This is a genomic window from Paracoccus sp. (in: a-proteobacteria) (assembly GCF_047605025.1).
Taxonomy (GTDB): domain Bacteria; phylum Pseudomonadota; class Alphaproteobacteria; order Rhodobacterales; family Rhodobacteraceae; genus Paracoccus.
In genome coordinates this window covers 1-56,614 of sequence record NZ_JASGGO010000003.1, presented here as the reverse complement: position 1 = coordinate 56,614, position 56,614 = coordinate 1, and the positions used below count along the sequence as shown (strand labels likewise).

Genomic DNA, 56,614 nt, shown 5'->3' with positions numbered 1-56,614 from the left:
GTCGCCGATGCCCTATATGGGTCACAAACCAACATCGCAATGATAACCCAGAATGCACATTTTTTGTTATTTCGCCAAGGCATGTTAACATGTGAGCATGTCGACGATCAGGACGAAACTCAGGGAAGCCCTGAACATGATACCGAGTTTTTCGAACCGGGAGGAAATGCGGCAAAAGCCCTTCAGCCCGCGGAACAGCCGCCCCACCTCGTTGCGCCGCTTGTAAAGATCGCGATCATATTCCCATGGCTTCCTGCGGTTCGTTTTGGCGGCATGGCGGGCCAAAGCCCCAGGTCAAGAACAAGCTGGTGGGCCTCATCGCCCTCATAGGCACGGCCCATCGGCACCGGCACACCGATAAGCGGCCCGTGCCAGATCGGCATGGACCTCGAAACACTGGCCTCGAAATATTGGCCTCGAAGCGGACACCGCCACGGAAACAGGCGCCTCGACAGGTCCTCATCCGGCACCCCCATGATGCACGGCCTCGATATTGTTGCCGTCGGGGTCCAGGACAAAGGCGCCGTAATAGCCGGCATGGTATTCGGGCCGAAGCCCCGGCGCGCCATTGTCGCGCCCGCCCGCCGCCATCGCCGCGCGATAGAAGGCATCCACGGCCGTGGGGTCCGTCGCCGCAAAGGCGACATGGGTGCCACCCTGCGCGGACCGACCCGAGCCGATCCAGAATTCCGGCTTGCCGGGGCGGCCATAGCCCAGATGGGCGCCATGACCGCCCGTCATCTCCTCGGTCACCTCCAGCACGACGCCAACGCCCAGCACACCCAGGGCCGCGTCGTAAAAGGCGCGGGACCGCTCCAGGTCCGACACCGCAATCCCGATATGGTCGATCATGCGCATTCCCCCCTCCCGATCAGGATGAGGCAGCGCCGCTGACAGATCCCATCCGAAGCCGCCAGCCCCGGCACGATCCGGCATCAAAGATAGCGCCCGCCGCGTTGCAGCACCTCGATCTGATAGCCGTCTGGATCCTCGATGAAGAAAAAGCGCGCGATCACCTCGCCGCCCGGCGCGAAATCGACCAGCTTGCGAGGCGCGAAACCCTCGGCCAGCAGGCGGGCATGCAGCGCCTCCAGATCCTCGACCGAAAAGGCGATGTGACCATAGCCATCGCCCAGATCATAGGGCACGGTCCGGCCCTTGTTGATGGTCAGCTCCAGCTCGGTCTCGCTCTCGGCATTGGCCAGATAGACCAGCGTGAAATCAGGAAAATCCAGCCTCTGGGCGACATCAAGCCCAAAGACCCGGCCATAGAAATCGACCGAACGGGCCTCGTCCAGAACCCGGATCATGGAGTGGATGTATTTCGCCATGGCGCTCTCCCGCGTCGCGTTCCGTCTCATCCGCACCAAAGATCAGCCACGCGCGGGATATGCAAGCGCAAGAGATAAGGCGCCGCGCCCGATCACCAGGCCCACTTCTCCGGGCATCGCACGCGCGGATGAAACGATGGCGACACCTCCAGCCCACCCTCGTCTCGACCCATTGCATCGCCCCCGGCGGCACCCCGAAAGATCCGCGCCCTGCGCGCGGGAAACAGCGCCCCCCCCGACGCCCTCGAACCCTCGGGCCGGGTTCGAAAGGGGCATACCCCCGCCCCTCCGTTTTTGACGGTCGCCGGCTCACAGGAAAGCGCCACCGCAAGTCACCGCAAGCCGCGGGTCGACAAACGCCAAGTCCCTCCGCTCGCCTTCAGATCCACGCCCCCCCTTCTTTCTTGCCGAAATATCCCGGGGTCCGGGGCAGCGCCCCGGCTAGCGGCGGCGCAAAGCAAAAGGCCCGCCCCTTTATGGGACGGGCCTTTCCGCCGTGATATCCCTCTCGGGATCACCCGGCGCTTGTCTCGCGCGGGCGGGGACCAAGCCCCGCCCCGCATCATCACTTGATGATCTTGGACACCACGCCGGCGCCGACGGTGCGGCCGCCTTCGCGGATGGCGAAGCGCAGCTTCTCTTCCATCGCGATCGGCGCGATCAGCTCGACCTCGAACTTCAGGTTGTCGCCCGGCATCACCATCTCGGTGCCCTCGGGAAGCTTCACCGTCCCGGTCACGTCCGTCGTGCGGAAATAGAACTGCGGGCGGTAGTTCGCGAAGAACGGCGTGTGACGGCCGCCCTCTTCCTTGGTCAGGATATAGGCCTCGGCCTCGAAGGTCGTGTGCGGGTTCACCGATTTCGGCTTGCACAGAACCTGGCCGCGCTCCACCCCGTCGCGGTCCACGCCACGCAGCAGAACCCCCACGTTGTCGCCGGCTTCCCCGCGGTCCAAAAGCTTGCGGAACATCTCGACCCCGGTGCAGGTCGTCTTGCGCGTGTCGCGGATACCCACGATCTCAAGCTCGTCGCCCACGTTCACCGCCCCACGCTCGACGCGGCCCGTCACCACCGTGCCACGGCCCGAGATCGAGAAAACATCCTCGATCGGCAGCAGGAACGGCTGGTCCACCGCGCGCTCGGGCGTCGGGATGTATTCGTCCACCGCCGCGATCAGCGCACGGATCGAATCCTCGCCGATCTCCTTGTCGCGCCCTTCCATCGCCGCCAGCGCCGAGCCCTTGATGATCGGAATGTCATCGCCGGGATAGTCGTAGGACGAAAGCAGCTCGCGCACTTCCATCTCGACCAGTTCCAGAAGCTCTTCGTCATCCACCTGGTCGACCTTGTTCAGGTAGACGACCATGTAGGGGATCCCCACCTGGCGGCCAAGAAGAATGTGCTCGCGCGTCTGCGGCATCGGGCCGTCCGCCGCGTTCACCACAAGGATCGCGCCGTCCATCTGCGCCGCGCCCGTGATCATGTTCTTCACATAATCCGCGTGGCCGGGGCAGTCCACATGCGCGTAGTGACGGGCTTCCGATTCGTATTCAACATGCGCCGTCGAGATCGTGATCCCACGCGCACGCTCCTCAGGAGCGCCGTCGATCTGGTCATAGGCCTTGAATTCGCCAAAATACTTGGTGATCGCAGCCGTCAGCGTCGTCTTGCCGTGGTCAACGTGCCCGATCGTCCCAATGTTGACGTGCGGTTTCGTCCGTTCAAACTTTGCCTTTGCCATCATGGCCTCCTATCGGGGGGCCACCCGCGCGACAGCCCCGTCGTGAAACATGCGCCGCGACTTATAGACGGGCCGGGGAAAAATCAAGGGCGGCTCGCATCTGTTCGACGCCATCGCGCAGCGCCCCGGAATCGCGCCGCGCCCCGGAACCCTGCGCTCCACGAGCCGTTATCTCACGATGAGGCTTGCCCCGAGCATGGCCAGGCGTAACACTGAGCCAGTTAGCCTTATTAGCTTTATCAGTCAGGAGGGTCCTAGATGAGTTTGATGAAATCGCTCGCCCGCGTGGCGGCCGGCGTGATGCTGGCCAAGGGCATCGGCACGATGATGAAGAATGCCCAGGGCGGCGCGAAGACCGGCCAATCCGGCGCGACGCCGGCACGCCAACCCTCGGGAGGCATCCTGGGCGATCTTCTGGGAGCAAATACCGGAGGCGGGACCAGCCGGACGACCGGCTCGGGCGGGCTGGGCGACATACTGGGCCAGGTGCTTGGCGGTCGCGTCCCCGGCGCCGGTTCGGGCAAGCCCTATGGCGGCAGCCGTTCGTCGGGCGGCGCCACGGGCGGCCTCGGCGGCATCCTCGACCAGCTCTCCGGCAAGGGCTCGACCTCGGCCAGCGCCGGCGGCGGTCTTGGCGGCCTTCTGGGCGGCGCGGCGGCGGGGGGGCTTGGCGGCATCCTGTCCGATCTTCTGGGAGGCGGCCCGGCCAAGGCCGGCGGCCTCGCGCAGAAAGGCGCGCAACCCAGCAACGATTCCAGCTTCGGCGAGCTTTTCAACGAGACCCTCGCCACCGGCGATGAGCCCAGCACCGCGCCCACGCCCGAACAGAACGCCCTGGCCGGGCTGATGCTGAAGGCGATGATCCAGGCCGCCAAATCCGACGGCGAGATCGACGAGCAGGAGAAGGCCAAGCTCATGTCCGAATTCGGCGAGCTGGACGAGGATGAGCGCGCCTTCATCCGCGAGCAGATGGCCGCGCCCGTCGACGCCGCCGCCCTCGCCCGCGAGGTGCCCCAGGGCTATGGTGAGCAGATCTACCTGATGTCGCTGATGGCGATCGAATTCGACAACCGCAAAGAGGCCGAATATCTGCACGGCCTCGCCACCGCTCTGGGCCTCGACCGCGACACGGTCAACGGCATTCATAGTCAGGTCGGTGCGGTGAACCTTTACGCCTGATCGAAAAGGCCAAGCTGGCGGGGTGCATCATCTTCGCCCCCCGCCGCCGCTTCCAGCCCCGAAAGCGTGATCCCCAGAAGCCGCACCCCATGCGGGTCGGCAAAGACCGGGACCAGCAATTCCCACGCGATGGCCAGCAGATCGTCCCGGCTGGCCACCGCGCGCGGGATCGAACGTGCCCGCGTGATCTGGCGGAAATCGCCGTATTTCACCTTCAGCGTCACCGTCCGCCCCATCCGCTCCGCGGCCATCGCGTGACGCCATACCTTGTCCGCCAGGGGTGCCAGCGCCTCATGCGCTTCGGCAAGCCGGCGCAGATCCTGGAAATAGGTGTTTTCCGCGCCGATGGACTTGCGGATGCGGTCCGGGCGCACCTCGCGATGATCGATGCCGCGCGCGATGTTCCAGTAATGCCCGCCGGACTTGCCGAAGCGCGCGGTCAGGAATTCCAGGCTCTGGCGCGCCAGGTCGGCGCCCGTCTGAATGCCGTGCGCCTCCATCCGCGCCGCCGTGGCCGGGCCGATGCCGTGAAAGCGGCCGATGGGCAGGGCATGGACGAAGGCGGCCCCCGCCTCGGGCGGGATCACGAAAAGCCCGTCGGGCTTGCGCTGATCCGAGGCCAGCTTCGCCAGGAACTTGTTGTAGCTTACCCCGGCCGAAGCGGTCAGCCGCGTCGCCTCGCGGATACGGGCGCGGATCTCCTGCGCGATGCGCGTGGCCGTGCGGCCCTCCAGATGGTCGGTCAGGTCCAGGTAGGCCTCGTCCAGGGACAGAGGCTCGACCAGCGGCGTGTAATCGGCAAAGATCTCGCGGATCTGCTGGCTGACGGCGCGGTAAACATCGAAGCGCGGCTTGACGAAGATCAGGTCCGGGCACAGCCGCTGCGCCCGCGCCGAGGGCATGGCCGAGCGCACCCCGAAGCGCCGCGCCTCATAGCTGGCCGCCGCGACCACCCCGCGCGTAAGGCCGCCGACCGCGACCGGCAATCCGCGCAAGGCCGGATCGTCGCGCTGTTCGACCGAGGCATAGAAGGCGTCCATATCCACATGCACGATGCGGCGGATGCGCCCGGTCTCGCCCGCCGGATCGTCGCTCACGGCAGGATGCGGGCATCCCCCGCCGTCAGCCCGCCGCCTTCCGCGAACGGGCCCATGCGATCAAAGCGCATATGCGCGATGGCCCGCCCGCCCGACTGGGTGAACAGCACCCCCGCCTCGCGGCCGTCGGGCATCAGGATCGGCGTGCCGATGGGGGCCGCGCCCTGGATCCCGACCGTCACGAGGCCCTTGCGAAGCTCGGTCTTGTGTTTCATGCGCGCGGTGACTTCCTGGCCGACATAACAGCCCTTGCGGAAATCGACGCCATGCAGGCGCTCGAACCCCGCCTCCAGGATGAAAGTCTCGTTCGGGATCAGTTCGATCAGGCTTTCGGGGATGCAATGCGCGACCCGGATCGCGTCCCAATCGGTGCCGTCATCGCCTTCGGACCCGTAAAGCCGCCAGCCCAAAGCCTGGTGCCGGGGGTCCATGATCGCGCCGTCCGGCCTTTCGCCGGTCCCCCGCGCCACGGCCAGGTCGGTCGCCTCGATCCCCACCCTGGAGCGCAGCCGATACATCGAAAGGCGCCGCCCCAGATCCTCGGCCAGCCGCGCATCCACGTCGATCAGCAGCCGCGCCTGCTGCGGGACGACCAGGAAATCGGCCAGGTATTTCCCCTGCGGCGTCAGCAGTGCCGCCCAGGCGGGCCGCTCGCCCACCTTGTTCGTGACCAGCCCTTGCAGGAAAGCCACCCGATCCTCGCCCGAAACCGCCAGAATGCGCCGCATCACGTCTCTCCGAATTGCAGGCGGACAAGGGCCGCATAGGCGCCCGCCTGGGCCATAAGCTGGTCATGGCTGCCCTCCTCGACAACCCGGCCGGCCTCGATCACCACGATCTTGTCGGCGTTGCGGATGGTCGAGAGGCGATGGGCGATGACCAGCGTGGTGCGGCCCTGGGACAGTTCGTCCAGCGCCTCTTGCACAAGCCGTTCGCTTTGCGCGTCAAGCGCGCTGGTCGCCTCGTCCAGCAGCAGCACCGGCGCGTCGCGCAGGACCGCGCGCGCGATGGCGACCCGCTGGCGCTGCCCCCCCGACAGGGCCGAGCCGCGCGGCCCGGCGGCGGTGTCCAGCCCCGCCGGCAGCTTGTCCGCGAAATCCGCGACATGGGCCGCGACGACGGCCTGGCGCAACCGTTCCTCATGCTCGGGATTGCCCAGCAGGATGTTCTCGCGCAGCGTCTCGTCGAACAGCGCCGCATCCTGGCTGACGGTCGAGAACTGGTCGCGCAGCACCGACAGATCGAATTCGGCCAGGGGAACGCCGCCCAGCGTGATCCGCCCCGAAGCCGGATCGACCATGCGCGTCAGCAGGTTGAAGACCGTGGACTTGCCCGCCCCCGAAGGCCCGACCAGCGCCGTGGTCCGCCCCGCCTCGGCGGTAAAGCTCAGCCCCTTCAGCACCGGATGCCCGTCATAGTCCAGATGCACGTCCGCAAGCCGGATCGCGGTATTCTCGGGCGGCGCGCGGCGCGTGCCCGAGACGATGCTGGGCCGCATGTCCAGCACGTCATAGATCCGCTCCAGGCTGGCGGCGGCGATCTGCCAGGTGCCGGTCAGGCTGCCCAGGCGCCGCAGCGGCTGGAAGGCCAGCGCCATGGCGGTGAAGAAGGCCATGAAATCGCCCACCGTCCGCTCGCCCGAGGTGACCTCGGCACCGCCCAGCCACAACACGCCCATGAAGCCTAGGCCCGTCACGACATCGACCAGCGCCGGGATCGTCGCGCCGATCGCGGACATCTTGATCTGGCCCATGCGGATGCGGTCCACGATCTGGGCGAAGCGCGCGGCCTGGTAATCCTCCATCCGGTTCAGCTTGACCGCGTTGATGCCGTGCAGCACCTCGTCCAGCCGCGTGGCGCGCTGGCTGGCATTGCCCCGGTTCTGCCGCATCTTGCGCCGGATATAGCGTTGCACCAGCACCATGGGCAGGACCAGAAGCGGCGCGCCGATCAGCGCGGCCAGCGTCCATTCCGGGTCCGTCGCGACCGCCACCCCGAACAGCGACACCAGCGAGACGATGTCGCGCCCCATCCCCGAGATGAAGGTGGACCAGACCCCCTGCACCGCGATGGTGTCGCCCTGCACCCGCTCGATCATCGCGCCGGGCGGGTTCCTTTGGAAGAAGCTGCCGTCCAGCGTCATGACATGGCGCAGCATGTCGGTCTGCATCGTGGTCGAGACCGCCAGCGACACCGAGGTCATCAGGCTGCGGTTGATCACGAAGGTCGCGGCCCGAACCAGGAACAGCCCGAAGATCGCGCCGCCGACCCACCAGATCGCATTGCTGTCCCCGCCGACGAAGACCCGGTCGAAAAGCGGCTTCAGCATCCAGCTCAGCAGCCCCAGGGTCGAGCCTTCCAGGATCAGGAAGAACAGCGCCAGCAGGATGCGCCCGGAATAGGCACGCAGATAGTCCCGCCACATGCGCGAGAACAGATTGGCGGTCTTTTGCAGCTTGTCGGCCATCTGGGCTCCGCGTAACGAATATCGTCAAGGGATAAGGCGCGGGCGGCGGCAGGGCAAGCCGGGCCGGCGGCATCGTGTTGACCTTGGCCGGCGCTGGCCCTACCCAATGCGCGTTCCATCGAAAGGCATCCGAACATGAGCCTTGCCCAGGGCCGCCCGATCATCGCCATCCCCGGCCCCTCTCCGGTGCCCGACCGCGTGCTGCGGGCCATGCACCGTCCCTCGCCCGACATCTACGGCGCCGAGATGACGGATCTAAATCGCGCGCTGATCGCGCAGTTGAAGCGGCTGGCGGGGACCAAGGCGCATGTCGCGCCCTATATCGGCAATGGCCATGCCGGGTGGGAGGCCGCGAACGTGAACCTCTTCAGCCGGGGCGACCAGGCGCTGGTGCTGACCTCGGGGCATTTCGGACGCGGCTGGGCGGCGACAGCACGCGCCCTGGGCGTCGAGGTCGAGGAGATGGATTTCGGCCTGGCTCCGGCCCAGCCGCAGCGCCTGGCCGAACGTCTGGCCGGGGACAAGGCGCATCGCATCAAGGCGGTTCTGGTCTGCCAGGTCGATACCGCCAGTTCGGCCCGCGCCGACATCCCGGCGCTGCGCGCGGCCATGGGCGATCATCCGGCCTTCTTCGCCGTCGATGCCATCGCCTCGCTGGGCTGCGAGCCGATGCTGATGGACGAATGGCGGGTGGATCTGCTGGTCTCGGCCAGCCAGAAGGGGCTGATGGTGCCGCCCGGCGTGGCGCTGGTCTGGGCCTCGGATCGGCTGAAGGCACAGCCCCGCACCGATCTGGCGACACCCTATTGGGACTGGACCCCACGCTTCGAGGCGCAGGAGCTTTGGCAATATTGGGGCGGCACCCCGCCCGTGCAGCATATCTTCGGCATGACCGAGGCGCTGGCGATGCTGCTGGACGAAGAGACCCTGCCCGCCGCCTGGGCGCGGCACGAGGCGCTGGCCCGCGCCACCTGGGCGGCGCTAGACTGGTGGGGCGGCAATGGCGCCGGTATCCGGGCGGTGGTGGCGGAACCCGCCGCGCGCGCACGCTCGGTCACGGCGGCCACGATCCCGGATGCCACGGCGCTGCGGCGCTGGACGCAAGAGGTCACGGGCGTCACGCTGGGCATCGGCCTGGGCGCCTCCGATCCTGATCGCGGCTTGCGCATCGCCCATATGGGACACGCGAACGCGCCGCAACTGCTGGGCACCCTGGCCGCCATCGAGGCCGGGCTGGACGCGCTTTCGATCCCGCACACGCCCGGCGGCATCGGTGCCGCCGCCCGCGTCATCGCCTCGGGGGCCTGACCCGCCCCCTCGATCCGCGCCGCATGGGTATTTGAGAAGCAAAGAAGGCACGAAGCCGCGCGCAATGGGTCTTTCCGTTTTCCGGGTCCCCATGCGAGAGTTCGGCCAGGAAACACGCCGCCGCAGAGGCGCTTGTCAGACGAAAGGCCCAGGGATGCGCGTCTCGCCCCTGCCCGAGTTTCAATCCGAGGCCCTGTTGGCGCGGGCGGATTTCGGCGCGGTCGACCGGCGGCTGCGGCGGGAGGCGGCGCGGCGGGGTTGCGAGTTGCATGAGGGGCATGGCCGTTCGACCTGGTGCCAGTTCGCCGAGGGCGAGTTCGGCGCCAAGAAGCGCGGCCATGACGTGCTGCTTTTCGTCCGCGCCCATCGCGCCGAGGATCTGGAGAGGTTGCGGCGCGGGCTGTCGGCCCAGTTGGCGGGGCTTTTGCCGCCATCCGGCGCGCCGCTGGAATGGAGCGGCGGCGACGATGCCGGAAAGCCGCCGACAAGCTTCAGCCTGGCCTGGCTGCGCGATGTCACCCGCCTGACGCCGGATTTCCTGCGGTTGCGGCTTGAGGGGCCGGGCCTGGCGCGCCTGATGCACACGGAGTCGATGCATTTCCGGCTGCTGCTTCCGCCCGCGGGCGATCCGGCGCCCGAATGGCCCAGGCTGGCGGCGAATGGTCAGATCCTGTGGCCGAAGGGGGCGAAGGCGCTGCATCGTCCGGTATATACCGTCAGCGCCCACGATCCCGAGGGCCGTTGGATCGAGACCGATGTTTTCCTGCATTCGGGCGGCCGGACCGGCGCCTGGGCAAGAAGCGCACCGCCGGGTCACAAGATCGGCATCAGCGGCCCCTCGGGCGGCGGCATCCCGGAAAGCGATGCGCTGCTGCTGGCCGGGGATCCTTCGGCCTATCCGGCGATGGCGCGCATCCTGGCCGCGCGGCCACACGCGAGGGGCACGGTCTGGCTGCTGGGCCGGCAGGCCGAATATCCTTGGCCTCGCCCCGTGGGCATGGTCTTTCAGCGGGTTGCTGATGCGCAGGCGCTGGCGGCCCGGCTGGCCGATGCGCCGCCGCGACCGGAAAGCTTTCTGTGGATGGCGATGGAGAAGGCGCAGATCGCCGTCCTGCGCGAGTTGCTGACCGGCTCACTCGCCCATGACAAGGCACGCTGTCACCTTGCCTCCTATTGGACGCGCGAGGCGCGGGAATAAGGTCCAGCTAATAGTTGACAATTTTACCCTGCCGTTTGATACCCGGTCGCGAACCGCAGCCAGGAATCGCTGCCGGCCCCGTGCCAGGCAGGCCATGGCCAGATGCGGCTGATCGACGCCGATGACACGAAGGACCAAGATGCGCCATTCGTCGCTGCCACGCTACGGCGTGGGCCCCGCCATTTCGCTTGCCTGCCTTCTGAGTGCAAGCGCCCTTTGGGCACAGGACGCCCCCACTACTCCAGCGAGCCCCGCGCCCGCCGTCCAGACGCAGGCGCCCGTTGCCACGCCCGCCGTGACCCCGGCGCCGGCACCAGCCGAAACCGCCGCACCGGCGACGCAGCCCCCGGCAGCACCCGTCGCCGAGCCACCCGCCACCCCGGCTTCCGGTGCCGAAACGCCCGCCGCCGAAACGCCACAAGCCCCTGCGGAAACGGTCGAGACGCCCGCCGTGACCCCGGCTCCGGTGCCGGTCGAGACCGTCGCCGAACCGCCGCCACCCTCAGAGGGCGAAGGCGGGCTGGTCCAGGCGCTGCAAGACGCCCTGGCCCCGCTGGCCCCGACCGAGCGCGATCCGAACCTGCCCCACGATCTTTCCCCTATGGGCATGTTCTGGGCCGCCGACCGCGTGGTCAAGGCGGTGATGATCGGGCTGGCACTGGCCTCGGTCGCGACCTGGACGGTGCTCGTGGTCAAGCTTCTGCAACTGACCGGCGCCTCGCGCCGGGTCGGCGCCGGCATCCGGCGGATCGAGAAGGCCCCGAACCTGACGGCGGCGCTTTCGACGACCGGACGGCGGGGGGATCCTGTCTCGCGCATGATCCGGGCGGCGGCCAAGGAATACGACCGCTCGGCCCCGGCGCTGGACCAGGCCGGCAGCAGCGGCCTGAAGGAACGCGTGGACAGCCACCTGGAGCGGATCGCCGCCGTCGCGGGGCGTCGCATGGGCGTCGGCACCGGCCTTCTGGCCACGATCGGCTCGATCGCGCCTTTCGTCGGGCTGTTCGGCACGGTCTGGGGCATCATGAACAGCTTCATCGGCATTTCCGAGGCGCAGACGACCAACCTGGCCGTGGTGGCCCCCGGCATCGCCGAGGCGCTGCTGGCCACCGCCATCGGCCTTGTCGCCGCCATCCCGGCAGTGGTGATCTACAATATCTTCGCCCGCGCCATCACCGGCTATCGGCTGCGGCTGGTCAATGCGGCCGCCGGGGTCAAGCGCCTGGTCAGCCGCGACCTGGACTTCCGCGACGCGACCGGCGTCCAGGCCAAGGTGTAAGCCATGGCAGGCGGTATCCGTGACCTGGACGGCGACGACATGGTGGAAAGCCATGAGATCAACGTCACGCCCTTCATCGACGTGATGCTGGTGCTGCTGATCATTTTCATGGTCGCCGCGCCGCTGGCGACGGTGGACGTGAACGTGGATCTGCCGGTGTCGAACGCGACCCCGGCGCAGCGCCCGGACGAGCCGATCTATGTCACCGTGCGGCCGGACCTGACGCTGGCCATCGGCAATGCCGACGTGCCGAGCGACGGTCTGCCCGCCGCGCTGGCCGAGGCGACAAAGAACAACCGCGACACCCGCATCTTCCTGCGCGCCGACAAGATGGTGGCCTATGGCGACCTGATGGGGGTGATGAACGCGCTGCGCGAGGCCGGCTATCTGAAGATCGCGCTGGTCGGGCTTGAGACGCTGGGCGCCGTGCCTGCCCCGGCTGCTGCGACCGCCGCCCCGGCGGCCGCACCCACCACGGGGTCCACGCCATGAGCCGCCGCCAGGGGCTGATGCGCGAGGGCGCGCTTTGGGGATCGGCGGCGGTGTTGGCGCTGGCCGCGCATCTGGGCGGCGCGATCTGGCTGATGCGCACCGCCGAGGCGGCGGCGCCTCCGGGCCTGCCCGAGCCGGTCTTCGTCGAGCTTGCGCCCATGCCCGAGGCTGCGGCCCCCCCGGATGAGATCGAGACCCCCGAGGTGGAAGAAGCCGAACCCGAGCCGGTGCCCGATCTGGCCCTGGATGAGCCGCTGCCCGTGCCGGAACCGATTCCGGACATGGACTCGCTTTTCCCGCCCCCGCCAGACGCGGTGGTGATCCAGAAATCCGAGCGTCCGCAAGAGCGGCCCGAGCCCGAGCCCGAGCCGAAGCAGGTCCGCAAGGAGCCGGAAAAGAAGCCGGAGCCGAAGAAGAAGGCCCCCGAGGAGCAGCCCCAGCGCAAGGCCCAGACCACGGTGCGCGCCGCGCAATCCGACCGTTCGGCGGCGCCGGCGCAGGGCGCCCAGCCCTCGCCCAAGCAGGTGGCAAGCTGGCAGAGCCGGGTCCAGGCGGCGGTGGCACGCCATATGCAGCGCGCGCGCGTGTCAGGACGGCGCGGCGCGGCAATGCAGGTCACGGTGACCTTCACGCTGGGGGGGAATGGCGCGGTGACGGGCGCGCGACTGCTGGGTTCTACCGGGGACGCGCAACTGGACGCCATGCTGAATCGCCAGGCCAGCCGGATGCCGCGCCTGCCCTCGCATCCATCCGGCAAGTCGGTGCCGCTGACCCTGCCGGTGCGGATCACCTTCTGATCCGAATCAGGCGTCCAGCGCCGTCACGTCCAGGACCGGCGCCAGGGCGCGGATGACGGCGGCCAAGGCCCGCGCATCGCCCGCAGTCTCGGCATTGCGGCGCCAGACCACGGCCAGATCGCGCGAAGGCGCGGGATCGACGAAGGGCACGATCCGCAGCCTGCCATCGCGGTTCTCGTCCGCCATCGCCAGGCGCGGAATCAGCGTCATGCCCATGCCGCTGGCGACCATGCGCATCAGGGTGGCCATCGAGGCCGCCTCCAGGTTCAGCTTGGCGCGCGGGCTGCGCAGGCCGCAGACCGAAAGCGCCTGGTCGCGCAGGCAATGCCCGTCCGCCAACAGCAGCAGCCGCTCGGTCTCCAGGTGCTCGGGGCGGGCAGGCCCCGAAAGATAGGTCGTGTCATCCTCGGAAAGCGCGATCAGGAAGGGGTCGCGCAGCACCGGCTCGGCGGAAAGCGCAGGTTCGGCCACCGGCAGCGCCATCAGCCCGGCATCGAAGCGGTGGCTCTTGATCCCCTCGGCCAGTTCGTCGGTGACGATCTCGTGCAAGGTCAGGTCCAGCCCCGGATGACGCTGGCGCAAGGCGGGCACCAGATGCGGAATCAGATAGGGCGCCACGGTCGGAATGATCGCCAGGCGCAGCCGGCCCGAAAGCGGCGCGCGCCCGGAAAGCGAAAGGCTTTCAAGCCGCTGCGCCTGGTCCATCAACTCCTGGGCCGCGGGCAGCAGGCGTTCCCCCAGCGCGGTCAGCCGCACCGGCCCGGTGCCCGAGCCACGCTCGAACAGCGCGCCGCCCAGCCGCGCCTCAAGCTGCGCGATCTGGCTTGACAGGCCCGGCTGCGACACGTTCGAAACCTCGGCCGCGCGGCCGAAATTGCGCATCCGGGCAACGGCAAGGAAATAGGTGATCTGGCGCAGGGTAAAGTTCATGGACCCGGCTTATCAAAGCGGCGGGCGGTAGCAAGGGCGGGCTTGCGCCTACCACCTGGCCCGGCTGCAACCCGGAGACGGCGCCCGGCCGGTCCCTTCAGCCCTTGCGGGCCACCAGCAGCTTGTCGATGCGCCGCCCGTCCAGGTCCAGAACCTCGATCCGCCAGGCGCCCCAATCGACACTGTCGCCGATCTGCGGGATCTGGCCGGCCAGGTCCAGCACCAGACCCGCCACGGTCGAGAAGTCATGATCCTCATGCAGCGACATGCCCAGCCGGTCGGCGAGTTCGTCGGCGGGCATCCAGCCCGCAACCAGCAGGCTGCCATCCTCGCGCTCGACCAGCTTCGGCTCGTCATCGTCCAGGCCCGAGAATTCGCCCGTGATCGCCTCAAGCACGTCCATCGGCGTCACCACGCCCTCGAAATGGCCGTATTCGTCATAGACCAGCAGCATCTGGCCCGGCGAGGTGCGCAGGCGCGAGATGACATCGGGCGCGTCCATCGTCTCGGGGATGATCGGTGCCTCTTTCATCAATTGGCGAATGTCGAAATTCTGCGCGCTGATCGCCACCAGATCGGCGCTGGCGACGACACCGATCATGTTGTTTTCGTCGCCGTCGCTGACCGGCAGGCGGGTGCGGTGGCTTTGGCGGAACTTGCGCGCCACGCTGGCGAAACTGTCGGCCACGTCGATCGCCACGATATCGCGGCGCGGCGTCATCAGCCCGCGCGCGCTGCGGTCGGCGATGCGCATGACGCCCGCGATCATCTCGGTTTCGGCGCGGTGCATGACGCCGGCATTCTCGGCCTCGGCGATGACCAGGCGGATCTCTTCGTCCGAGATGCCGCTGCTGTCCGTGCCGGTCTGACCCAGCAGCCGCAGCACCAGCTTGCCCGAGCGGTCCAGCAGCCAGACCAGCGGCGCCGCCACGCGCGAGATGCCGCGCATCAGGGGCGCCACGCGCTGCGCGACCTGCTCGGGCTGGCGCAGCGCGACCTGCTTGGGGACCAACTCGCCCAGGATCAGCGACAGATAGGTGATGGCGACAACCACCAGGCCGGTGCCCAGTGGCTGCGCGACCGTGGCTGGCACACCCCAGCCCGGCAGCGCCGCGGACAGCCGTGCGCCCAGCGTCGCCCCGGAAAAGGCCCCCGAAAGCACCCCGACCAGGGTGATGCCGATCTGCACCGAACTCAGGAAGCGGCCAGGGTCGTCGGCCAGGTCCAGCGCGGTCTGGGCGCCTTTGCTGCCGCGCTCGGCCAGCACCTTCAACCGCGCGGGACGGGACGAGACGATGGCCAGTTCGGACATCGACAGAAGCCCGTTCACCAAGGTCAGAAGGACGACGATCAGGATCTCGATCCACATGGGCTTATGCTCGTTTTGTCCGCACGGAGCGGTATCTCTGGGGGTGTCTGGCGGTGGCCGCGAAGCGCGCCCGATCCGAACCGGGGATCCGCGCAAGACCCGACACGCCGAAGCGCGGCGCGCAAGGCCGGCAGGGGCGCGGCGCGGTCATCACGCGCGGACGCTGGCCGCGAGACGGCTTTGGAAAGAAATTGCCGGGCTCCGGCTCGGGGTCACCATCCTGGGGGCTGTCCAGAAGGATGGAAGCGACCTCGCCGGGCCCGCTTCGTCGCGAAGGCTCGGCAAGATCGGATATGTCGTCGATCATCACAAGGGTCGGCGGCTGTTTCCGAAATCTCTGTTCGCCCATTCTATCCATTGCGGCGCCGGGAACAACCACAGATCGGACATCCCCGACCGGAGCCATCTGGCGGACGCGGACGGCATCATATCGAACGGGCGGCGTCCAGTTTCAGCGCGGCGGGGCTTTCGCCCTCGGCCACGCTGGCGGGCGGGCGGCGGCGGCCGCGCAGCCATGCGGTCACGCCCGCCTCAAGGTAGCGGGCGCTCAGCGTGGCGATCAGCAGGCAGACGGGCAGCGTGATCAACAGAAAGGCAGGCTGGGTCAGCGCGCCCAGATGCTCGGGCAGGGCAAGCTTGCGGAAAAGGTTTTTGACCGGGCCAAGCACCAGCGGGTGCCAAATGTAAAGGCTGTAGCTGATCGTCCCCAGCCAGATGAACGGGCCGGTCTGCAACAGACGCGACATCAGGCCCCGGCCATGCACCAGCCCGTTCATGAAGGTGGTGGCGGCCAGGAAGGCCAGCGGGCCGGTCAGCCAGATCCAGCCGTGATGCCATTGATAGATCGGAGGAATATGCGGTATGGCATCGCTGGATCCGGCCTGCCACAGTGCCAGGAACGCCAGCAGGCAGAAAAGCGGCGCCCTGGACAGCAGCCGCAGCAACGGCACCTTTTCCACCCAGCCCAGGGCGACCAGCACGCCGGGCAGGAAATAAAGCGCGCGCGGCTCGGTCACGCAATAGGAAAGGCCCAGGGCCAGGGCCAGCCAGGTCAGGTCCAGACCGCGCCGGCGCCCCAGCAGGATCATGAAGCCCAGAAGATAGAAGGCGAACTCGAAGCTGAGCGTCCAGGTCACGCCATAGATCACCGTCACCGGCAGAACCGGACCCAGGGCCAGGAAGTTCGCCAGAATCATGCCCAGGTTGCCCAGAATGCCACCATCGGCCAGCGGTCCCCGCGCGACCGAGAGATTGGCCAGGATCGCGACCGGCAGCACCGCCCAAAGCACCGGATAGATCCGCGTCGCCCGGTCGGCGATGAATTGCACCGGCGTGCGCGCGCGCGCCATGGTGCCCACGATGACATAGCCGCTGATCATGAAGAACAGTTCGACCCCGAATTTCAGCGAATCGAAGCCCTGGTGCAGCAGCCAAGGCATCGGGACCGGCGGCAGACCCGAGTTAAAGACGTGATAGATGACCACGGACAGGGCGAACAGCCCTCGTCCGCCATGCACGGGCCGAGAAAAACCGGACAACGCTGAAACCTCACAACTGCGACTGGCCCAGACTATACATCTATCACGCCGCAAGCGACATGCCGGAATCGGCAGGACCGCCTGCGTCGCGTCGAAAAATGCCGGTCTAAACGGCAGGTCAGAAGCTGTTGCGTTCGTGATAGGTGCGCAGGAAATTCCAGATGCGTTCGTCCTTGGGCGCGTGGAAGATGCCCCGCGGGCTGTCCACCGCGACCAGTTCGCCCTTTTCCATGAAGGCGACCTGATCGGCGACATGGGCGGCGAAGCCCATCTCATGCGTGACGACCACCATGGTCATGCCCTCGGAGGCCAGCGCCTTCATCACGTTCAGCACCTCGCCCACCAGTTCGGGATCCAGCGCGCTGGTCGGCTCGTCGAACAGCATCAGCCGGGGCTCCATCGCGATGGCGCGGGCGATGGCGACGCGCTGCTGCTGGCCGCCCGACAGCCGCGCCGGGTGGTTGCCCATCTTGTCGCCCAGGCCCACCTTGCGCAGGGCGTCGGCGGCGCGGGCCTCGGCCTCGGCCCTGGGCAGGCCGCGCACCCGGATCAGCCCTTCGGCCACGTTCTGCTGCGCGGTCATGTGCGGCCACAGGTTGAACTGCTGGAACACCATGCCGATGGACCGCCGCATCTCGCGCAGCTTGCGGCCCGACATCTTGCGGCCGGGGCTGTCATAGCCGATCAGCCTGCCGTCGATGCGCACCTCGCCCGAATCGTATTCCTCAAGGAAGTTGATGCAGCGCAGCAATGTGGACTTGCCCGACCCCGAAGGCCCGATCAGGCAGGTCACCTTGCCGGGCGGGATCGACAGGTCCACGTCCTTCAACGCATGGAACGGGCCGTAGAACTTGTTGACCTTGCTGATTTCGACGGAGGATGCCTGCATCGCTTACGTCCTTTCGATCAGATGTTGGGTGACGCGGCGCTCGAACCGGCGCCCAAGGCGGCTGATGGTCTCGACCAGGGCCCAGAAGAACAGCGCCAGGACCAGGTTCGCCTCGACATAGCGGAAGGTCTCGGTGGACATGCGGCTGACCTGATACATCAGTTCCGGCACGGTGATGACGGACAGGATCACCGTCTCCTTGGTCAGGATGATCGAGAAATTGACCAGCGCCGGCAGCGAGGAGACCAGCCCCAGCGGCAGCAGGATGCGGCGGATGATCGAAGGCTCGGCCATGCCGATGGCGCGGGCGGCCTCGACCTGGCCATGCGGCACGGCGCGAAAGCCGGAACGGAAGATCTCGGCGAAATAGGGGCTGCCATAGATGGTCAGGCCCAGCAGGCCGGCGGGCAGCGCGTCCAGCCGCAGCCCGATCAGCGGGCCACCGTAATACAGCACGAAAAGCTGCACCAGAAAGGGCGTGCCCCGGATCACCTCGATATAGACCTGGATCAGCCAGCGCACGGGGCGCGGCGCGTAACGCTGGACCAGCGCGATGGCCAGGCCAAGCGCCATGGCAAAGACCGTGCCCAAGGCCCAGCAGATGACAGTAATGCTGAAGCCGCGCAGCAGCATCGGCCCATATTGCAGCAAGATGTCCATCACACGGCCGTCCTGTGTTCAAGGTAACGCCCCAGCGCCGCAAGGCACAGGTTGATCGCCAGATAGATGCAGGCCGCCGCGATATAGACCTCAAGCGGGCGGAAGGTGGTCGCGGCCTGGGCCTGACTTGCCCGCGTGATTTCCAGAATGCCCACCACCGAGACCAGCGAACTGGCCTTGACCAGCAGGATCAGCTCGTTGACCAGCGCCGGCAGGGACAGGGTGAAGGCTTGCGGCAGGATCACCCGGACCCAGGTGTCGCGGGGCGTCATGCCGATGGCCGTCGCGGCCTCGGTCTGGCCTTTGGGCAGCGCCGCGATGGCGCCGCGCCAGATTTCGCTGATATAGGCGCTGGCGCAGATCCCCACGCAGATCACGGCGGCGGCGGTCGCCGGCATGTCCAGCCCGATCACCGGCAGCGTGTAGTAAAAGACCAGCAACTGCACCAGCAGCGGCACGCCGCGCAGGAAGCTGACCCAAAGCCCCGCGAAGCCGCGAAGCGCGGCATAGGGCGACAGCCGCGCGGCACAGATCAGCGTGCCGATCACCAGCCCCAGCCCGATCCCCAGAACCGAGATCAGCAGCGTATAGCGCGCCGCCCAGAACAGCGGCTGGAAGCTTTCCAGAAAGACGGGGATCGAGAACATGCGCCCTGGTCCTGAAGCAATGGAAAGGCGGGCGGGAAGGTCCCGCCCGACGGGGGCTTACTTCGCGGGAACCTCGCGCGGCAGTTCGGTATAGCTGCCCAGCCACTTCTCCTGGATCGCCTTGACCCGGCCGTCGTCGGTCATCTTCAGCAGCGCCTCGTTGATGGCGGCGGCGAAGCTGTCGCTGTCGGCATCCTTGCGCAGCACCCAGGCGAAATATTTCGGCTCGCCGAATTTCGCGGGTTCGAACAGGGCGAAAGTTTCGGGGCGGTTCTTGACCAGATAGGTCAGGTTCGGCAGCGAGCCCGCCACCGCGTCCAGCCGGCCGGCGGCAAGGTCGGCATAGGCTTCGTCGGTGGTGCCGTATTCCTTGATGGTCACGCCGCCCAGGCTGGCACCATAGGCTTCAAGCTGCTTGAACTGCGCGGTGCCCTGCTGGACGCCGACGGTCTTGCCCTTGATGTCCTCGGGCTTGGTCAGGTCGCCATTCGCGGCCTTGACCAGCGAGACGGTGGCATCGGCGATCGGCAGGGTGAAGGTATAGCGTTCCAGCCGCTCGGGGGTGATGGTCACCGGGGCGATCACGATATCGAATTTCTTGACCTCAAGGCCCGGCAGTTCGGCGGTCCAGGGGATATCCTGATAGACCGGCTCGGCGCCGATTTCCTTGCCAACCTCGTCGAACAGATCCTTGGTCATGCCCTCATAGGTGCCGTTCACCAGCATGTCGAAGGGCGCGTAGTGCATGTCGGTCGCGGTGACGATCTTGCCCGCCGCCTTGATGTCGGCAAGCTGGTCGGCATGGGCGGCGGTCGCCAGGGCGATCAGGCTGATCGCGGCGGCCTTCAGGCTCAATTGGAAGCTCATGTCTTTCTCCTTGTCAGACGAAACGGGCGCGGTTCCGGTGCGTTGCGGCCCCGCGCCCCTTGGATTCAGAGTATCCCGGGCAGGTTCAAGCCGTGCTCGCGCGCGCAATCGATGGCGATTTCATAACCTGCGTCGGCGTGTCGCATGACACCTGTTGCGGGGTCGTTCCACAGGACGCGTGCGATGCGCCTGTCGGCATCCTCGCTGCCGTCGCAGCAGATGACCATGCCGGAATGCTGGGAAAAGCCCATGCCGACGCCGCCGCCGTGATGCAGGCTGACCCAGGTGGCACCTGACGCGGTATTCAGCAGCGCGTTGAGCAGCGGCCAGTCGGACACCGCGTCCGAGCCGTCCCGCATCGCCTCGGTTTCGCGGTTGGGGCTGGCGACGGAACCGCTGTCCAGGTGGTCGCGGCCGATGACGACCGGGGCCTTCAACTCGCCATTGCGGACCATTTCGTTGATGGCCAGGCCCGCGCGGTGGCGGTCGCCCAGACCGATCCACATGATCCGCGCCGGCAGGCCCTGGAACGCGATGCGCTCCTGCGCCATGTCCAGCCAGTTGTGCAGATGCGGGTTGTCGGGGAACAGTTCCTTCATCTTGGCATCGGTCTTGTAGATGTCCTCGGGGTCGCCCGAGAGCGCCGCCCAGCGGAACGGCCCGATGCCCTTGCAGAACAGCGGCCGGATATAGGCCGGCACGAAGCCGGGAAAGGCAAAGGCGCGGTCAAAGCCCTCTTCCAGCGCCATCTGGCGGATATTGTTGCCGTAATCGACGGTCGGGATGCCGGCGTCATGGAAGGCGACCATGGCCTCGACCTGCCTGCGCATCGACTTCCTCGCCGCCGCCGAGACCGCCTTGGGGTCGGTTTCCTGGCGCGCGCGCCATTCGGCGACGGTCCAGCCCTCGGGCAGATAGCCATGCACCGGATCGTGGGCGCTGGTCTGGTCGGTCACGATGTCCGGCCGCACGCCCCCGTTCTTTGCGCGCCGCACCAGTTCGGGAAAGACCTCGGCCGCGTTGCCGATCAGCGCCACGGATTTCGCCTCTCCAGCCTTGGTCCAGCGGTCGATCATCGCCAGCGCCTCGTCCAGCGAATGGGTCTTTTCATCGACATAGCGGGTGCGCAAGCGGAAATCGGCGCGGGTCTCGTCGCATTCCACGGCCAGGCAGCAGGCCCCGGCCATGACGGCGGCCAAAGGCTGCGCGCCGCCCATGCCGCCCAGCCCGGCGGTCAGGATCCATTTGCCGCGCAGATCGCCGTTGTAATGCTGGCGCCCGGCCTCGACGAAGGTTTCATAGGTGCCCTGAACGATGCCCTGCGAGCCGATATAGATCCAGGATCCGGCGGTCATCTGGCCATACATGGCCAGGCCCTTTTTATCCAATTCGTTGAAATGATCCCAGGTCGCCCAATGCGGCACCAGGTTCGAGTTGGCGATCAGCACCCGCGGCGCGTCCTTGTGGGTCTGGAACACGCCCACCGGCTTGCCCGACTGCACCATCAGGGTCTGGTCGTCCTCAAGCTTGCGCAGGGCATCGACGATCAGGTCGAAATCCTTCCAGGTGCGGGCGGCGCGGCCGATGCCGCCATAGACCACCAGCTCATGCGGGTTCTCGGCCACGTCGGGATGCAGGTTGTTCATCAGCATCCGCAAGGGCGCCTCGGTCAGCCAGCTTTTCGCGGTGATCCCGGTGCCGGTGGCGGGGAAGATATCGCGGGTATTGTGACGCGGATTGTCCATGTGATTCAAACCTTCAATTCGGCGGCCAGCGCCGCGAGTTTCGTCAGGATCGCTTTCAGGGTGACGCGCAGGGCTTCGGCCTTCTGCTCGTCATAGGCGAAGGGCGCGGCCTCGGTCGCCAGATGCGTCGATTGCGCCAGCTCCATCTGGATGGCGTGGACGCCCTGGCCCGGCTGGCCGTAATGCCGGGTCGTCCAGCCGCCCTTGAAGCGGCCGTTCAGCACATGGGTCCGGCCGGTCGCGGCTGCGACCTCATGCGCGGCGGCCTCGATGGCCGGCGCGCATGAGCGCCCGCTGTCGGTGCCGATATTGAAGTCGGGCAGGGTGCCGTCGAACAGAAACGGGATATGGCTGCGGATCGAGTGGCAGTCATAAAGGATCGCCACCCCATGCCTCGCCTTGACCCGCGCGATCTCGCCCGCCAGCGCGGCGTGATAGGGGGCACGGAAGCGGGCCTTGCGGTCGGCGATGTCCTCGGCCGTCGGTTCGACCTGCCAGATCGGCGCGCCGTCGAAATCGGTCAGCGGCACCAGCCCGGTGGTGTTCTGGCCGGGGTAAAGGCTGGCATCGTCCGGCCCGCGATTGGCGTCGATGGCATAGCGGTGGAATGTCGCGCGCACCGTGGTCGCGCCGGGCAGCAGCCCGTCGTAAAGGCGGTGGATATGCCAGTCCGTATCCGCAAGCTCGCGCCCGCGCGGGTTCAGCGCCGCGCGGATGTCCTCGGGCAGATATGTCCCGGTATGAGGCAGGCCCAGGATGACCGGGCTGTCGCCCTGAACGGTTTCGACGGGGATCATGCTTGCACCTCATGCAGCAGCGGGGCTGCGGCGGCGGTCAGGGCGCCGGTCCGCACCAGGCGCGCGGCCTCGGCCAGGTCGGGGGCCATGTAGCGGTCCTGCTCCAGCGCCGGGATGGTCGCGCGCAGCACCGCCATCACCGCCCGCAGCGGGTCCGAGGTCTTCAGCGGCGCCCGGAACTCGACCCCGGCCACGGCGCAAAGCGCCTCGATGCCCAGGATATGCGCCAGGTTCGCGTTCATCCGTCGCAGCCGGCGGGCGCCATGCGCGGCCATGCTGACGTGATCCTCCTGATTGGCGCTGGTGGGCGTGGAATCGGTGCTGCACGGCGTCGCCAGATGCTTGTTTTCCGACATCAGCGCGGCCGAGGTCACCTCGGCGATCATCAGACCCGAGTTCAGCCCCGGATCGGGCGTCAGGAAGGGCGGCAGATCATGGCTTAGCGCCGGATCGACCATCAGCGCGATGCGGCGCTGGGAAATCGCCCCGATCTCGGCCACGGCCAGCGCGATCTGGTCGGCGGCGAAGGCCACCGGCTCGGCGTGGAAATTCCCGCCCGAGACGATGGCATCCACCTCGGTCAGCACCAGCGGGTTGTCGGTGGCGGCATTGGCCTCGATCTCCAGGGTGCGGGCGGCCTGGCCCAGCAGGTCGATGCAGGCGCCCGTCACCTGCGGCTGGCAGCGGATGCAATAGGGATCCTGCACGCGGCTGTCGCCGATCCGGTGGCTTTCGCGGATCTCGGATCCCTCCATCAGCGCGCGGATGGTGCGGGCGGCGACGATCTGGCCGCGATGGCCGCGCAGGGTGTGGATCTGATCCAGAAACGGCGCGGTCGAGCCCATGATCGCATCGGTCGAAAGCGATGAGGTCACCAGCGCCGTGCGCGCGGCGGCGAAGGCATCCCACAGCCCCGCCAGCGCGAAGGCGGTCGAGACCTGGGTGCCGTTGATCAGCGCCAGCCCCTCTTTCGCGGCCAGCACCACCGGCGACAGGCCGGCGGCGGCCAGCGCCTCGGCCGAGGCCATCTCGCGGCCCTGATATTGCGCGCGCCCCTCGCCCAGCATGGCGGCGGCCATATGCGCCAGCGGCGCCAGATCGCCCGAGGCGCCGACCGAGCCCTGCGAGGGGATCACCGGCAGCACCCCGTGCGCCAGCATCGCCTCGATCAGCGCGACCACCTCGGGGCGGATGCCCGATGCGCCGCGCCCCAGCGACAGCAGTTTCAGCACCATGATCAGGCGCACGGTCTCGGGTTCGACCGGCTCGCCCACGCCGCAGCAATGCGACAGGATCAGGTTGCGCTGCAAGGTGGCGGTATCCCCCGCCGCGATCTTGATCGACGCGAGCTTGCCGAAGCCGGTGTTCACGCCATAGACCGGCACATGGCCATTGGCGGCGGCCGCGATGCGGGCGGCGGATGCGGCGATGCCGGGCCGCGCGCTGTCGGCCAGCCGCACGGCCAGCCCCTCGCGCCAGACGCGCTCAAGCTGGGCAAGCGTGGTTTCGCCGGGTGTCAGGATCAGTTCAGGCAATTTCGCCTCCGAAGATGCGGGTATGAAGCGGGTTGAAGCCGATGCGATAGGTCAGTTCGGCCGGGTGGGCGACATCCCAGACCGCCAGATCGGCGCGCTGTCCGGCGGCGATCACACCGCGATCGCTCAGCCCAAGGGCGCGCGCGGCGTTGCGCGTCACCCCGGCCAGGCATTCGCTGGGCGTCATACGGAACAGCGTCGCCCCCATGTTCATCGTCAACAGCAGCGAGGTCAACGGCGAGGTGCCGGGATTGCAATCCGTGGCCAGCGCGATGGGCACGCCGGCATCGCGCAGCGCCAGGACCGGGGGGTATTTCGTCTCGCGCAGCGTATAGAAAGCGCCGGGCAGCAGCACCGCGACGGTGCCGGATGCGGCCATCGCGTCCACGCCGTCCTGCCCCAGCCATTCCAGATGGTCGGCCGAGATCGCGCCGCGCGCCGCCGCCATGGCCGCGCCATGCAGGTCGGAAAGCTGCTCGGCATGCAGCTTGACCGGCAGGCCCAGCCCGCGCGCATGGTCCAGGATCGCCGCCATCTCGTCGCGCGAAAAGGCGATGCCCTCGCAAAAGCCGTCCACCGCGTCGATCAGATCCTCGGCATGGCCGGCCTCCATCCCGGCGATCACCACCTCGCGGATATAGCCGGCGCGGTCGCCCTTGTATTCCGGCGGCAGGGCATGGGCGGCAAGGAAGGTGGTGCGCACCCGCACGGGCCGGCGCGCCTCGATCAGCCGGGCGACGCGCAGCATCTTCAGCTCATCCGCGACGGTCAGGCCGTAGCCGGACTTGATTTCCAGCGTGGTCACGCCCTCGGCGATCAGGTGATCCACGCGCGGCAGGGCAGCGGCCAGCAGCGCCGCCTCATCCGCCGCACGGGTGGCCTTGACGCTGGACAGGATGCCGCCGCCGGCGCGCGCGATCTCCTCATAGCCCGCGCCTTCCAGCCGCATCTCGAATTCCCGCGCCCGGTCGCCGCCGAACACGATATGGGTGTGGCAGTCGATCAGACCCGGCGTCACCAGCCGCCCGCCCAGATCGCGGCGCGGCGCGGCGGAGTAACGCGCCGGCAGATCCGCCTCGGGACCGGCCCAGGCGATTCGACCCTCACCGATCACCAGCGCGCCCCGCGCGATCAGGCCGTAACCGCCTGACCCCCCGGCCATCGTCGCGATCTGGGCATTCACAAGAAGCTGCATCGGCCATTGTCCCGGATTGATTTCTCGCTGTTTCTATGTATAAACTTAATTAATCTCTATGTCTAAACTTATTTTCGCACGGAAAAGGGCGGCGCGATGGAAAAGATCTGGGCGGAACGGGCCTTGCTGCCTGATGGTTGGGCAGAAAATGTTTGCGTGACGGTCGATCAGGGCCGAATCGCCGATGTGGAAACCGGCGTGACCGGCGGCCCCGCGGCGGGCCTGCTGCTGCCCGCCATGGCGAACCTGCACAGCCACGCCTTCCAGCGCGCCATGGCCGGCCTGTCCGAAGCCAAGGGCCCCGAGCCGCGCGACACCTTCTGGACCTGGCGCCGGATCATGTATCGCTTCCTGGACCACCTGACCCCCGACGACATCGAACCCATCGCGGCCCTGGTCCAGATGGAGATGCTGGAGGCGGGCTATGCCACCAATGTCGAATTCCACTATCTGCACCACCGTCCCGGCGGCGGGCATTACGACAATCCCGCCGAGATGGCCGCGCGCATCGCCGCCGCCGCCGGCCGCACCGGGATCGGGCTGACGCTGCTGCCGGTGCATTACCAGTTCGGCGGCGTGGACCGCCGGGCGCTCGCGCCGGGTCAGGACCGCTTCGGCACCACGCCCGAGGAATACCAGCGCCTGCTGGACGCCTCCGAGGCCGCCCTGCGCGACCTGCCCCCGGACGCGGGCATCGGCGTCGCGCCGCATTCCCTGCGCGCCGTCTCGCCCGAGGGGCTGGCGGATTGCGTCGCGCTGCGTCCCGGCCGTCCCCTGCACATGCACCTGGCCGAGCAGATCCCCGAGATCGAGGAGATCGGCGCCGCCTACGGCCGCCGCCCGGTCGAATGGCTGCTGGACAACCACCAGCCCGACGCCCGCTGGACCCTGATCCACCTGACCCACATGACCCAGGACGAGACCCGGCGCCTGGCCGCCACCGGCGCCGTCGCGGGCCTGTGCCCGATCACCGAGGCAAGCCTGGGCGACGGCATCTTCAACGGCACGACCTGGGCCGGGGCGGGCGGCCGCTACGGCTTCGGCTCGGACAGCAATATCCGCATCTCGCTGGTCGAGGAACTCAGGACGCTGGAATACAGCCAGCGCCTGCGCGACCGGGGACGCGCGATCCTGGCCACCCCGGACAGATCGACGGGCCGGGTGATCCTTGACGCGGGCCTGGATGGCGGCGCGACGGCGGCGGGGCGCGACACCGGCGCGATCCGGGCCGGGCTCTGGGCCGATCTGCTGGCCATCGACACCGCGAACCCGGTCATGGCGGGCCGCGGGGGCGACCAATTGCTGGACAGCCTGATCTTCGCCGGCCATGACGGGCTGGTGCGCGATGTCTGGGCCGCCGGGCGCCATGTGGTCCAGGGCGGAAGGCATATGGACCGCGACGCGATCATCGCCGATTATCTGACGACCATCAGCCGGCTTCAGGACCGCATGTGACCGAGAAAAGCGCCTCGAAGGCCCAACATATCACCGCCGAGGTGCGCCGCCGCATCCTGGACCGCGAATGGTGCCAGGGCGAGCGCATCCCGGACGAGGCCGAGCTTGCCGTCGAATTCGGCGCCGCCCGCGCCACCGTGAACAAGGCGCTGCAACTGCTGGCCGAAGAGGGGCTTTTGGACCGCAAGCGCCGGGCGGGCACGCATGTCACCGTGAACCCCGCGCGCAAGGCCACGCTGACCATCCCCATCGTGCGCGAGCAGATCGAGAGCGCAGGCCGCGAATACAGCCACCGCGTCGTGGCCCAGAAACTCTCGCCCCTGCCCGCCGGGATCGCGGCGCGCATGGCCCTGGCCCAGGGCACCCCGCTGATCCATCTGCGCACCGTCCATTACGGCGACGGCCACCCCTTCCAGGTCGAGGACCGCTGGATCAACCCCCAGGCCGCGCCCGGCGCCGAAAGGGTCGATTTCCAGCGCATCAATGCCAATGAATGGCTGGTCAGAAACTTCCCCTGGTCGCGCAACGACATGGCATTCTCCGCCGAAAACGCCGATGCCCGGGATGCCCGCATGCTGGAAACCCGCCCAGGCACCGCCCTCCTTGTCCTCCGGCGCACGACATGGAACGAAACCGGAGCAATCACATCCGTCAGACTCGCATTCCATCCAGGCTACAGCATGATCGCACAGACCTGACCCGCTTCACTTTCCCAGGGGGTTGCCCTATGAGGGCCGCGACCCCGAATAAGGAACCCCCATGGCCAGCGCCAATCTCAACATCATGATCAAGGCCGCGCGCAAGGCGGGCCGCAGCCTCGTCAAGGACTTCCGCGAGGTGGAGAACCTTCAGGTCTCGGTCAAGGGCGCGGGCGATTTTGTCAGCAAGGCCGACCTTGAGGCCGAGCGGATCATCAAGGAAGAACTGCGCGGCGCCCGCCCGAATTACGGCTGGCTGGGCGAGGAAACCGGCGCCGCCGCGGGCGAGGACCCGACGCGGCGCTGGATCGTCGATCCCCTGGACGGCACCAACAACTTCCTGCACGGCATGCCGCATTGGGCGGTCAGCATCGCGCTGGAGCACAAGGGCGAGATCGTCGCCGCCGTGGTCTACGACGCCGCCAAGGACGAGATGTTCACCGCCGAGCGCGGCGACGGCGCCTTCCTGAACGACCGCCGCATCCGCGTCTCGGGGCGCCGGCACATGGGCGAGTCGATCTTCGCGACCGGCGTTCCCCATTCCGGGCGCGGCTACCTGCCCGCGACGATCCGCGACCTCAGCCGGCTGATGCCGGTCTGTTCGGGGATGCGGCAATGGGGCGCGGCGGCGCTGGACCTGGCCTATGTCGCCTCCGGCCGCCTCGACGGCTATTGGGAACGCAACGTCAAGGCATGGGACATCGCGGCGGGCATCTTGCTGGTGAAAGAGGCGGGCGGCTTCGTCGAGGGCCTGAACCCCGAGGAAAACCCGGTCGAGACCGGCAAGATCGTCGCCTCGAACCCCCAGCTTTTCGCGGGCTTCGCGGAAATCGTCCGCAGCCGCGACTAAGGCAGGTTGACCTTTCCGGCGACCGGGCGCATTGCCGCCATACCAAGCCGAAAGCCCGCCATGACCGAGACAAGCCCGGCGGGGCCGCAGATCGCCCCGCCCGTCCCGCCACCCCCCCGCGCCTATCCGACCTCTGCAAGACAGGACCGGCAGGGCACGGCGATCCTGCTGATCTGCGGCGCCTCGCTGATCTTCGCGATGCAGGACGGGATCTCGCGCCATCTGGGCACGCAATATTCGCCGATCTTCATCACCATGCTGCGCTATTGGTTCTTCACCCTGTTCGTGGTGGCGATCTGCCTGCGCCAGCCGGGCGGCCTGCGCGCGGCGATCCGCAGCCGCCGGCCCTGGACCCAGATCGCGCGCGGCGTGATCCTGGCGCTTGAGATCGTCGTCACCGTCGAGGCTTTCGTGCGGCTGGGCCTGATCAACACGCATGCGATCTTTGCCTGCTATCCGCTGATGATCTCGATCCTCAGTGGGCCGGTACTGGGCGAAAAGGTGGGCTGGCGGCGCTGGCTGGCGGTCTTCGTGGGCTTTCTGGGCATCCTGATCGTGCTGAAACCCGGCAGCGGCGTGTTCTCGTCCCAGGCGGCGCTGCCGCTGCTGGCGGCGGTGATGTTCGCGGCCTATGGGCTGATGACGCGGCTGGTGGGACGCGACGACAGCGCGCTGACAAGCTTCCTGTGGACCTCGGTGATCGGCGCGATCACCATGACCCTTCTGGGCCTGCGCAGTTGGCAGCCGATCGCCACGGCGGATCTTCCCTGGCTGCTGATCCTTTGCGCCTGTGCCGGCACCGCGCATTTCATGCTGATCCGCGCCTATGAGCTGGCCGAAGCCTCGGCGCTGCAACCCTTTTCCTATACGCAACTGGTATGGGTCAGCATCTTCGCCGTGGTGATCTTCGGCGAGCGGCTTGCCCCGAACGTCGCCCTTGGCGCCGCGGTCGTGGTCGGCGCGGGACTGTTCACCTGGTGGCGGTCTCGGCAGCAGGGCGCGGCGCGGCATCGGGCCCGGGTGCATCGGGCCTGAGCACCTCGGCCAGGGGCTCGGAAGCGGCGATGCTGGCCGCCTCGATGACCAGCGCGGGGCGGATGACCTGGGCCAGGACGCCCCCCGCCGCCATATGGACCAGCGCGCGCGGCGACATCGGCGGCCGGCGCGAAAAGGCCAGCCGGATCGGCGGCTGCGGCGGCGGGGGCATGACGCCGCCCCCGCTTAGATCAAAGCTGGGCACGATGGGGGCGGGATGGCCCATGATCCGGGCGCGATACACCGGCAGCGCCTCGGCCACGCGCATGACGTAGTTGCGCGTCTCGTCAAAGGGGATCATCTCGACCCAATCCACCGGGTCCGCCGCGCGGCGCAGGTCGCCGAAATCCAGGATCCAGCGCGCCGGACGCCCCGGCCCGGCGTTATAGCCGGAACTGACCAGCGCGATGGAGGGGCCGAAACGCTCGCGCAGCCCGGCCAGATAGGCCGCGCCCAGCCGCGCGTTATAGGCATCGTCCCGCGTCAGCCGGGCCTGGTCGAAGGGCTCGCCGATCTTGCGGGCCATGGCGCGGGCGGTTTCGGGCATGACCTGCATCAGCCCCAGCGCCCCGGCATGGGAACTGACGGTATGGTTGAACTCGCTTTCCCGCCGGGCGATCGACATGATCAGTTCGGGCGGCAGGCCCAGGGGCTTCTCCTCAAGGCCGGTCAGCGGGAAATAGGCGGCGGGATAGATCACGCCCTTGGCCGCCGCGGCCTTGGCCAGCCGCAGCGCGTGCCAGGGCTTGCGGATCTCCAGCATCAGCCGGGCCATGCGGCCGATATCCTCGGGCGCGGCCGTCTCGGCCAGATGCAGGAAGAAGCGCGCGCCCTGATCGGCATCGCCCGCCGCGATCAGCCAGACCCCCGCCTGCCAGACCGGGTTCAACCGCAGATCGCTGCCGCGCCAGTCGGGCAGCGTCTCGGCGGCAAGGCCCGGCACGGCCAGTTCGGGCTGCATGGTCCGGCGCAGCTTTTCGGCGGCAAGCTGGCCGTAATAGGCCGTCTGCCACTGGGCGGCGCTGTCGTATTCGGCCAGCGCGGCGGACCGATCCCCCGCCGCCTCATGCGCGCGGGCCAGCCAGTAATGCGCGCGCGACCGCGAGATGGGGCTTGCGACCCCGCTTTCCAGATGGGTGAAATGCGCAAGCGCGCGGTCGGGCGCGCCGCCGCGCAGGGCGGCATATCCGGCCAGCCATTCCAGGTCTATGAACTGCTCGCTTCCCGGCGGCAGGAAATGGTTCGCGGCCAGCCGCTCGGCCAGGCCCCAGTCGCGGGCGCGCAAGGCGGCGCGGGCGAAATCGGCGCGCGGCCTGGCCCAGGCGGCCGGATCGCGCAACGCCGAAACCCCGGTCGAGCGTTCCAGCATCAAAGCCCGCGCCAGATCCGGCAGCTTGGCCCTGACCCGCCAGCGGAATCGGTCCAGCGCCAGCCCGGCATCGGCGCGGGCCGCCTCGGGCAGTGCCAGGATCAGCGCGTCCACGCCCGGCTGGCCGGCCTGGGTCGCGATCCGCGCCCTGGCAAGCGCCTGCACCTCGGGCGAGGCCACGGGCAGCATGTCCCGCGCCGCCTGCCATTCGCCCTGATCCAGAAGGCCCAGCACGCGGCTGTCGTGCAGGGGCAGGGTCTGGGGACCGTGGGCGGCCATGAATCTCTCGGCCTCGGGCTTCGGCAGGGCCTGCGTGGTCCAGAAGCGGGCGATCTCGGCCTCGGCGGCGCCGGGATCGGTCGCGGCAAGGGCGGCGATCAGCGCCTCGGCCCCGTTCAGCGAGGTGGGGCGCCGGGCACCGAACCAGGCGATCACATCGGCGGGCGGCAGGTCCGGGCGCAAAAGCGCGTCCCCCCGGCGATGGAACAGTTCCATCCCCGGCCAGTCGGGATGCGCCCGCGCGAAAGCCAGATATTCCGGCCAGGCCCCCTGCCCCGCCCGCAGCCGCTGCCAGGCGATCAGGCTGGAGGCGACCGGCCCCGATGCCGCCGCCTGGCCTTGCGCCGCCGGCCAGTCGCGCTGGCCCGCATAGGCCAGCGCCCGCCCCAGTGCGCGCGCATCCTCGGCCGGCGCGGGCATTGCAGCCAGCGCCAGCGAGAATGCCACAACCGGCCCGAGAATCCTGTCGCGCAAGGGATGCATCATGGCCTTATTTCTGCGAGGTTCCGCCGGTCGGCGCAACTCACATCCTTGGCAAGGCCCGCCATGGGTTGTAATGCCATAAGACATTCAAATTCAGGAATCCGTCATGCTCAAAGGCTCTCTGCCCGCGCTGGTCACGCCCTTCACCCCCGACGGGGAGCTGGATCTTCTTGCGCTTGAGAAGCTGGTCGAGTGGCATGTCGCCGAGGGCAGCCATGGGCTGGTCCCGGTCGGCACCACCGGCGAAAGCCCCACCCTGTCCCATGACGAGCATCGCAAGGTGGTCGAGGAGGTCGTGCGCATCGCCGCAGGCCGCGTGCCGGTGGTGGCGGGCGCCGGCTCGAACTCCACGCGCGAGGGGATCGGCCTGGTCCAGCACGCCCAGGCGGCGGGGGCCGATGCCGCGCTGGTGGTGACGCCCTATTACAACAGGCCGACCCAGGCCGGCCTGATCGCGCATTACACCGCGCTGCACGACGCAAGCGACCTGCCGATCATCATCTACAACATCCCTGGCCGCTCGGTCATCGACATGACACCCGAGACGATGGGTGAACTGGCCAAACTGCCGCGCATCGTGGGCGTCAAGGACGCGACCGGCAAGCTTGAGCGTGTCAGCATGCAGCGCACCACCTGCGGCACCGACTTCATCCAGCTTTCCGGCGAGGATGCGACCGCCCTGGGCTTCAACGCCCATGGCGGCATCGGCTGCATCTCGGTCACGGCCAACGTGGCGCCGCGCCTTTGCGCCGAGTTCCAGGAGGCGACGCTGGCCGGCGATTTCGCCCGCGCGCTGGAATATCAGGACCGGCTGATGCCGCTGCATGTCGCGATCTTCCTGGAGCCGGGCGTGGCCGGCGCGAAATACGCCATGTCCAGGCTGGGTCTTTGCACCGACCGCGTGCGCCTGCCGCTGGTCGGGCTGACCGAGGGCACCAAGACTGCGATCGACCGGGCCATGGCCCATGCCGGGCTGATCTAAGGCCGGGGATCTTATTGGGCCAGCGATCCCAGGCCCCAGGACCCAGGGTGGGAATCTTAGGGCAAGGGCACTTTGGGCAGGACAGGGCGCGCGGGACGCGCCCTTGTCATTCGCGCGGCAGCCTGCTGTCGTCGCCGCGCATCTCCCAGCGATCCAGGTCCGGGTCGCAATAGGTGGCCCAGGACTTGCCCGGCTCGGGCGGCGGGATCTCCTCGGGGTGCCAACTGGTGTGCATATGCGCCTTGGCCAGGAAATTCCCCGTCACCGGCGCGGTCAGGAACAGAAACAGCGTGATCAGCAATTCATGCCAGGTCAGCACGCCCGTCTGGCTGGGAAACCAGATCAGCGAGGCGATCAGCACCGCCCCCACGCCCAGGGTCGCCGATTTCGTCGGCGCGTGCAGCCTGCTCATCTGGTCGGGCAGCTTGACCAGCCCGTATGAACCGACCAACCCGAAGAACCCGCCCAGCACCAGCAGGATCGAGACGACTGTTTCCGCGATCATGCAGCCTCCTTGCTATTCGATGATGTCGCCGCGCAGCACGAATTTCGCGAAGGCGACCGAGGAGATGAAGCCGAGCATGGCGAACAGCAGCGCCGCCTCGAAATAGATGCCCGTGCCCTTGTCGATGCCGAAAAGCGTCAGCAGCGCGATGGCATTGACCGTCAGCGTGTCCAGCGCCAGCACCCGGTCGATCAGTCCCGGCGCGCGCACCACCCGGTAAAGGCAGAACAGCATCGCCAGGCCGAAGCAGCCATAGGCAAAGGCAAGCGCATAGCCGATCATTCGAAGATCTCCTTCAGGCGGGCCTCGTATCGGGTCTTGATATCGTCCAGGACGCCCCGCGGGTCGGGGGCGTGCAGGCAATGGACCAGCAGCGCGCGCCCGTCCTCGGACAGGTCGCAACTGATCGTGCCGGGGGTCAGGGTGATGGTGGCGGCCAGCGCCGTGATCGCCTCGGGGCGGCGCAGGTCCAGCGGGACCACGATCCAGGCCGGGCGCAGCGCGCGGCGCGGCAGGAACAGCACGATCCGCACCACATCGAAATTGGCCTTCACGATGTCATAAAGCAGGATGCCCAGAAAGGCCGGGATGCGGCCGGGGCGGCTATAGCCCTTGGTATCGGGCCAATAGGGCGCCGTCAGCAGCGGCACGGCCACCCCGATCAGCCCGGCGAAGACCAGCGAGCCCCAGGCCCAGCGATTGACCAGCGCCAGCCAGACCAGCACCAGGGTCGCGCTTAGCAGCGGATGGGGAAGCAGCCTGCGGATCACTTGACGCCCTCCTGCTCTTGCAGCACCGCTTGCAGATAAAGGGCGGGATCGTGAAGCTGCCGGGCGGTGGCCTGGGCCCAGGCCGTCACCGGCCCGGCCAGCACGGTCAGCCCCAGGATTCCCGCCAGCAGCAGCCCCACGGCGACGATGGCAAGCGCGGGCTGCGCGTCCTTGGACGGGGCCTGGCTTTTCCAGAAGACCGTCGTGCCGGCGCGCGCCATGCCATAGATCGCGATCAGCGAGCTTGTCAGGATCGTGCCCCAGATCCACACCGCCGCCGGCGCGGATTGTGTGGCCTGCATCACCAGAAGCTTGCCGACGAAGCCCGAAAGCGGCGGCATCCCCACCACCGCGATGGCTGCGGCAAAGTAAAGCGCGGCGATCAGCCCTCCGGGCGCCGCCCCCGCGCGCAGCCACAGATCCCCTTCCCGCCGCGCGCCGATCATGTCCACGATCAGAAACAGCGCCCCCGCCGCCAGCGTCGAGTGGATCATGTAGTAAAGCGCCGCCGCCGTGCCCTGCACCGTGAACTGGGCCACGGCGATCATCAGCGTCCCGACCGAGCCGATGGCCGCGAAGGCCGCCATCCGGCCCAGATGCCGCGTGCCGAGGATGCCGATCTGTCCCAGCGCCAGGGTGAACAGCGCGGCGGGCAACAGCAGATCCATCACCACCGTCTCGATCACCGCGTCCTTGGGAAAGACCAGGGTAAAGAAACGGATGATGCCGTAGACCCCCACCTTGGTCATGATGGCGAACAGCGCCGCGACCGGCCCCGGCGCATTGGCATAGGTCGAGGGCAGCCAGAAATGCAGCGGCACCAGCGCCGCCTTGACGGCAAAGACCAGCATCAGCAGCACCGCGCCCACGCGCAGCAGCGCCGTGTCCTGGGGCGGCATGGCGGCGACGCGGGCGGCCATGTCAGCCATGTTGAGCGTGCCCGTCACCGCGTAAAGCACCCCCAGCGCCGCCAGAAACAGCGTCGAGCCGGCCAGGTTATAGGCGATGTATTGCACCCCCGCGCGCAACCGCATCGGCCCGCCGCCATGGATCATCAGCCCGTAGCTGGCGATCAGCAGCACCTCGAAGAACACGAACAGGTTGAAGGCGTCCCCGGTCAGGAAGGCCCCGCAGATCCCCATCAGCTGGAACTGCCACAGCGCATGGAAATGCCAGCCCCGCCGGTCCCAGCCCGAGCCCATGGCGTAAAGCTGCACCGCCAGCGCCAGAACCGCCGTCAGCAGCACCATCAGCGCCGAAAGCCGGTCCAGCATCAGCACGATGCCGAAAGGCGCGGACCAGTTCCCCAGGCGATAGACCCGGATCTCGCCCGAACCGGCAAGCCCGTTCAGATAAAGCGCCAGCGCCAGCAAAAGCGCGGTGCCCGCGACGGAAAAGACCCGTTGCAGCAGCAGGTCCGCCCGCATCCACAGGATGATCAGCGCGCCGATCACGGCGGGCAGGATGACGGGGGCGATGATCAGATGGCTCATTCCTGGGGGCCTTCCTGGGGGCCTTCCTCGGCGCGGCGGTCGGCGCGGGGCATGTCCACGCGGTCGTCGCCGCCCTCCAGGAACGCCCCCAGCGCCATCATCACCGTCACCGCCGTCATCCCGAACGAGATCACGATGGCCGTCAGCACCAGCGCCTGCGGCAGCGGGTCGGTATAACGCGCGGCCCCCTCGCGCAGGATCGGGGGCGCATCCACGACCAGCCGCCCGGTCGAGAACAGGAACAGGTTGATCGCATAGCTCAGCATGGTGGTGCCCAGCACCACGGCGAAACTGCGGCGGCGCAGGATCAGATAGATGCCCGCCCCGGTCAGCATGCCGATGGCGCTGGACAAAAGCAGTTCCATCAGCGGTCTCCGGTCCGGCTGGGGTCCACGTCCATCGGGCCGGCATTCACCGTCTCGCCCGCCTGGCGCGCGATGCGCGAAAGCGAATTCAAGGCCAGCATCACCGCGCCCAGCACACACAGAAACACGCCCAGGTCAAAGCCCATGGCCGAGGCCAGTTCGAACGGCTCAAGCCCCGGCAGCTTCACATGGCCATAGGCCGAGGTCAGGAAGGGCATCCCCGCGAACCATGCGCCGATGCCGGTGACGCCCGCCGCGATCACGCCCGCGCCGATCAGCGCATGAAAGGGCACGCGGTTGCGGCTTTGCGCCCAGGCATAGCCCGAGGCCATGTATTGCGAGACCAGCGCGCAGGCGACGACCAGACCGGCGATGAAGCCCCCGCCCGGCTGGTTGTGCCCGCGCAGAAAGATATACAGCCCCACCACCAGCGACATCGGCAGGATCAGCCGCGTCACCACGACCAGCATCAGCGGATGGCGCGCGCCCGCCCGGTGGCTGTCATGGCGCCAGTGCCGCAGCCGCTGGCCGCTGGCGCCGGACAGCAGCGTCTCGGTCAGGGCAAAGATCGCCAGCGCGGCGATGCCCAGCACGGTGATTTCGCCGAATGTGTCATAGCCTCGGAAATCGACCAGGATCACGTTCACCACATTATCGCCGCCGCCCAGCTTGTGGCTGTTCTCAAGCATATAGCCCGAAATCGAGGGCAGCGCGAAATCCGAGCGCATGACCCCATAGGCCAGCCCGCCAAAACCCAGGCCCGTGATCGTCGCGACGAAGGCGTCGAAGCCGCGCTTGCCGGGCCGGCTTTCCAGGATGGTGCGCTTGGGCAGGAAGTTCAGCGCCAGCAGCAGCAGGATGACGGTCACCACCTCGACCGAGATCTGGGTCAGCGCCAGGTCCGGCGCGGACAGGTAAAGAAAGCAGCCCGAGACCATCAGCCCGATGATCCCGACCAGCACCAGCGCCAGCATTCGATTGCGGTGAAAGGCCACCATGCAGCAGGTGGCAATCATCAGAAGCGCCCAGCCGATCAGGGCGACGGGCGGGACGGACAGCATGGGGCGGCTCCACCCCTCATGCCCGCCTGTCGAAAAGGCCCAGGCGCCGCACATCACCACGGTCAACGAAAAGGCCGCGAAGGCACGCGCCAGCGATCCGTTGGTGACGCGATCCGTCAGCACCCGCGCCAGCCGCAGCGCGCGCCGCGTCACCGCATCAAACATCGCCTTCGCATCCGGCCTTCGGCCCATCCCGTCGCGCATCGCCAGCAGGCGCGGCTGCGCGCGCAGCAAGGCAGCACCCCCCAGGATCGCCGCGACCGACAGCAGCAACGCCGGCGTCACCCCATGCCACAGCGCGAAATGCGGCTGCGGCGCGCCACCAGTCACGCCACCAGTCACGGCCGCGCCCGAGGCGGCGACCAGCCAGCCGACCATCCCGTTCGGCCAAAGCCCGATCAGCACCGCCAGCAGGGCCAGCAGCCCTGGCGCAGCCCAAAGGCCGAAGCCCGGATCATGCGGCGCATGGGGGTAATCGTCGCGCCGAGGCCCCAGGAAGACCTGCCAGACCAGCCGCAGCGAATAGCCGACCGAGAAAAGCGCCGCCAGCGCCGCCGGCAGATAAACCGCCACGCCGAGATGCGTGGCCTGCTCCAGCATCAGTTCCTTCGACAGGAAACCGTTCAGAGGCGGGATGCCCGCCATGGACAGGGCCGCGACGGTCCCGATCGCGAAGGTCACCGGCATCAGGCGGCGCAGGCCCCCAAGGCGGGCGATGGACCTTGTTCCGGTCTCGTGGTCGATGATCCCGGCGGTCATGAAAAGCGCCGCCTTGAACACCGCATGGTTGACGATGTGAAACAGCGCCGCCACCGCCGCGCCCTCGGTCCCGAAGCCCAGCAGCATGGTGATCAGCCCCAGATGCGAGACCGTCGAATAGGCCAGAAGCGATTTCAGATCGTCGCGGAACAGCGCGATCCAGGCCCCCAGCAGCATCGTCAGAAGCCCCGCCCCCGTGACCAGCCAGAACCATTCCGGCGTCCCGGACAACACCGGCCAAAACCGCGCCAGAAGAAAGATCCCCGCCTTCACCATGGTCGCCGAATGCAGATAGGCCGAGACGGGCGTGGGCGCGGCCATCGCATGGGGCAGCCAGAAATGGAACGGGAACTGCGCCGATTTGGTAAAGGCCCCCAGCAGGATCAGCAGCAGCGCTGGCAGGTAAAGCGGGCTTGCCTGCACCGCCTCGCGCGCGTTCAGGATCGCCGAAAGCTCATGGCTTCCGGCGATGCGGCCCAGGATCAGCATCCCCGCGATCATCGCGAGGCCCCCAAGCCCCGTCACCGCCAGCGCCATGCGCGCACCCTGCCGCGCCTCGGGCAGATGCCGCCAATAGCCGATCAGCAGGAAGGAACTAAGCGAGGTCAGCTCCCAGAAAACCAGCAAAAGCAGGATGTTATCGGATAGCACGATCCCCATCATCGCGCCCTGGAACAACATCAGATAGGTCAGGAACAACCCCACCGGATCGCGCGCGGCCAGATAGAACCGCGCATAGGCGATGATCAGAAGCCCGATCCCCAGGATCAATATCCCGAACAGCAGGCCCAGCCCGTCGATGCGAAAGCTGGCGTCCAGGCCAAGCTGCGGCAGCCAGGCGAAGCGCGCGGTGATCACCTCTCCGGCCAGGATCGCGGGAATGTGCAGGCACAGGCCCAGCAATGCGGCGGCGCTGGCCGTGGCGCAGGCGACCGCCGCGACATCGCGCCCCGAGCGGATCAGCAGGCCAGGCAGCAGCGCGCCCAGAAAGGGCAGGACGGCGATCAGTGCTGGCGACATGGCTCTCCCTCCCCCGCTGGCGCCATGTCCCCAGACTAGGGAAAAGATGTCAAGCAGGCCGCGAACTTGGCGCTGGCCGATGTTCGTGTTTCGTGCTAGCCCAAAGGGAAAAAAGAGGGCGGGCATGAAAATCATCGGCATCGATCCGGGGCTGCGGAACATGGGCTGGGGCGTGATCGCCGTGGACGGTCCCAGGCTGCGCCATCTGGCCAATGGCATCGTCCATTCCCAGTCCGGCGATCTGGGCCCGCGCCTTTCGGCGCTGTTTCGTGGCCTTTCGGCGGTGATCGAGCTTTACCGGCCCGACGCGGCGGCGGTCGAGCAAACCTTCGTCAACAAGGACGCGACCGGCACGCTGAAACTGGGCCAGGCGCGGGGCATCGCGCTGTTGGCTCCGGCGGAATACGGGCTGGAAATCGGCGAATACGCCCCCAATGCGGTGAAAAAGACCGTGGTGGGCGTGGGCCATGCCGCCAAGGAACAGGTCCAGCACATGGTCCGCTTCATGCTGCCGGGGGTGGAACTGGCCGGACCCGACGCCGCCGACGCGCTGGCCGTGGCGATCTGCCATGCCCATCACATCCAGGGCCGGTCCCTGCGCATCAAGGCCGTGGGCTAGGGGGTCGCCATGATCGGACGCATCGCGGGCATCATCCTGCACCGGGCGCAGGACCATGTGCTGATCGACGTGCGCGGCGTGGGCTATATCGTCCATGTCAGCGAGCGCACCTCGGCAAGCCTTCCCCCCGCCGGCCAGGCGGCGGCGCTTTATACCGAGCTTCTGGTGCGCGAGGATCTGTTGCAGCTTTTCGGCTTTCCGACGCTGCTTGAGAAGGAATGGCACCGGCTGCTGACCTCGGTGCAGGGGGTGGGGGCCAAGGTATCGCTGGCGATCCTGGGCACGCTGGGACCGGACGGGCTTAGCCGTGCGTTGGCGCTTGGCGACTGGTCCGCCCTGCGCAAGGCGCCGGGGGTGGGACCGAAGCTTGCGCAGCGCATCGCGATGGAATTGAAGGACAAGGCCCCCGCCGTGATGGCCCTGGGCGGCAACCTGACCGTCGATCCAGGCCCCCTGGTCGACGCGCCCGAGGAAACCCCCGCCCTTCCCCGCGCGCCCGCGCCCCCCAGTTCGGCGCAGGCGACGGCGGATGCCCTCTCGGCCCTGGGCAATCTGGGCTATGCTCCGTCCGAGGCGGCGGGCGCCGTGGCCCAGGCGGCCGGCCTGGAACCCCAGGCGGGCACCTCGGCTTTGATCAGGGCAGCCCTCAGGCTGCTTGCACCCAAGGAATAAGGAGCCAGGACATGGGAAACATCCGCACCTTCATCCTGATGGCCGCGCTGACCGCGCTGGTCATGGCCATGGGCTATCTGATCGGCGGCTCGGGCGGGGCGGTGATCGCGCTGATCTTCGCGGGGTTCGGGAACTTCATGGCCTGGTGGAACAGCGACAAGATGGTGCTGCGCCAGCAGGGCGCCACGCTGGTGACACGCCAGCAGGCCCCGGAACTGGTCGACATGGTCGAAGGACTGGCCGCCCGCGCGGGCCTGCCCATGCCCAAGGTCTATGTCCTGGCGACCGAACAGCCCAATGCCTTCGCCACCGGGCGCAATCCCCAGAACGCCGCCGTGGCCGTGACCCAGGGCATCATGCAGGTGCTAAGCCGGGACGAACTTGCCGGCGTGATCGCGCATGAACTGGCCCATATCAAGAACCGCGACACGCTGACCATGACCGTCACCGCGACCATGGCAGGCGCCATCGCGATGCTGGGCAACATGCTGATGTTCTCCTCGATGTTCGGGGGACGGGACGACAATCGCGGCGGCGGCATCGCGGGGCTTCTGGCGATGATCTTCGCGCCCATGGCGGCGGGGCTGGTCCAGATGGCGGTCTCGCGCACGCGCGAATACGAAGCGGACCGGATCGGGGCCGAGATCTGCGGCAAGCCGCTTGCGCTGGCCGGGGCGCTGGCCAAGATCGCGCAGGCGGCGGGGCGCGTGGTCAATACCCCGGCCGAGCGCAACCCCGCCTCGGCCAGCATGTTCATCGTCAACCCGCTGCATGCGTTGCGCATGGACCGGCTTTTCGCCACCCACCCGCCGACCGAGGAACGCATCGCCCGCCTGCGTGCCATGGCCGGCGGCGCGGGCGGCGCGCCACGAAACGCGGCTCCGGCCGAGGCTTTCGGCCCATCGCGCATTCCCAACAGCGGCGGACGCGGCCCCGCCCCCTGGGGCAATCCATGAGCCAGCCCGACCCCATGCTGCGCCCCGAACCTCTGACAAGCGATACCGAGGATCGCGCGCTGCGCCCCCAGAAGCTTGAGGATTTCGTGGGCCAGGCCGAAGCACGCGCCAATCTGCGCGTCTTCATCGAAAGCGCCCGGATGCGCGGCAAGGCGATGGACCACACGCTGTTTCACGGGCCGCCGGGCCTTGGCAAGACCACGCTCGCGCAGATCATGGCGCGCGAACTGGGGGTGAATTTCAAGATGACCTCCGGCCCGGTGCTGGCGCGCGCGGGCGATCTTGCCGCGATCCTGACCAATCTGGAAACGCGGGACGTGCTTTTCATCGACGAGATCCACCGCATGAACCCGGCGGTCGAGGAAGTGCTTTATCCCGCGATGGAGGATTTCGAGCTGGACCTGGTGATCGGCGAAGGCCCCGCCGCGCGGACGGTGCGGATCGAATTGCAGCCCTTTACCCTGGTCGGCGCGACGACGCGGCTGGGCCTGCTGACCACGCCGCTGCGCGACCGTTTCGGCATCCCGACCCGGCTGCAATTCTATACCGTCGAGGAACTGGACCTGATCGTGACACGCGGCGCGCGGCTGATGGGCATTCCGTCCGAACCTGCGGGCACGCTTGAGATCGCCCGCCGTGCCCGAGGCACGCCCCGCATCGCCGGCCGCCTTTTGCGCCGGGTGGTGGATTTCGCGCTGGTCGAAGGCGATGGCCGGCTGACGCGCCAGATCGCCGACAGCGCCCTGACGCGCCTGGGCGTCGATCATGTCGGCCTCGATTCGGCCGATCGCCGCTATCTGACCCTGATGGCCGAGCATTACGGCGGCGGCCCGGTCGGGGTCGAAACCCTTTCGGCCGCGCTTTCCGAAAGCCGCGATGCGATCGAAGAGGTGATCGAGCCGTTCCTGATGCAGCAGGGCCTTGTCAGCCGGACCCCGCGCGGACGGATGCTGGCCCGGCTGGGCTGGCGGCATCTTGGCCTGGACGCGCCTCGGACACAGGAAAGCCTGTTCGAGGATTAGCCTCGGCGGCGCCCGGCCGTGCGAAAATGCGCCTGCGCGATGTCGCCAGGAAGGCCGCCGTTTAGCCTCGTGTCGCCAGCGTTTCTGTCCTGAAGGCGTTCGAGACGCGGACCGGGGGGGCACGGACCGGGGGGGCACGTGGACCGGGTTGAACCCCGGAACCAAGGGTGCCGCTTGCACCCTCACCCGTCGCGATGGCTTTGCCGCGGAAATCGCGGGGCGGGGTTCACCTCATGAAACCAGGCATGCTCGCTGGACGGCATGCGCAGGCCGACACCCTGGCCCGCAAAACGGGGAACTGGCCGGCCCAGGGCTGTTCTTGCCCCCTAGGTGCATGATGGAGCGCAGGGCGGCCAAAGCGGTCCAGGCGGGTGTCATCGCAAATGGCCAAGGCGCTTACCCACCATGGCGCAGCGCACCGATCAACGCCGCAAGAGCCGGGGGATGCTGGCGGCGGTTGGGATAGTAGAGATGATAGCCCTCGAAGGTCTTGCGCCAGTCGGCCAGAACCTCGACCAGTTCTCCGCCGGCGATATGCCCGGCCACGAAATCAAGCGGCAGATAAGCCAGCCCAAAGCCCGCAAGGCAGGCTTGCCGCACCTGCACGACGCTGGTGAAGACAAGCCTGCCCTGCGTGGTGACACGGACTTCCTTGCCGCCCTTGCTGAAGACCCAGGCGAAGAACTCACCATGGGTCGGCAGGCGCAGATTGATGCAGTCGTGATCAGAGAGATCATGCGGCTGCTCAGGCAGGCGCCGCCCCGCAAGGCAGGAGGCTGCGCCCACGACGACCATGGGAATGTCCGGCCCGATGCGCAGCGCGATCATGTCCTTGGACACCAGCCTGCCGCGCCGCACGCCCACGTCGAAACGCTCGCGGACGACATCGGCGCGGCCGTAATCCGTCACCAGCTCGATATTGACCTCTGGATAAAGCGCCAGAAACCGCTCCAGCGCCGGCCATAGCAGGCTGAGGATCGCGTATTCGTCGGCCGACAGGCGGATCGTGCCGGACGGCCGGTCACGCAGGGAACCCAGCCCGGCGAAGCCCCGGTCGATCTGTTCCAATGCAGGCGCCACTTCCGACAGCAGCCGCTCGCCCGCCTCGGTCGGGGATACGTTCCGGGTCGTGCGGTTCAGCAGGCGGATGCCCACCCGCCCTTCCAGATTGCGCACGGTCTGGCTGAGCGCGGATTGCGAAACACCCAGCCTAGCCGCCGCGCGGGTGAAGCTGCCTTCCTGGGCAACAGTGACGAAGGCATTCAGGTCACGAAGGTTCTCGTTCGACATTCATAAGACCAGCTAATCATGGCATCCAGATTGCGCCATCTAATCGAAAACCGGATCAAGCGCTATCTTCAGGTCAATCGAATGGACAGGAGACCGAAGATGAAATCCGTGACCTTCAGAAACAAGACCTGGGACGTTGCCGCCAACCTGCACCTGCCCGAGAGCTTCGACCAGACGAAGACATACCCGGCCATCGTGGTCGCGCATCCGATCAGCTCCTGCAAAGAGCAGACCTCGGGTATCTACGCCGCACGGCTGGCGGAACTGGGCTATGTCGCGCTGGCCTTCGACGCCTCGACGCAAGGCGCCAGCAGCGGTCCGGGCCGATATCTGGAAGACCCGGCCCTGCGGATCGAGGATTTCCGCTGCGCCGCCGACTATCTGGTGACCCTGCCCTTCGTCGACGGAAACCGGATCGGCGTGCTGGGTATCTGCGGCGGCGGGGGCTATGCCGCTAATGCCGCCATGACCGAGCGCCGCTTCAAGGTCGTCGCCACCATCGTCGGCGCCAATTACGGCCGTCTGTGCCGCGAGGGCGACCTGTCCCCGGATGCCGCGATCAAGGCGCTGGAGGCCATCGGCGCGCAGCGCACCGCCGAAGCGCGCGGTGCCGATGTGGCGCTCACCACCTATATCCCGCAATCCCCGGCACAGGTCGAAACCTACGGCATCACCGATGTCGATGTGATCGAGGCGGTGGATTACTACACCACGCCGCGCGGCCAGCAGCCCGGATCGCCCAACAGGCTGAACCTGACCAGCACCGGGGCCGCTTTCAACTGGGACGCCTTCCATCTGGCCGACAAGCTGCTGACCCAGCCCTTGCAGGTCATCGTCGGCGGCGGGCAAGTCGGTGCATTCGGTTCCCATCGCGACGGGTTCGACCTGTTCAACAAGGCTGCCTCGAAGGTGAAGAACATCCTCGTCGTGCCGAACGCCACGCATTACGATCTCTATGACAAGCCCGAATGCGTCGATCAGGCGGTGGCGAGGCTCAAGGAGTTCTTCCGCGAAAACCTCTGAGACCCGCGGATCAAAGGCAAATCAAAGCCGGCCGCGCCCTGGAATGACCGGCTTCTTTCCATATTCGCAGCGATCAATCGCAGGGTGAAACTGGCGACCAGCTCACCCTTGGCTCATGCCCATCGCCACCCGCAGGTTTTTGCACAGCCAGGGGGCCGTAATCATCTGGCTGCGGGATCCCGATCATTCCGTCATCGACCCGCGAAATCTCCATCGTCTCGCGACTGTCCGGGCGGGGCGCGGGTCTTTGCGGATGCGCGATGGGGCTTCGCCCAGCGATGAGCCAAGGCAGAAGAAGCACGATAGTGCGCCGCCCTTTGCCCGACCTTTCCGCCTGCCGGATGCCGGAGCGCGCTCCACAAGACCGGCGGTCCCCTTAACCGTCCGTCCGGCGCTGCTCAGGCGGCTCGATGATCGTGGCGGTCACCGCGACAGGACCGATACCGGGAAGGGACAGCCGGATTCCAAGGCGCCACGCCTGCTCTGGACCGCCGGCGTCGCTCCGCCAGATCCGGCCCTGGACCTGCCGCCACCGCGCAGGGCTGGAGAGCAGGATCGGGCACCCCCGCCCTTCCGCCCCCGCAAAGGCCGCATCGGCACGCTCGCCCCCGCCCACGGGCCGAAGGAACTGGCATGGATGCCCCACAAATCGCCACGCTCACCCAAGGGCCTCGGGCCGTTTGACCATGAAGGCAATGCGCCGAAAGCGTCGGCCGCTTCTTTCTTGCCTAAATATCCCGGGGGAACGTCGCATGGCGACGTGGGGGCAGCGCCCCCTATTTCGCTGCCGGTCCCGAAAGCGCGCGATCTTCCTGGGCGATGAAATGCTCCATCATCCGCCGCCAAAGCTCTTCGGCCAGATCGGCGTCCAGGCCCTGCTCTCCTGCAAGGCGGCGCGCATTCATGGCCACTTCCTCGACCCGGCTGTCGATCCTGGCGGGCAGCTTTTCGCGGGTCTTGATACGCGCCGCCTCGTCGATCAACCGGGACCTTTCGGCCAGAAGCGCGATCAGGCGCGCGTCCAGCGCATCGATCCTGGCGCGAAGGTCGTGCATGGCGGATTCGGGCGGCAGAAGCCGGTCGGGATCGGTGATCATTTCCTTGGATTAGACCAAGCCACGGGAAAAACAAGCACAAGGATGCGCGGCATGTTGCCGAAATGCAGCACGGTCTGGGCGATTTTCCGCCTATCTCGGAACATCATGGCGCGAATGACCGTTTTCCTTCTAATTGAACCAAGAACGCGAGCCGGCCTCGTCCCATCCAGAAGAAGAAACAGATGCGTGCAGCAAGCTTTGTCATCAACATCGGTTTCGGCCTGGGCCTCGCCTTGGGCGCAGTGGCGCTTGTGCTATTCTGATCCGATCACGGCACAAAGCCCCCGCCACAGGGTCAGGCCGGGCAACCGGGACGAAACGTCCGCCCCGGAACGCGGCGGTTGTTTTTCATAGGCCGCATTCTCGGATCTGATCGGGGCAGGCATCGCTTCTGCCGTATCGGGTCAAGGATTATGTAAAACCGAACGCCGCGCTATGGCCTTGCGGGCAGATGCTCCGACGCAAGGGCTTTACGGCGCCATGGCCGATGCCCGGCCATGCCGAACAAGGCCCACCGCAAAGATACACGCGGCATCGCACGGATGTGCCTGTTGGCCGGTATCTGCCAATCCATGCGAAGACCCAGCGCAGCCAGAGGATCGGGGCCCCTGACCGCGCCCAAATTCCTACAGTCGAAGATCATTGACGCCGATAACCACCTGCGCCCCTCGCAAGGAAAGACGTGATTTCATCAGAGATTTCCTGATGGATGGATTTTCGTGCTTCCGCCGACCCGCCGCAGATCGATGCGTCTCCGTCCTCCTCAAGCAGAATGCTCGGCCCCGCCTCGGTGCAGGCGCCGAAGGCGTCGAACGCGATGGCCTTGCGCATGACGACGGTTTGAGCGGACGGACCTGTGCCAAAGCTGTCATTCCGGCCACCGAGTGAAATCCGCAGCGTGGCCACATCAGCGTTGGCAGCGCCCAGGGCGGCCGGATATTCCGGGTCCACGGCTATCGCGAAGGTAATCCGGGGGTCACGCGCCAACCCAGTCAGTCTTTGGCGATTGCTTTGCGTCAATCCGACGCCTTGCGCGGCATACCAGTCACAATCCGGCCCTTCGCTTCCACCATCCCCAGCGCAGAATTGCGCATAGCGTTCGGCATCCATTCTCGCTCCCGCGACAGAGAGGGCGGCGGTCGCACCAAGCGCGAATCCCGCAACGGAAATCCTGCTTTCTTCGATTCGTTTGCCCAGCTCCGCGTCCGCCAGCACCAAGTCGATGGCGCGGCTGATATCCTGCGGTCGCCGCCATATCTCGTCCAGCGCAACGGCCGCACTCTCGGGGCGAGGCGCGTTGACCTCGACGACGATGAAGCCCTTCTGGGCGATGGATGAACTGAGCCAGGCGCCAGAGTCGGCGGCAGATCGCAAGCCGCCATGCGAAACCACCACCAGAGGAAGGGGGCCTTCTGGAAGGCGCGCATTCGGTGCAGCGGAAACTCCTTCAAAAACAGGATTGCCGCCAACGATTGCCGACGCCTGCTCATCCGATGGATACCAGATCGAAAGCTTCAGGGGACGCCCTTTTTCGAAGGCACCGGAACGATACATGATACCCGCCGCCGTTTCGGCAAGACAGGCCATGCTGTTAGAACCAAGACCAGGGACAGGCTGAGTTTCACATCATGGTTCCTTGTCCAGACTGCGGAATGGGCCTCTGTATCATGCCCTTACACCAATGACAGCGTCGTCCCGCAAAGCTGCCGCCCACACATCGGAAGCTCCTGACGGAAATGCCCGAGAAGACCCCGGCTCAACCGAAGCCTTCTTTTATATCCCCACATCGGACAATCGCTGATGCTGGCTTTCCACCCCTAAATCCGGCGGATTTTGGCAAGTGGCTGTCATCCGATGGGATACAGATACGGGCTCACGCCGACCGCATCCGTCAATCTGTCGTAATGCCCCGGATGGCCTGCGGCCACGATCAGACGGCTTTCGTGGTTATGCCAAGAATGGGGGGCTCTGCTCCTTGTCGATCCGCGCGAAGGCTTCGGTCATCAGCGGCTTGCGGTCCGCCATTCGTCGTTTCACTGGAACAAGACGACGCCCATCAAGCACATGATGACCGGCCCGTTGGAGAGCGAGGGCATGACGGTCATCGATTCCCGGACATGCCAGAGGCCCGACGCATCGGCTCGGCATTCGCTTTCTTGTCGAGACACTCGATCGGACTGGTGCCGCGCGGCTTGGCGCGGTGCCGGTGGGAAAGCGGAACCGCCGGCCTGCGCCGCAGTCAGCCTGCTTCAGCCTTTCGACGCATCACGGCGTCCCCGCCGGGACATGGCCGGAATCGCTCTGCCAAGGCTGTTGCACCATCCCCCAAGGTCCACAGGTCGATATCTGGACCTCGCGGATGGAAAGGTCCCAGCGAAACCCCGCCATGCTGCGAACAAGGCCAGCCGCCGCCAAGAAAGCCCTTGCAACATGGCGGGCGATGAGGGGACCTGACCTGATCGCGCGAACGGGGATCTTCACCGACACAGCAAGGCCGGCCCTCAGCCTTGCGGCTGGGGCGTGGCGTCGGCGGGGACGGCGCTACCGCCCGTGCGCGGGATCGCACTGACCGACGGGATCGAGGAACCGGGCGTATTGTCGTCGCCGCCCAAGGGCTCGCCCCGGATCACGCGGCCGATGTCCTCTCCGGTCAGGGTCTCATATTCCAGCAGGCCCTTGGCCAGGCGCTCGAACTCCTCGGTCTTTTCGGTCAGGATGCGATAGGCGTCCTGGTAACCCTGTTCGATCAGGCCATGGACCTCTTGCTCGATCAGTTCCTTGGTCGCGGCCGAGACCGAGAAGCCGCCGGTATTGCCCGAATAGCCCTCATGCGCCTCGGCATAGTCGATATTGCCGACCTTATCGGACATGCCCCAGCGCATCACCATGGCGCGGGCCAGTTGGCTGGCCTGCTGGATGTCGCCGGCCGGGCCGTTCGAGACCCCTTCCTCGCCGTATTTGATGATCTCGGCGGCCTTGCCGGCCATGGTCATGGCAAGCTTCTGCTTGGCCTCGTCCTTGTGATAGTTCAGCCGGTCCATCTCGGGCAGGCTGACGACCATGCCAAGCGCGCCGCCGCGCGGGATGATCGTCGCCTTGTAGACCGGATCGCATTTCGGCAAGGACAGGCCGACGATGGCGTGGCCGGCCTCGTGATAGGCGGTCTTTTCCTTCTGCTCGGGGGTCAGGACCATGCTGCGGCGCTCGACGCCCAGCATCACCTTGTCCTTGGCGTTCTCGAAATCCTCCATCGAGACGAAGCGGCGGCCCAGGCGGGCGGCGGTCAGCGCGGCCTCGTTCACCAGGTTCATCAGGTCCGCGCCCGAGAATCCGGGGGTGCCGCGCGCGATGATGCGCAGGTCCACGTCGGGGCCGACCGGCACCTTGCGGGCATGGACCGAGAGGATTTTTTCCCGGCCCTTGATGTCGGGGTTCGGGACATAGATCTGGCGGTCGAAGCGGCCGGGACGCAGCAGCGCGGGATCCAGCACGTCCTTGCGGTTGGTGGCGGCGATGATGATCACGCCTTCGTTGGCGTCGAAGCCGTCCATCTCGACCAGAAGCTGGTTCAGGGTCTGCTCGCGTTCGTCATTGCCGCCGCCGATGCCGACACCGCGCGCGCGGCCGACCGCGTCGATCTCGTCGATGAAGACGATGCAGGGGGCGGATTTCTTGGCCTGCTCGAACATGTCGCGCACGCGGCTGGCGCCGACGCCGACGAACATTTCCACGAAATCCGAGCCGGAGATGGTGAAGAAGGGCACGCCCGCCTCGCCCGCGATGGCGCGGGCCAGCAGGGTCTTGCCGGTGCCGGGCGGGCCGACCAGCAGCGCGCCTTTCGGGATCTTGCCGCCCAGGCGGCTGAACTTCTGCGGGTTGCGCAGGAATTCCACGATCTCCTCAAGCTCTTCCTTGGCCTCGTCGATGCCGGCCACGTCGTCGAAGGTCACGCGGCCATGCTTTTCGGTCAGCATCTTGGCGCGGCTTTTGCCAAAGCCCATCGCCCCGCCTTTGCCGCCGCCCTGCATCCGGTTCATGAAGAAGATCCAGACCCCGATCAGCAGGATGAAGGGCAGCCAGACGCCCAGAAGCGACATGAAGCCCGATTGCTGCTGGCGCTCGACCCGGACATCGACGCCCTTGTCGACCAGCTTGCCGGCGATGTCCTCGCCCATGGGGCGGACGGTGGAATATTGCTTTCCATCCTTTGCCGTGACGCCGACCATCTCGCCGTCGATGGTGACGGCGGTGATCTGATCGTTATCGACACGCTGGATAAAGTCGGAATAGCTGATCTGGCGGCTGTTCATTTGCGACGAGCCGTCGCTGAACAGGTTGAACAGCGCCAGAATCATCAGGAACAGCACCACCCAGAAGGCGATATTGCGCGCGTTGCCCAAGGGCAGGTCCTCCACGGGTAGACAAGCTTTGGCCTGAAAATAGGGATTCCGCCGTCAGGTTCAATGCGTATAGAGCATTACGCGGAATTCATCGGTCCCGCGCAGGGGGCGGACCGTGACCTGGGGATGGGATTTCAGCACCGGGGCGGCGACCAGACCGGCGCCCGACCAGATGCCGGGCAGGGCTGCGGCCTCGTCCCGCGTCAGGCCGCTTTCGCGCCAGGGAAGATCCCGCAGGGCATCATGGCCCAGGGCACGGACCTGTTCCGAAGGTCGCAGGCCGGCCAGCAACCAACGGTTATCCCACAGGATTTCGTCCCGCGCGGGGACGGCCGCGCCGCGCGCGGCAGCGGCTGGTTCGCGCAAAAGGGCAAGACGGTCGCCCCGGATCTCGGCGATGACGCCATCCAGCGTCACCCGTCCCCCCGCCATCAGCCGCTCGATCGCGGCCAGAACCGGCGCGCGCCTGGGGGGATAGGCCGCGCCCGTCACCCAGCGCAGACCCGCGACAAGAAGCCGCCGACGAATCTCGGCGGGGGCGGCGCGCCAGGGCGGCAGAGGCAGAAGCAGGCTGCCATGGCGGGCCTCGGCGCCTTCGGCCGCCTGCGCCGCCATCTGCTGCAATGCCTCGCGCGCCATGGCCAGGTTCTGGGCCGATTGCGCCAGTTGCGCCGCGCCAAGGCCCAGGTCACCCAGCCCCTGCCGGATACGGATGCGGTCGAAATCGGGGTTCCGGTTCGAGGGGTCGTCGGTCCAGCCGATCCCCCGCCCGCGCAGCCAGTCGCGCAGTTCGGCGCGGCTGACGCCCAGCAGCGGGCGCAGCCAGACCATGCCGACCGCCTCGCGCCGCTCGGCCATGCCCGAAAGGCCATCCACCCCCGCGCCCCGGCCAAGCCGCATCAGCACCGTCTCGGCCTGGTCGTCCAGCGTATGGCCCAGGACCACCGCCGAAAGGCCCATTTCCCACCCCCAGGCCGAAAGCAGGTCCAGCCGGGCCTGCCGCGCGGCCGCCATCACATTCCCGGCCACCTCCCCATGCCGCCAGCACAGGGTCCGGTGCGGGATGCCCAGGGCAGCGGCGGAGCTTGCGGCGGCTTGCGCCTCGGCGGCGGATTCGGGCCGCAGCCCGTGATCCACGGTGGCCGCGAAAAGCCGGGCGCCGCCCCAGTCATGGGCCAGATGCATCAGCGCCATCGAATCGCCGCCGCCCGAAAGGGCGATGCCCAGCCGGGGCATGCCTGCCGCCAGCCGGTCCAAAACGGGCGAAATCCTGGCAAGGCAAGGGTTCGGTGCGGAACTATCCGCCATCGGCCAGATCTCCGGCGGCCTCGGGGTCGTTGCCCTCGATCATCGCCGGATCGGTCGCGCCCTCGTCCATGACGCTTTCGCATCGGGCCGCCACCATGCGCTTCTCGGCCTCGACCGCCTGCTGGACATCGGGAAAGCGGGCCAGGATCTCTTGCAGGTAGAAGCAGCCGTCTTGCGGACCGCCCTTGGCCGACATCGCGCGCGAAAGGCCCAGAAGCGCGTCGGGCGCCTGCGCGCCGTTCGGATTGGCGGCGAAGCTTTCCAGCCAGGCGATGCCCGCCCCGTCCAGATCGCCCGCCGAGTCCAGCGCAGCCCCGCGCAGATACAGCGCCTCGGCGGTCAGCGGACCACCCGCATGGGTTTCGGCGATGGCCGCGAAGAGGTCCGCAGCACGGCGAAAGTCACCTTGACCGAGCACCTCCCGAGCCCGGTCGAAATCCGCCTTTTCCGCGGCGGTCGCGGCCCCGGCGGCGGGGGATTTGGGGGTGGAAAGCGCGCCCTGCTGGTTCGAGGCGGGCAGCGAGCCGCCGCCCTGCTCGCCCAGGGTCGGCGTGGTCAGGCTGCCCAGGTCGCAGCCCTCTTCCATCTCGCAAAGCCGAAACTCGATATCGCCGATGCGCGAGGTGCCGTCCTTGACGATGCGGTCGATGCGGTTCTGCAACTGCTCGGTCTGGCCGGTAAGTTGCGCCAGCCGCGCCTCCATCGCGTTCATGCGGTCGATGGCGCTGTCGCCGCCCGCCATGGCGAAGCCCTGCGGCCCCGAGGCCACCAACTGGCTGCGCAACTCCTGAAGCTGGGCCGAAAGCTGGTTCAGCTCGCCCCGGATATCGGCCAGGCTTTGCTTGTCCTGCGCCACGACAGGCCCGGCGACAAGCGCCAGTCCCGCCGCCAGCAGGACGGATCTGATCGCGGGACCGAACATCACATGCCCGCCCCAGGGCTGACCACCGTTACGGCGCGGCGGTTCTTGGAATAACACTCCTCGGTCGAGCAGATCGCCAGCGGACGCTCCTTGCCATAGCTTACGGTTTTCAGCCGCCCCGCCACGATCCCTTGCGAGATCAGGTATTCCTGCACCGAATTCGCCCGCCGGGCGCCCAGGGCCAGGTTGTATTCCCGCGTGCCCTGTTCGTCGGCATGCCCCTCGATCACCGCCGAAAAGCCGGCATTCTGGCTCAGCCAGCCGGCCTGGTTGGCAAGCGTGGCGCGCGCCTCGGGGGTCAGGGTGGACTGATCGACCGGGAACAGCACCGTGTCACCGACCGTCGCCTTGAAATATTCGGCCGTGCCCGGCAGGGTGCTGGCGCCGACGGCACCCGCGCCGCCTGCTCCGGCATAGGGGTCGCTGACCATCGCTCCCTGCGCGGCCGGGCGCGAGCAGGCGGCCATGGTCATCAGCGCCCCGATGGCCGCAAGTTTCACGATATTCTTCATCAGCCTGTCCATTCCCAGCGGTTACGGCAGCAAGGGACCCCAATCGGGATCCGACGCCGCGCCTTTCAGATTGACGGGTCGCATGTTTCGCCCCGTAATGTCCACCGAATGCAGGCGCGGCTCTCCGGCGCCGCCGGGCGTCACACGCGTGAACATCACGACGCGGCCATTGGGCGCCCAACTCGGGCCTTCGTCAAGAAACGATTCGGTCAGCATCTTTTCCTCGGAACCGTCCGTGCGCATCACCCCGATATGAAACTTGGCGCCCACCTGCCGGGTAAAGGCGATCATGTCCCCGCGCGGAGACCAGACCGGCGTGCCGTATCGGCCTTCGCCGAAGCTGATCCGGCGCGGCTCGCCGCCATTGGCCCCCATGACATAGATCTGCGGCGTGCCCGAGCGGTCGCTTTCGAAGACGATCTGGCTGCCGTCCGGGCTGTAGCTGGGCGAGGTCTCGATCGAGGGGGCATTGGTCAACGCCCGCTGCGCCCCCGAGGCCGCGTCCATCTGGTAGATGTCGGTATTGCCGTTCTTTTCCAGCGAATAGACGATCCAACGCCCATCGGGAGAGAAGCGTGGCGAAAAGCTCATCGTGCCCTGCTGCGATCCCGACAGGGGCCGGGCGGCCAGCGTGTTCACGTCCATCACCATCGCCTGGGGGAAACCCGTGGCGTAGCTCGTGTAAAGCAGCCGCGAGCCATCGGGCGAGAAGCGAGGTTTCAATACCAGCGTCGAACTGTCGGTCAGGAACTTCACGTTCGCGCCGTCGTAATCCATGATCCCGATGCGCTTGAGGCGGTTGTCCTTGGGTCCGCTTTCCTTGACGAAGGCGACGCGGCTGTCGAAATAGGGGCCTTCGCCGGTCAGCCGGGCATAAACCTGATCGGCCGCCTTGTGCGCCGCCCGCCGCCAGTTCCCGGCCGAGGCGTCGAACTGCATCCCGTCGCCCAGCGGCTGGCCCGCGAACACGTCGAACAGGCGGAACTTGACCACGACCTTGCCGCCCTGGACGCTGACCGCGCCCGTGACCAGCGCCTGCGCGTTGATCGCTTTCCAATCCTCGTAGGAAACCGGCGCGGCAAAGCCCGAGGGCCGCGCGATATAGGCATTGGCCGGGATCAGCCGGAACAGGCCCGTGCCGGTCAGATCGGCCGCCACCAGATCCTGAACCTGTTGCAGGTGCTGGCCCGCGCCGCCTTCGTCGAAGAACTGGATCGCGATGGGCATCGGTTCGACCACGCCATCGGTGATCTCGATCCGCAGGGGGCCGTCCTGGGCCAGGACCGGCGCCGTCAGGCCCAGCCCGGCAAGGATCATGGCCGGGGCCAGGATCGAGGTGGTCAGGATTTTACGCAGCATGAATCGCCTCTGAAACTCTGGTCACAACATATCGGCGAGGCTTGTGGGATACCATGATCACTGGATCCGTGCGCCTCCGCCAGGATTGAAGTCGATGATGGTTAACTTCCATCGGTTGTATTTCTCGGCCGGCAGCGGATAGCCGTCCTTCTGGCAGCGCAGGATCGCCCGCCGCGCAGCCTCGTAAGCCTGCTTCGCCGCCGCGTCCGAGCCGCCGCCGCTGCCCACCATCCTCAACGAGGCGGCCTCGACCCGCCCATCCGGGGTCATCGAGAATTGCACCGAAACCTTGGTGCGCGCCGCCTCGCTGGAAAGCGATCCGATGTTCCAGCAGGCTTCGACGGCGACACGGAAGCCGTCCTTTTCGCCCTGGCTCAGCGGCGGGCCGCTGGCGGCGGCGCCACCCCCGCCCTGCCCGCCCGAGCCCTGGGCCTGTTTCTTCTCGGCCGCCGCTGCTTTTTTCTCGGCGGCCTCGGCGGCGCGCCGCTCGGCATCGGCCTTTTCCTTCGCCTTCGCAGCCGTGGCTGCCTCGGCGGCCTTCCTCTCGGCCACGGCCTTCTCGGCCGCCAGCTTTTCGGCGGCGGCCTTTTCGGCGGCGACCCTCTTCTCGGCAGCAGCCTTGGCCTCGGCTGCTTTCTTCTGGGCGACCTTTTCCGCCGCGACCTTCTGCGCCGCAGCCTTTTCCGCCGCAGCCTTTTCAGAAGCAGCCTTTTCAGAAGCGGCTTTCTGCGCCGCAGCCTTCTCGGCGGCCTCCTTCGCCGCAGCCGCTTTCTGGACCGCCGCCTTTCCAGCAGCCGCCTTTTCAGAAGCAGCCTTTTCAGCAGCCCTCTCGGCCGCCCGGCGCCTATCGGACGCGGCCCTCTCGGACGCGGCCCTCTCAGCGGCCTCGGCAGCTTCTTTCTCGACGGCTTGGCGACGGGCGCGTTCGGTTTGGGCTTTCACGGCTTCTTGCGCCTCGGCCAAGCGGCGCTCTTCGGCGGCGCGACGGTCGGCCTGGACCTGCCTCTCGGCAGCACGTTCCTGGGCGGCCTCCTCGGCCTGCCGGGCCAGCACGGCCTCGCGCTGGCGCGTGGCCTCGGCGGCAGCCTGGCGGGTCTGGACCGCCTCGGCAAGCTTCTCGGGGCGGACGCGCGGACGCGTGGCCTGAAGCGGCGCCGGGGATTGCGGCTGAGCCGCCGCGCGTGCCGGATCGGGACGCGAGGCCCCGGCGGGCAGCGCCGCCGGCGCCTCGGCGGGCGGCGGCGGTCCTGGCCGCGGAGCGATCGTCGCCACATCGACCGGCGCGGGTCGGTGCTGAAGATCGGAAAGATCCGGCCGCGCCTCGGGCCGGGCCGGGCTAGGCAGGGGCGCGGCACTGCTTTCGGCAACCGGAGGGCTTTGCGCCTCGGGGGCGCCATCGGCGACCTCGGCCTCGGGCGGACGCGGCTGCGCGGGGATCGTCACCGCCTGCTCCGCCAGCGGGGCCGCGCCTTGCGCCGCCGCCGCCAGGGCCTGGAATTCGGCCTCGGTCATGGTCGCCACCTCGGCCATGCGCACGGGCTCCAGCGGCTGGGGCCGGAACAGCGCGCCGCCCAGAATCGCGAAACCCAGCACCCCCGCATGCGCAGCGCCCGAGACCCAATAGCCGATACGGTCGGCGCGCTCCATGCCCTAGCCCGCCGTCGCCGCGTTCATGCGCGGCCCGCCGGTATCCGTGACCAGCACGATATTGTTAAAACCCGCCGCATTCAGCGCGCCCATGACCTGCATGATCCGCGCATAGGGGATCGAGCCATCCGCCCGCAGATAGATCTTGTCGCTTTGGCGCTCGGCGGCAACGGCTTGCAGGCGCGTGATCAGCTCATCCTCGGGGACTTCGGTGTTCATGATCATGATCGGCCCCTCCGGCGTGACCGAGACGGCCAGCGGCTCCTCCTGCTCGGCGGGAACGGATTGCGCTGCGGTCTTGGGCAGTTCCAGCGGGACGCCCACGGTCAGAAGCGGCGCCGCGACCATGAAGACGATCAAAAGCACCAGCATCACGTCCACGAAGGGCGTGACGTTGATCTCGGCCATGGGCTGGCGGCGCGCGCGGCCCCGTCCCCGACGGTCCTTTCTGACGACCCCGCCCCCCATCTAGGCGTCGTCCAACTGGCGCGAGAGGATGGTCGAGAATTCGTCCGAAAAGCTTTCGTAATTGCCGATGATGCGCTCGGAATCGGCACTGAGCTTGTTGTAGAAGATGACCGCCGGGATCGCGGCCAAAAGGCCCAGACCCGTGGCGATCAGCGCCTCGGCGATGCCCGGCGCCACCACCGCCAGCGAGGTGTTCTGCGAAATCGCGATCTCCTCGAAGGCGGTCTTGATGCCCCAGACGGTGCCGAACAGCCCGATGAAGGGCGCGGTCGAGCCGACCGTGGCCAGGAAGTTCAGCCCGCGCGTCATGCGGTCGCTTTCGCGCGCGATGGCCACGTTCATCGCCCGGTCAATGCGCGAGACGGCCCCCGCGATCAGCCCCCCGTCATCGCGATGGCTGCGCCGCCATTCGGTCATCCCGGCCGAAAAGATGCGCTCGGCCGCGCCCGAGGGGGTCTCGCCCACGCGGTCGTAAAGGTCGTCCAGCGGCTGGCCCGACCAGAAGGCGCGGTCGAAGCGTTCGGCCTCGCGGCGGGCGGCGTTCAGGGTGATGAATTTTCGGATGATGATCGCCCAGGCCCAGAACGAGGCCAGGATCAGGATCAGCATCACGACCTGCACCGTCAACGAAGCACGCGCGAAAAGCGCGATCAGCGAGAAATCGACCGGCGTCCCGGCTCCGGCGAGTGGTTCCATGTCAATTGGCCTGTGCTAGGGCCGCTCAAGCTGCGGCTTCTGGCAGGCGGATAGCAGATGCGCGGGGTCCCACAAAGCCATACGCGTGTCAATTCTGCGTCAGCCGCATGCGGGAATCGCCGCGCCCATCCGTGTCGCGACCTCGGTGGGCAGGCGCACCGGGCGCCCGGCGGCGTTGACGCATACAAGCGTCACCACCGAGGAAAACAGCACCCGGTCCCCGCGCAGCACCTTCTGACACATGACGATCCGGGCCGCTCCCCGCTCGCGCAGGTCCGAGCGAACCGTCAGCACATCGTCGAAACGGGCGGGAGCAAGGTAATCCGCCTCGACGCGGCGGACGACGAAGACGAGACCTCGCGCCTTCATCGCCACCTGATTGATGCCCAGATCGCGGAGCCATTCGCTTCGGGCGCGCTCGGTGAACTTCAGATAATT

Annotated in this window: 52 protein-coding genes and 1 pseudogene; 16 read left to right on the top strand and 37 right to left on the bottom strand. The window is 67.5% G+C overall.

The features are described 5' to 3' along the window. Positions 1-84: 84 nt before the first annotated feature. From QM682_RS03085 to tuf, 4 genes and pseudogenes are all read right to left on the bottom strand, one after another. Positions 85-341: pseudogene (locus tag QM682_RS03085) on the bottom strand (IS5/IS1182 family transposase); the annotation flags it as partial. A gap of 118 nt (positions 342-459) precedes the next feature. Further along, on the bottom strand, positions 460-852 hold the full coding sequence (locus tag QM682_RS03080; protein WP_415127213.1) for a VOC family protein: 393 nt from the start codon (positions 850-852) through the stop codon (positions 460-462). A gap of 83 nt (positions 853-935) precedes the next feature. Next, complete coding sequence (locus QM682_RS03075) at positions 936-1,331, bottom strand: VOC family protein (RefSeq protein ID WP_415126986.1); 396 nt, start codon at positions 1,329-1,331, stop codon at positions 936-938. Positions 1,332-1,896: 565 nt separating this feature from the next. Continuing rightward, positions 1,897-3,072 carry an elongation factor Tu gene (gene tuf / locus QM682_RS03070; RefSeq protein ID WP_415126984.1) on the bottom strand — a complete coding sequence of 392 codons (1,176 nt, stop codon included), beginning with the start codon at positions 3,070-3,072 and terminating at the stop codon, positions 1,897-1,899. 258 nt (positions 3,073-3,330) lie between these two features. Here tuf and QM682_RS03065 point away from each other — a divergent pair, with 258 nt between their 5' ends. Further along, positions 3,331-4,251, top strand: a complete 921-nt coding sequence (locus tag QM682_RS03065; RefSeq protein WP_415126982.1) for a DUF533 domain-containing protein — start codon at positions 3,331-3,333, stop codon at positions 4,249-4,251. On the opposite strand, the gene dinB is transcribed toward QM682_RS03065, so the two are convergent. From dinB to QM682_RS03050, 3 genes are read right to left on the bottom strand one after another with little or no spacing between them, the layout of a single operon-like run. Then, positions 4,242-5,348 (bottom strand): DNA polymerase IV, encoded by a 1,107-nt coding sequence (dinB, locus tag QM682_RS03060; RefSeq protein WP_415126980.1) that lies wholly within the window; start codon positions 5,346-5,348, stop codon positions 4,242-4,244. The genes QM682_RS03065 and dinB overlap by 10 nt on opposite strands. After that, positions 5,345-6,076: a YgfZ/GcvT domain-containing protein gene (locus QM682_RS03055; protein ID WP_415126978.1), complete on the bottom strand. Its 732-nt coding sequence runs from the start codon at positions 6,074-6,076 to the stop codon at positions 5,345-5,347. Before QM682_RS03055 ends, dinB begins: the two co-directional genes overlap by 4 nt. After that, positions 6,076-7,815, bottom strand: coding sequence for an ABC transporter ATP-binding protein (locus tag QM682_RS03050; RefSeq protein ID WP_415126976.1), 1,740 nt, complete (start codon positions 7,813-7,815; stop codon positions 6,076-6,078). Before QM682_RS03050 ends, QM682_RS03055 begins: the two co-directional genes overlap by 1 nt. Before the next feature lie 135 nt (positions 7,816-7,950). Here QM682_RS03050 and QM682_RS03045 point away from each other — a divergent pair, with 135 nt between their 5' ends. The 5 genes from QM682_RS03045 to QM682_RS03025 all read left to right on the top strand — a co-directional run bounded on the left by QM682_RS03045 (position 7,951) and on the right by QM682_RS03025 (position 12,889). Beyond that, the gene (locus QM682_RS03045; protein WP_415126974.1) at positions 7,951-9,123 is read left to right on the top strand and encodes a pyridoxal-phosphate-dependent aminotransferase family protein; all 1,173 of its coding nucleotides are present in this window, start codon (positions 7,951-7,953) and stop codon (positions 9,121-9,123) included. A 154-nt stretch (positions 9,124-9,277) separates the two neighbouring features. Continuing rightward, positions 9,278-10,321: a siderophore-interacting protein gene (locus QM682_RS03040; protein ID WP_415126972.1), complete on the top strand. Its 1,044-nt coding sequence runs from the start codon at positions 9,278-9,280 to the stop codon at positions 10,319-10,321. 139 nt (positions 10,322-10,460) lie between these two features. Further along, positions 10,461-11,600 (top strand): tonB-system energizer ExbB, encoded by a 1,140-nt coding sequence (exbB, locus tag QM682_RS03035; protein ID WP_415126970.1) that lies wholly within the window; start codon positions 10,461-10,463, stop codon positions 11,598-11,600. A 3-nt stretch (positions 11,601-11,603) separates the two neighbouring features. Further along, positions 11,604-12,092, top strand: a complete 489-nt coding sequence (gene exbD, locus QM682_RS03030; RefSeq protein ID WP_415126968.1) for a TonB system transport protein ExbD — start codon at positions 11,604-11,606, stop codon at positions 12,090-12,092. Continuing rightward, positions 12,089-12,889: an energy transducer TonB family protein gene (locus QM682_RS03025; protein WP_415126966.1), complete on the top strand. Its 801-nt coding sequence runs from the start codon at positions 12,089-12,091 to the stop codon at positions 12,887-12,889. The genes exbD and QM682_RS03025 overlap by 4 nt, the downstream gene beginning before the upstream one ends. A gap of 6 nt (positions 12,890-12,895) precedes the next feature. Here the strand turns inward: QM682_RS03025 and QM682_RS03020 are convergent, their stop codons facing one another. The 11 genes from QM682_RS03020 to hutI all read right to left on the bottom strand — a co-directional run bounded on the left by QM682_RS03020 (position 12,896) and on the right by hutI (position 25,061). Next, complete coding sequence (locus QM682_RS03020; RefSeq protein WP_415126964.1) at positions 12,896-13,819, bottom strand: LysR substrate-binding domain-containing protein; 924 nt, start codon at positions 13,817-13,819, stop codon at positions 12,896-12,898. A 97-nt stretch (positions 13,820-13,916) separates the two neighbouring features. Further along, positions 13,917-15,188 (bottom strand): hemolysin family protein, encoded by a 1,272-nt coding sequence (locus QM682_RS03015; RefSeq protein ID WP_415126962.1) that lies wholly within the window; start codon positions 15,186-15,188, stop codon positions 13,917-13,919. Between the two features lie 425 nt (positions 15,189-15,613). Then, positions 15,614-16,726, bottom strand: coding sequence for an acyltransferase family protein (locus QM682_RS03010; protein ID WP_415126960.1), 1,113 nt, complete (start codon positions 16,724-16,726; stop codon positions 15,614-15,616). A 118-nt stretch (positions 16,727-16,844) separates the two neighbouring features. Further along, entirely contained in the window at positions 16,845-17,615 is a 771-nt protein-coding gene (locus tag QM682_RS03005) for an amino acid ABC transporter ATP-binding protein (RefSeq protein ID WP_415126958.1), read from the bottom strand. A 3-nt stretch (positions 17,616-17,618) separates the two neighbouring features. Next, positions 17,619-18,275, bottom strand: a complete 657-nt coding sequence (locus tag QM682_RS03000) for an amino acid ABC transporter permease (protein ID WP_415126956.1) — start codon at positions 18,273-18,275, stop codon at positions 17,619-17,621. Beyond that, positions 18,275-18,922: an amino acid ABC transporter permease gene (locus QM682_RS02995; protein WP_415126954.1), complete on the bottom strand. Its 648-nt coding sequence runs from the start codon at positions 18,920-18,922 to the stop codon at positions 18,275-18,277. Before QM682_RS02995 ends, QM682_RS03000 begins: the two co-directional genes overlap by 1 nt. Positions 18,923-18,979: 57 nt before the next feature. Beyond that, positions 18,980-19,789: a transporter substrate-binding domain-containing protein gene (locus tag QM682_RS02990; RefSeq protein WP_415126952.1), complete on the bottom strand. Its 810-nt coding sequence runs from the start codon at positions 19,787-19,789 to the stop codon at positions 18,980-18,982. A gap of 65 nt (positions 19,790-19,854) precedes the next feature. Further along, complete coding sequence (gene hutU / locus QM682_RS02985; RefSeq protein WP_415126950.1) at positions 19,855-21,534, bottom strand: urocanate hydratase; 1,680 nt, start codon at positions 21,532-21,534, stop codon at positions 19,855-19,857. A 5-nt stretch (positions 21,535-21,539) separates the two neighbouring features. Next, on the bottom strand, positions 21,540-22,331 hold the full coding sequence (gene hutG / locus QM682_RS02980) for an N-formylglutamate deformylase (RefSeq protein WP_415126948.1): 792 nt from the start codon (positions 22,329-22,331) through the stop codon (positions 21,540-21,542). After that, on the bottom strand, positions 22,328-23,866 hold the full coding sequence (gene hutH / locus QM682_RS02975) for a histidine ammonia-lyase (protein WP_415126946.1): 1,539 nt from the start codon (positions 23,864-23,866) through the stop codon (positions 22,328-22,330). Before hutH ends, hutG begins: the two co-directional genes overlap by 4 nt. Then, positions 23,859-25,061 (bottom strand): imidazolonepropionase, encoded by a 1,203-nt coding sequence (gene hutI / locus QM682_RS02970; RefSeq protein ID WP_415126944.1) that lies wholly within the window; start codon positions 25,059-25,061, stop codon positions 23,859-23,861. Before hutI ends, hutH begins: the two co-directional genes overlap by 8 nt. Before the next feature lie 96 nt (positions 25,062-25,157). On the opposite strand from hutI, the gene QM682_RS02965 reads away from it, so the two are divergent. From QM682_RS02965 to QM682_RS02950, 4 genes are all read left to right on the top strand, one after another. Continuing rightward, positions 25,158-26,516 carry a formimidoylglutamate deiminase gene (locus QM682_RS02965; protein WP_415126942.1) on the top strand — a complete coding sequence of 453 codons (1,359 nt, stop codon included), beginning with the start codon at positions 25,158-25,160 and terminating at the stop codon, positions 26,514-26,516. Further along, complete coding sequence (locus tag QM682_RS02960; protein WP_415126940.1) at positions 26,513-27,214, top strand: GntR family transcriptional regulator; 702 nt, start codon at positions 26,513-26,515, stop codon at positions 27,212-27,214. Before QM682_RS02965 ends, QM682_RS02960 begins: the two co-directional genes overlap by 4 nt. Positions 27,215-27,275: 61 nt before the next feature. Next, complete coding sequence (locus tag QM682_RS02955) at positions 27,276-28,064, top strand: inositol monophosphatase family protein (protein WP_415126938.1); 789 nt, start codon at positions 27,276-27,278, stop codon at positions 28,062-28,064. Positions 28,065-28,124: 60 nt separating this feature from the next. Then, the gene (locus tag QM682_RS02950) at positions 28,125-29,099 is read left to right on the top strand and encodes a DMT family transporter (protein WP_415126936.1); all 975 of its coding nucleotides are present in this window, start codon (positions 28,125-28,127) and stop codon (positions 29,097-29,099) included. On the opposite strand, the gene QM682_RS02945 is transcribed toward QM682_RS02950, so the two are convergent. After that, positions 29,035-31,233: a transglycosylase SLT domain-containing protein gene (locus tag QM682_RS02945; protein ID WP_415126934.1), complete on the bottom strand. Its 2,199-nt coding sequence runs from the start codon at positions 31,231-31,233 to the stop codon at positions 29,035-29,037. The two genes, QM682_RS02950 and QM682_RS02945, sit on opposite strands and share 65 nt — an antisense overlap. Positions 31,234-31,336: 103 nt before the next feature. On the opposite strand from QM682_RS02945, the gene dapA reads away from it, so the two are divergent. Continuing rightward, the gene (gene dapA / locus QM682_RS02940) at positions 31,337-32,212 is read left to right on the top strand and encodes a 4-hydroxy-tetrahydrodipicolinate synthase (RefSeq protein ID WP_415126932.1); all 876 of its coding nucleotides are present in this window, start codon (positions 31,337-31,339) and stop codon (positions 32,210-32,212) included. 106 nt (positions 32,213-32,318) lie between these two features. Here dapA and QM682_RS02935 read toward each other — a convergent pair whose 3' ends face one another. The 6 genes from QM682_RS02935 to QM682_RS02910 are packed head-to-tail and all read right to left on the bottom strand — an operon-like array spanning position 32,319 to position 38,185. Then, the gene (locus QM682_RS02935; protein ID WP_415126930.1) at positions 32,319-32,717 is read right to left on the bottom strand and encodes a Na+/H+ antiporter subunit G; all 399 of its coding nucleotides are present in this window, start codon (positions 32,715-32,717) and stop codon (positions 32,319-32,321) included. A 12-nt stretch (positions 32,718-32,729) separates the two neighbouring features. Then, positions 32,730-32,999: a K+/H+ antiporter subunit F gene (locus QM682_RS02930; protein WP_415126928.1), complete on the bottom strand. Its 270-nt coding sequence runs from the start codon at positions 32,997-32,999 to the stop codon at positions 32,730-32,732. After that, positions 32,996-33,487 (bottom strand): Na+/H+ antiporter subunit E, encoded by a 492-nt coding sequence (locus QM682_RS02925; RefSeq protein ID WP_415126926.1) that lies wholly within the window; start codon positions 33,485-33,487, stop codon positions 32,996-32,998. The genes QM682_RS02930 and QM682_RS02925 overlap by 4 nt, the downstream gene beginning before the upstream one ends. Continuing rightward, positions 33,484-34,980, bottom strand: a complete 1,497-nt coding sequence (locus QM682_RS02920) for a monovalent cation/H+ antiporter subunit D (protein WP_415126924.1) — start codon at positions 34,978-34,980, stop codon at positions 33,484-33,486. Before QM682_RS02920 ends, QM682_RS02925 begins: the two co-directional genes overlap by 4 nt. After that, positions 34,977-35,345: a Na+/H+ antiporter subunit C gene (locus tag QM682_RS02915; RefSeq protein ID WP_415126922.1), complete on the bottom strand. Its 369-nt coding sequence runs from the start codon at positions 35,343-35,345 to the stop codon at positions 34,977-34,979. Before QM682_RS02915 ends, QM682_RS02920 begins: the two co-directional genes overlap by 4 nt. Beyond that, positions 35,345-38,185, bottom strand: a complete 2,841-nt coding sequence (locus tag QM682_RS02910; RefSeq protein ID WP_415126920.1) for a monovalent cation/H+ antiporter subunit A — start codon at positions 38,183-38,185, stop codon at positions 35,345-35,347. The genes QM682_RS02915 and QM682_RS02910 overlap by 1 nt, the downstream gene beginning before the upstream one ends. Positions 38,186-38,309: 124 nt before the next feature. On the opposite strand from QM682_RS02910, the gene ruvC reads away from it, so the two are divergent. The 4 genes from ruvC to ruvB are packed head-to-tail and all read left to right on the top strand — an operon-like array spanning position 38,310 to position 41,454. Then, positions 38,310-38,804, top strand: coding sequence for a crossover junction endodeoxyribonuclease RuvC (gene ruvC, locus QM682_RS02905; protein ID WP_415126918.1), 495 nt, complete (start codon positions 38,310-38,312; stop codon positions 38,802-38,804). A gap of 9 nt (positions 38,805-38,813) precedes the next feature. Continuing rightward, positions 38,814-39,476: a Holliday junction branch migration protein RuvA gene (gene ruvA / locus QM682_RS02900; protein WP_415126916.1), complete on the top strand. Its 663-nt coding sequence runs from the start codon at positions 38,814-38,816 to the stop codon at positions 39,474-39,476. A gap of 11 nt (positions 39,477-39,487) precedes the next feature. After that, positions 39,488-40,432: a zinc metalloprotease HtpX gene (htpX, locus tag QM682_RS02895; protein ID WP_415126914.1), complete on the top strand. Its 945-nt coding sequence runs from the start codon at positions 39,488-39,490 to the stop codon at positions 40,430-40,432. Beyond that, entirely contained in the window at positions 40,429-41,454 is a 1,026-nt protein-coding gene (gene ruvB / locus QM682_RS02890; RefSeq protein ID WP_415126912.1) for a Holliday junction branch migration DNA helicase RuvB, read from the top strand. Before htpX ends, ruvB begins: the two co-directional genes overlap by 4 nt. 396 nt (positions 41,455-41,850) lie before the next feature. Here ruvB and QM682_RS02885 read toward each other — a convergent pair whose 3' ends face one another. Next, positions 41,851-42,744: a LysR substrate-binding domain-containing protein gene (locus QM682_RS02885; protein WP_415126910.1), complete on the bottom strand. Its 894-nt coding sequence runs from the start codon at positions 42,742-42,744 to the stop codon at positions 41,851-41,853. Between the two features lie 99 nt (positions 42,745-42,843). Here QM682_RS02885 and QM682_RS02880 point away from each other — a divergent pair, with 99 nt between their 5' ends. Continuing rightward, positions 42,844-43,767, top strand: coding sequence for an alpha/beta hydrolase (locus tag QM682_RS02880; RefSeq protein ID WP_415126908.1), 924 nt, complete (start codon positions 42,844-42,846; stop codon positions 43,765-43,767). Positions 43,768-44,543: 776 nt separating this feature from the next. Here QM682_RS02880 and QM682_RS02875 read toward each other — a convergent pair. The 11 genes from QM682_RS02875 to QM682_RS02825 form a co-directional block, all read right to left on the bottom strand. Then, a complete protein-coding gene (locus QM682_RS02875; RefSeq protein ID WP_415126906.1) occupies positions 44,544-44,864 on the bottom strand; it encodes a chorismate mutase in 321 nt (106 codons plus the stop codon). Positions 44,865-45,503: 639 nt separating this feature from the next. Then, positions 45,504-46,451 carry an alpha/beta hydrolase family protein gene (locus QM682_RS02870; protein WP_415126904.1) on the bottom strand — a complete coding sequence of 316 codons (948 nt, stop codon included), beginning with the start codon at positions 46,449-46,451 and terminating at the stop codon, positions 45,504-45,506. A gap of 914 nt (positions 46,452-47,365) precedes the next feature. Beyond that, positions 47,366-49,264, bottom strand: coding sequence for an ATP-dependent zinc metalloprotease FtsH (gene ftsH, locus QM682_RS02865; protein ID WP_415126902.1), 1,899 nt, complete (start codon positions 49,262-49,264; stop codon positions 47,366-47,368). 60 nt (positions 49,265-49,324) lie between these two features. Beyond that, positions 49,325-50,572 (bottom strand): tRNA lysidine(34) synthetase TilS, encoded by a 1,248-nt coding sequence (gene tilS, locus QM682_RS02860; RefSeq protein WP_415126900.1) that lies wholly within the window; start codon positions 50,570-50,572, stop codon positions 49,325-49,327. Beyond that, on the bottom strand, positions 50,562-51,494 hold the full coding sequence (locus QM682_RS02855; protein ID WP_415126898.1) for a tetratricopeptide repeat protein: 933 nt from the start codon (positions 51,492-51,494) through the stop codon (positions 50,562-50,564). The genes tilS and QM682_RS02855 overlap by 11 nt, the downstream gene beginning before the upstream one ends. Further along, positions 51,494-52,006 (bottom strand): peptidoglycan-associated lipoprotein Pal, encoded by a 513-nt coding sequence (gene pal / locus QM682_RS02850; protein ID WP_415126896.1) that lies wholly within the window; start codon positions 52,004-52,006, stop codon positions 51,494-51,496. Before pal ends, QM682_RS02855 begins: the two co-directional genes overlap by 1 nt. A 21-nt stretch (positions 52,007-52,027) precedes the next feature. Further along, the gene (gene tolB / locus QM682_RS02845; protein WP_415126894.1) at positions 52,028-53,365 is read right to left on the bottom strand and encodes a Tol-Pal system beta propeller repeat protein TolB; all 1,338 of its coding nucleotides are present in this window, start codon (positions 53,363-53,365) and stop codon (positions 52,028-52,030) included. 57 nt (positions 53,366-53,422) lie between these two features. After that, positions 53,423-55,012 (bottom strand): protein TolA, encoded by a 1,590-nt coding sequence (locus QM682_RS02840; protein WP_415126892.1) that lies wholly within the window; start codon positions 55,010-55,012, stop codon positions 53,423-53,425. 3 nt (positions 55,013-55,015) lie between these two features. Further along, the gene (locus QM682_RS02835) at positions 55,016-55,480 is read right to left on the bottom strand and encodes an ExbD/TolR family protein (RefSeq protein ID WP_415126890.1); all 465 of its coding nucleotides are present in this window, start codon (positions 55,478-55,480) and stop codon (positions 55,016-55,018) included. After that, positions 55,481-56,182, bottom strand: a complete 702-nt coding sequence (gene tolQ / locus QM682_RS02830; RefSeq protein ID WP_415127211.1) for a protein TolQ — start codon at positions 56,180-56,182, stop codon at positions 55,481-55,483. Positions 56,183-56,275: 93 nt separating this feature from the next. Continuing rightward, positions 56,276-56,614: YbgC/FadM family acyl-CoA thioesterase (locus QM682_RS02825; RefSeq protein ID WP_415126888.1), on the bottom strand; the 339-nt coding region annotated here is incomplete at its 5' end.

Coding starts and splice junctions, on each gene's coding strand:
- QM682_RS03080 (WP_415127213.1), bottom strand. CDS start 852: ATGATCGACCATATCGGGATTGCGGTGTCGGACCTGGAGCGGTCCCGC.
- QM682_RS03075 (WP_415126986.1), bottom strand. CDS start 1,331: ATGGCGAAATACATCCACTCCATGATCCGGGTTCTGGACGAGGCCCGT.
- tuf (WP_415126984.1), bottom strand. CDS start 3,072: ATGGCAAAGGCAAAGTTTGAACGGACGAAACCGCACGTCAACATTGGG.
- QM682_RS03065 (WP_415126982.1), top strand. CDS start 3,331: ATGAGTTTGATGAAATCGCTCGCCCGCGTGGCGGCCGGCGTGATGCTG.
- QM682_RS03055 (WP_415126978.1), bottom strand. CDS start 6,076: ATGCGGCGCATTCTGGCGGTTTCGGGCGAGGATCGGGTGGCTTTCCTG.
- QM682_RS03050 (WP_415126976.1), bottom strand. CDS start 7,815: ATGGCCGACAAGCTGCAAAAGACCGCCAATCTGTTCTCGCGCATGTGG.
- QM682_RS03045 (WP_415126974.1), top strand. CDS start 7,951: ATGAGCCTTGCCCAGGGCCGCCCGATCATCGCCATCCCCGGCCCCTCT.
- QM682_RS03040 (WP_415126972.1), top strand. CDS start 9,278: ATGCGCGTCTCGCCCCTGCCCGAGTTTCAATCCGAGGCCCTGTTGGCG.
- exbB (WP_415126970.1), top strand. CDS start 10,461: ATGCGCCATTCGTCGCTGCCACGCTACGGCGTGGGCCCCGCCATTTCG.
- exbD (WP_415126968.1), top strand. CDS start 11,604: ATGGCAGGCGGTATCCGTGACCTGGACGGCGACGACATGGTGGAAAGC.
- QM682_RS03025 (WP_415126966.1), top strand. CDS start 12,089: ATGAGCCGCCGCCAGGGGCTGATGCGCGAGGGCGCGCTTTGGGGATCG.
- QM682_RS03020 (WP_415126964.1), bottom strand. CDS start 13,819: ATGAACTTTACCCTGCGCCAGATCACCTATTTCCTTGCCGTTGCCCGG.
- QM682_RS03015 (WP_415126962.1), bottom strand. CDS start 15,188: ATGTGGATCGAGATCCTGATCGTCGTCCTTCTGACCTTGGTGAACGGG.
- QM682_RS03005 (WP_415126958.1), bottom strand. CDS start 17,615: ATGCAGGCATCCTCCGTCGAAATCAGCAAGGTCAACAAGTTCTACGGC.
- QM682_RS03000 (WP_415126956.1), bottom strand. CDS start 18,275: ATGGACATCTTGCTGCAATATGGGCCGATGCTGCTGCGCGGCTTCAGC.
- QM682_RS02995 (WP_415126954.1), bottom strand. CDS start 18,922: ATGTTCTCGATCCCCGTCTTTCTGGAAAGCTTCCAGCCGCTGTTCTGG.
- QM682_RS02990 (WP_415126952.1), bottom strand. CDS start 19,789: ATGAGCTTCCAATTGAGCCTGAAGGCCGCCGCGATCAGCCTGATCGCC.
- hutU (WP_415126950.1), bottom strand. CDS start 21,534: ATGGACAATCCGCGTCACAATACCCGCGATATCTTCCCCGCCACCGGC.
- hutG (WP_415126948.1), bottom strand. CDS start 22,331: ATGATCCCCGTCGAAACCGTTCAGGGCGACAGCCCGGTCATCCTGGGC.
- hutI (WP_415126944.1), bottom strand. CDS start 25,061: ATGCAGCTTCTTGTGAATGCCCAGATCGCGACGATGGCCGGGGGGTCA.
- QM682_RS02965 (WP_415126942.1), top strand. CDS start 25,158: ATGGAAAAGATCTGGGCGGAACGGGCCTTGCTGCCTGATGGTTGGGCA.
- QM682_RS02955 (WP_415126938.1), top strand. CDS start 27,276: ATGGCCAGCGCCAATCTCAACATCATGATCAAGGCCGCGCGCAAGGCG.
- QM682_RS02950 (WP_415126936.1), top strand. CDS start 28,125: ATGACCGAGACAAGCCCGGCGGGGCCGCAGATCGCCCCGCCCGTCCCG.
- QM682_RS02945 (WP_415126934.1), bottom strand. CDS start 31,233: ATGATGCATCCCTTGCGCGACAGGATTCTCGGGCCGGTTGTGGCATTC.
- dapA (WP_415126932.1), top strand. CDS start 31,337: ATGCTCAAAGGCTCTCTGCCCGCGCTGGTCACGCCCTTCACCCCCGAC.
- QM682_RS02935 (WP_415126930.1), bottom strand. CDS start 32,717: ATGATCGCGGAAACAGTCGTCTCGATCCTGCTGGTGCTGGGCGGGTTC.
- QM682_RS02930 (WP_415126928.1), bottom strand. CDS start 32,999: ATGATCGGCTATGCGCTTGCCTTTGCCTATGGCTGCTTCGGCCTGGCG.
- QM682_RS02920 (WP_415126924.1), bottom strand. CDS start 34,980: ATGAGCCATCTGATCATCGCCCCCGTCATCCTGCCCGCCGTGATCGGC.
- QM682_RS02915 (WP_415126922.1), bottom strand. CDS start 35,345: ATGGAACTGCTTTTGTCCAGCGCCATCGGCATGCTGACCGGGGCGGGC.
- QM682_RS02910 (WP_415126920.1), bottom strand. CDS start 38,185: ATGTCGCCAGCACTGATCGCCGTCCTGCCCTTTCTGGGCGCGCTGCTG.
- ruvC (WP_415126918.1), top strand. CDS start 38,310: ATGAAAATCATCGGCATCGATCCGGGGCTGCGGAACATGGGCTGGGGC.
- ruvA (WP_415126916.1), top strand. CDS start 38,814: ATGATCGGACGCATCGCGGGCATCATCCTGCACCGGGCGCAGGACCAT.
- htpX (WP_415126914.1), top strand. CDS start 39,488: ATGGGAAACATCCGCACCTTCATCCTGATGGCCGCGCTGACCGCGCTG.
- ruvB (WP_415126912.1), top strand. CDS start 40,429: ATGAGCCAGCCCGACCCCATGCTGCGCCCCGAACCTCTGACAAGCGAT.
- QM682_RS02885 (WP_415126910.1), bottom strand. CDS start 42,744: ATGTCGAACGAGAACCTTCGTGACCTGAATGCCTTCGTCACTGTTGCC.
- QM682_RS02880 (WP_415126908.1), top strand. CDS start 42,844: ATGAAATCCGTGACCTTCAGAAACAAGACCTGGGACGTTGCCGCCAAC.
- QM682_RS02875 (WP_415126906.1), bottom strand. CDS start 44,864: ATGATCACCGATCCCGACCGGCTTCTGCCGCCCGAATCCGCCATGCAC.
- QM682_RS02870 (WP_415126904.1), bottom strand. CDS start 46,451: ATGGCCTGTCTTGCCGAAACGGCGGCGGGTATCATGTATCGTTCCGGT.
- tilS (WP_415126900.1), bottom strand. CDS start 50,572: ATGGCGGATAGTTCCGCACCGAACCCTTGCCTTGCCAGGATTTCGCCC.
- QM682_RS02855 (WP_415126898.1), bottom strand. CDS start 51,494: ATGTTCGGTCCCGCGATCAGATCCGTCCTGCTGGCGGCGGGACTGGCG.
- pal (WP_415126896.1), bottom strand. CDS start 52,006: ATGAAGAATATCGTGAAACTTGCGGCCATCGGGGCGCTGATGACCATG.
- tolB (WP_415126894.1), bottom strand. CDS start 53,365: ATGCTGCGTAAAATCCTGACCACCTCGATCCTGGCCCCGGCCATGATC.
- QM682_RS02840 (WP_415126892.1), bottom strand. CDS start 55,012: ATGGAGCGCGCCGACCGTATCGGCTATTGGGTCTCGGGCGCTGCGCAT.
- QM682_RS02835 (WP_415126890.1), bottom strand. CDS start 55,480: ATGGGGGGCGGGGTCGTCAGAAAGGACCGTCGGGGACGGGGCCGCGCG.